At 61.9% G+C, this 57,671-nt stretch carries 48 protein-coding genes and 3 pseudogenes (2 of these 51 running past the window's edge); 23 read left to right on the top strand and 28 right to left on the bottom strand.

The window, feature by feature from the left end; all coding sequences use genetic code 11:
* The 3 genes from J2805_RS19215 to J2805_RS19205 all read left to right on the top strand — a co-directional run.
* Positions 1 to 326: the 3' end of a ketopantoate reductase family protein gene (locus J2805_RS19215; RefSeq protein ID WP_309979114.1), read on the top strand. 604 nt of this gene lie to the left of the window's left edge; 326 of the gene's 930 nt are visible here — the last part of the coding sequence; its start codon lies beyond the left edge, outside the window; it ends in the stop codon at positions 324 to 326.
* A gap of 381 nt (positions 327 to 707) precedes the next feature.
* Positions 708 to 950, top strand: coding sequence for a site-specific integrase (locus J2805_RS19210; protein WP_309979113.1), 243 nt, complete (start codon positions 708 to 710; stop codon positions 948 to 950).
* Between the two features lie 338 nt (positions 951 to 1,288).
* The gene (locus J2805_RS19205) at positions 1,289 to 2,149 is read left to right on the top strand and encodes an alpha/beta fold hydrolase (protein ID WP_309979111.1); all 861 of its coding nucleotides are present in this window, start codon (positions 1,289 to 1,291) and stop codon (positions 2,147 to 2,149) included.
* Between the two features lie 104 nt (positions 2,150 to 2,253).
* On the opposite strand, the gene J2805_RS19200 is transcribed toward J2805_RS19205, so the two are convergent.
* Positions 2,254 to 2,850: a helix-turn-helix domain-containing protein gene (locus tag J2805_RS19200; protein WP_309979110.1), complete on the bottom strand. Its 597-nt coding sequence runs from the start codon at positions 2,848 to 2,850 to the stop codon at positions 2,254 to 2,256.
* A gap of 156 nt (positions 2,851 to 3,006) precedes the next feature.
* Between J2805_RS19200 and J2805_RS19195 the strand changes: the two genes are divergently transcribed.
* Positions 3,007 to 3,813, top strand: a complete 807-nt coding sequence (locus J2805_RS19195; RefSeq protein ID WP_309979108.1) for an IclR family transcriptional regulator — start codon at positions 3,007 to 3,009, stop codon at positions 3,811 to 3,813.
* Between the two features lie 54 nt (positions 3,814 to 3,867).
* Here J2805_RS19195 and J2805_RS19190 read toward each other — a convergent pair whose 3' ends face one another.
* The 6 genes from J2805_RS19190 to J2805_RS19165 form a co-directional block, all read right to left on the bottom strand.
* On the bottom strand, positions 3,868 to 4,329 hold the full coding sequence (locus J2805_RS19190) for a hypothetical protein (protein WP_309979106.1): 462 nt from the start codon (positions 4,327 to 4,329) through the stop codon (positions 3,868 to 3,870).
* Positions 4,330 to 4,416: 87 nt separating this feature from the next.
* Positions 4,417 to 5,268, bottom strand: coding sequence for an SDR family NAD(P)-dependent oxidoreductase (locus tag J2805_RS19185; RefSeq protein WP_309979104.1), 852 nt, complete (start codon positions 5,266 to 5,268; stop codon positions 4,417 to 4,419).
* Between the two features lie 61 nt (positions 5,269 to 5,329).
* Complete coding sequence (locus J2805_RS19180; protein ID WP_309979102.1) at positions 5,330 to 5,899, bottom strand: aromatic-ring-hydroxylating dioxygenase subunit beta; 570 nt, start codon at positions 5,897 to 5,899, stop codon at positions 5,330 to 5,332.
* A gap of 12 nt (positions 5,900 to 5,911) precedes the next feature.
* A complete protein-coding gene (locus J2805_RS19175; RefSeq protein WP_309979100.1) occupies positions 5,912 to 7,123 on the bottom strand; it encodes an NAD(P)/FAD-dependent oxidoreductase in 1,212 nt (403 codons plus the stop codon).
* A gap of 39 nt (positions 7,124 to 7,162) precedes the next feature.
* Entirely contained in the window at positions 7,163 to 7,504 is a 342-nt protein-coding gene (locus tag J2805_RS19170; RefSeq protein ID WP_309979098.1) for a bifunctional 3-phenylpropionate/cinnamic acid dioxygenase ferredoxin subunit, read from the bottom strand.
* A complete protein-coding gene (locus tag J2805_RS19165) occupies positions 7,501 to 8,871 on the bottom strand; it encodes an aromatic ring-hydroxylating oxygenase subunit alpha (RefSeq protein WP_309979096.1) in 1,371 nt (456 codons plus the stop codon). The genes J2805_RS19170 and J2805_RS19165 overlap by 4 nt, the downstream gene beginning before the upstream one ends.
* A gap of 360 nt (positions 8,872 to 9,231) precedes the next feature.
* Between J2805_RS19165 and J2805_RS19160 the strand changes: the two genes are divergently transcribed.
* The 5 genes from J2805_RS19160 (at position 9,232) to dmpG (ending at position 13,522) form a co-directional block, all read left to right on the top strand.
* Entirely contained in the window at positions 9,232 to 9,681 is a 450-nt protein-coding gene (locus J2805_RS19160; protein WP_309979094.1) for a PaaI family thioesterase, read from the top strand.
* A 110-nt stretch (positions 9,682 to 9,791) separates the two neighbouring features.
* Positions 9,792 to 10,730, top strand: coding sequence for a 3-carboxyethylcatechol 2,3-dioxygenase (locus tag J2805_RS19155; protein ID WP_309979092.1), 939 nt, complete (start codon positions 9,792 to 9,794; stop codon positions 10,728 to 10,730).
* Positions 10,730 to 11,545 carry a 2-keto-4-pentenoate hydratase gene (locus J2805_RS19150; RefSeq protein ID WP_309979090.1) on the top strand — a complete coding sequence of 272 codons (816 nt, stop codon included), beginning with the start codon at positions 10,730 to 10,732 and terminating at the stop codon, positions 11,543 to 11,545. Before J2805_RS19155 ends, J2805_RS19150 begins: the two co-directional genes overlap by 1 nt.
* Before the next feature lie 10 nt (positions 11,546 to 11,555).
* On the top strand, positions 11,556 to 12,503 hold the full coding sequence (locus J2805_RS19145) for an acetaldehyde dehydrogenase (acetylating) (protein WP_309979089.1): 948 nt from the start codon (positions 11,556 to 11,558) through the stop codon (positions 12,501 to 12,503).
* Positions 12,500 to 13,522 (top strand): 4-hydroxy-2-oxovalerate aldolase, encoded by a 1,023-nt coding sequence (gene dmpG / locus J2805_RS19140; protein ID WP_309979087.1) that lies wholly within the window; start codon positions 12,500 to 12,502, stop codon positions 13,520 to 13,522. The genes J2805_RS19145 and dmpG overlap by 4 nt, the downstream gene beginning before the upstream one ends.
* 636 nt (positions 13,523 to 14,158) lie before the next feature.
* Here dmpG and J2805_RS19135 read toward each other — a convergent pair.
* The 3 genes from J2805_RS19135 to J2805_RS19125 form a co-directional block, all read right to left on the bottom strand.
* Positions 14,159 to 15,361 carry an acyl-CoA dehydrogenase family protein gene (locus J2805_RS19135; protein ID WP_309979085.1) on the bottom strand — a complete coding sequence of 401 codons (1,203 nt, stop codon included), beginning with the start codon at positions 15,359 to 15,361 and terminating at the stop codon, positions 14,159 to 14,161.
* 569 nt (positions 15,362 to 15,930) lie between these two features.
* Positions 15,931 to 16,500 (bottom strand): MarR family winged helix-turn-helix transcriptional regulator, encoded by a 570-nt coding sequence (locus tag J2805_RS19130; protein WP_309979083.1) that lies wholly within the window; start codon positions 16,498 to 16,500, stop codon positions 15,931 to 15,933.
* A complete protein-coding gene (locus tag J2805_RS19125; protein ID WP_309979082.1) occupies positions 16,493 to 17,722 on the bottom strand; it encodes a PucR family transcriptional regulator in 1,230 nt (409 codons plus the stop codon). The genes J2805_RS19130 and J2805_RS19125 overlap by 8 nt, the downstream gene beginning before the upstream one ends.
* Before the next feature lie 197 nt (positions 17,723 to 17,919).
* Here J2805_RS19125 and J2805_RS19120 point away from each other — a divergent pair, with 197 nt between their 5' ends.
* Positions 17,920 to 20,274 carry an ATP-binding protein gene (locus J2805_RS19120; RefSeq protein WP_309979080.1) on the top strand — a complete coding sequence of 785 codons (2,355 nt, stop codon included), beginning with the start codon at positions 17,920 to 17,922 and terminating at the stop codon, positions 20,272 to 20,274.
* Positions 20,275 to 20,292: 18 nt separating this feature from the next.
* Here the strand turns inward: J2805_RS19120 and J2805_RS19115 are convergent.
* The 5 genes and pseudogenes from J2805_RS19115 to J2805_RS19090 form a co-directional block, all read right to left on the bottom strand.
* Positions 20,293 to 21,141: pseudogene (locus J2805_RS19115) on the bottom strand (SDR family NAD(P)-dependent oxidoreductase); the annotation flags it as partial.
* Positions 21,142 to 21,812: 671 nt separating this feature from the next.
* The gene (locus J2805_RS19105) at positions 21,813 to 22,412 is read right to left on the bottom strand and encodes a TetR/AcrR family transcriptional regulator (RefSeq protein WP_309979078.1); all 600 of its coding nucleotides are present in this window, start codon (positions 22,410 to 22,412) and stop codon (positions 21,813 to 21,815) included.
* A 412-nt stretch (positions 22,413 to 22,824) separates the two neighbouring features.
* Positions 22,825 to 23,751 (bottom strand): cytochrome b/b6 domain-containing protein, encoded by a 927-nt coding sequence (locus tag J2805_RS19100; RefSeq protein WP_309979076.1) that lies wholly within the window; start codon positions 23,749 to 23,751, stop codon positions 22,825 to 22,827.
* Positions 23,748 to 24,716 (bottom strand): electron transfer flavoprotein subunit alpha/FixB family protein, encoded by a 969-nt coding sequence (locus J2805_RS19095; RefSeq protein ID WP_309979074.1) that lies wholly within the window; start codon positions 24,714 to 24,716, stop codon positions 23,748 to 23,750. Before J2805_RS19095 ends, J2805_RS19100 begins: the two co-directional genes overlap by 4 nt.
* Before the next feature lie 12 nt (positions 24,717 to 24,728).
* Positions 24,729 to 25,496 (bottom strand): electron transfer flavoprotein subunit beta/FixA family protein, encoded by a 768-nt coding sequence (locus J2805_RS19090; RefSeq protein WP_309979072.1) that lies wholly within the window; start codon positions 25,494 to 25,496, stop codon positions 24,729 to 24,731.
* A 300-nt stretch (positions 25,497 to 25,796) separates the two neighbouring features.
* Here J2805_RS19090 and J2805_RS19085 point away from each other — a divergent pair, with 300 nt between their 5' ends.
* The 3 genes from J2805_RS19085 to J2805_RS19075 are packed head-to-tail and all read left to right on the top strand — an operon-like array spanning position 25,797 to position 28,190.
* The gene (locus J2805_RS19085) at positions 25,797 to 25,940 is read left to right on the top strand and encodes a hypothetical protein (RefSeq protein WP_309979070.1); all 144 of its coding nucleotides are present in this window, start codon (positions 25,797 to 25,799) and stop codon (positions 25,938 to 25,940) included.
* Positions 25,937 to 27,025, top strand: a complete 1,089-nt coding sequence (locus J2805_RS19080; protein WP_309979068.1) for an acyl-CoA dehydrogenase — start codon at positions 25,937 to 25,939, stop codon at positions 27,023 to 27,025. Before J2805_RS19085 ends, J2805_RS19080 begins: the two co-directional genes overlap by 4 nt.
* A 16-nt stretch (positions 27,026 to 27,041) precedes the next feature.
* Positions 27,042 to 28,190: an acyl-CoA dehydrogenase family protein gene (locus J2805_RS19075; protein ID WP_309979066.1), complete on the top strand. Its 1,149-nt coding sequence runs from the start codon at positions 27,042 to 27,044 to the stop codon at positions 28,188 to 28,190.
* Between the two features lie 1,057 nt (positions 28,191 to 29,247).
* Here J2805_RS19075 and J2805_RS19070 read toward each other — a convergent pair.
* Together J2805_RS19070 and J2805_RS19065 are read right to left on the bottom strand one after the other, a co-directional pair.
* Positions 29,248 to 29,991, bottom strand: coding sequence for an SDR family NAD(P)-dependent oxidoreductase (locus tag J2805_RS19070; protein ID WP_309979063.1), 744 nt, complete (start codon positions 29,989 to 29,991; stop codon positions 29,248 to 29,250).
* Positions 29,992 to 30,023: 32 nt separating this feature from the next.
* Positions 30,024 to 32,609 (bottom strand): flavin-containing monooxygenase, encoded by a 2,586-nt coding sequence (locus tag J2805_RS19065; protein ID WP_309979061.1) that lies wholly within the window; start codon positions 32,607 to 32,609, stop codon positions 30,024 to 30,026.
* A gap of 231 nt (positions 32,610 to 32,840) precedes the next feature.
* On the opposite strand from J2805_RS19065, the gene J2805_RS19060 reads away from it, so the two are divergent.
* Complete coding sequence (locus J2805_RS19060) at positions 32,841 to 34,418, top strand: long-chain-fatty-acid--CoA ligase (RefSeq protein WP_309979059.1); 1,578 nt, start codon at positions 32,841 to 32,843, stop codon at positions 34,416 to 34,418.
* Between the two features lie 729 nt (positions 34,419 to 35,147).
* On the opposite strand, the pseudogene J2805_RS24065 reads toward J2805_RS19060, so the two are convergent.
* The 5 genes and pseudogenes from J2805_RS24065 to J2805_RS19040 all read right to left on the bottom strand — a co-directional run bounded on the left by J2805_RS24065 (position 35,148) and on the right by J2805_RS19040 (position 39,690).
* Positions 35,148 to 36,297, bottom strand: a pseudogene (locus J2805_RS24065) (IS30 family transposase).
* Between the two features lie 138 nt (positions 36,298 to 36,435).
* The gene (locus J2805_RS19055; RefSeq protein ID WP_309979057.1) at positions 36,436 to 37,182 is read right to left on the bottom strand and encodes an enoyl-CoA hydratase-related protein; all 747 of its coding nucleotides are present in this window, start codon (positions 37,180 to 37,182) and stop codon (positions 36,436 to 36,438) included.
* A 37-nt stretch (positions 37,183 to 37,219) separates the two neighbouring features.
* Positions 37,220 to 37,678, bottom strand: a complete 459-nt coding sequence (locus tag J2805_RS19050) for a MaoC family dehydratase (protein WP_309979055.1) — start codon at positions 37,676 to 37,678, stop codon at positions 37,220 to 37,222.
* A 1-nt stretch (position 37,679) separates the two neighbouring features.
* Positions 37,680 to 38,438 (bottom strand): 3-oxoacyl-ACP reductase FabG, encoded by a 759-nt coding sequence (gene fabG / locus J2805_RS19045; RefSeq protein ID WP_309979053.1) that lies wholly within the window; start codon positions 38,436 to 38,438, stop codon positions 37,680 to 37,682.
* A 31-nt stretch (positions 38,439 to 38,469) separates the two neighbouring features.
* Positions 38,470 to 39,690: an acetyl-CoA C-acetyltransferase gene (locus J2805_RS19040; protein WP_309979050.1), complete on the bottom strand. Its 1,221-nt coding sequence runs from the start codon at positions 39,688 to 39,690 to the stop codon at positions 38,470 to 38,472.
* A 149-nt stretch (positions 39,691 to 39,839) separates the two neighbouring features.
* On the opposite strand from J2805_RS19040, the gene J2805_RS19035 reads away from it, so the two are divergent.
* Positions 39,840 to 40,829, top strand: coding sequence for an NAD(P)H-dependent flavin oxidoreductase (locus J2805_RS19035; protein WP_309979049.1), 990 nt, complete (start codon positions 39,840 to 39,842; stop codon positions 40,827 to 40,829).
* On the opposite strand, the gene J2805_RS19030 is transcribed toward J2805_RS19035, so the two are convergent.
* Positions 40,826 to 41,392 carry a PadR family transcriptional regulator gene (locus tag J2805_RS19030; protein WP_309979047.1) on the bottom strand — a complete coding sequence of 189 codons (567 nt, stop codon included), beginning with the start codon at positions 41,390 to 41,392 and terminating at the stop codon, positions 40,826 to 40,828. The two genes, J2805_RS19035 and J2805_RS19030, sit on opposite strands and share 4 nt — an antisense overlap.
* Positions 41,393 to 41,546: 154 nt before the next feature.
* Between J2805_RS19030 and J2805_RS19025 the strand changes: the two genes are divergently transcribed.
* The 8 genes from J2805_RS19025 (at position 41,547) to J2805_RS18990 (ending at position 51,730) form a co-directional block, all read left to right on the top strand.
* Positions 41,547 to 42,497: a LysR substrate-binding domain-containing protein gene (locus J2805_RS19025; RefSeq protein WP_309979045.1), complete on the top strand. Its 951-nt coding sequence runs from the start codon at positions 41,547 to 41,549 to the stop codon at positions 42,495 to 42,497.
* Positions 42,487 to 43,590, top strand: coding sequence for a mandelate racemase/muconate lactonizing enzyme family protein (locus tag J2805_RS19020; protein ID WP_309979043.1), 1,104 nt, complete (start codon positions 42,487 to 42,489; stop codon positions 43,588 to 43,590). The genes J2805_RS19025 and J2805_RS19020 overlap by 11 nt, the downstream gene beginning before the upstream one ends.
* Before the next feature lie 21 nt (positions 43,591 to 43,611).
* Complete coding sequence (gene catC, locus J2805_RS19015) at positions 43,612 to 43,917, top strand: muconolactone Delta-isomerase (RefSeq protein ID WP_309979041.1); 306 nt, start codon at positions 43,612 to 43,614, stop codon at positions 43,915 to 43,917.
* A 515-nt stretch (positions 43,918 to 44,432) separates the two neighbouring features.
* On the top strand, positions 44,433 to 45,302 hold the full coding sequence (gene catA, locus J2805_RS19010) for a catechol 1,2-dioxygenase (RefSeq protein WP_309979038.1): 870 nt from the start codon (positions 44,433 to 44,435) through the stop codon (positions 45,300 to 45,302).
* Between the two features lie 7 nt (positions 45,303 to 45,309).
* Positions 45,310 to 45,909 carry a flavin reductase family protein gene (locus J2805_RS19005; protein WP_309979036.1) on the top strand — a complete coding sequence of 200 codons (600 nt, stop codon included), beginning with the start codon at positions 45,310 to 45,312 and terminating at the stop codon, positions 45,907 to 45,909.
* 64 nt (positions 45,910 to 45,973) lie between these two features.
* Entirely contained in the window at positions 45,974 to 47,587 is a 1,614-nt protein-coding gene (locus tag J2805_RS19000; protein ID WP_309979034.1) for a 4-hydroxyphenylacetate 3-hydroxylase family protein, read from the top strand.
* Positions 47,588 to 48,541: 954 nt separating this feature from the next.
* Entirely contained in the window at positions 48,542 to 48,751 is a 210-nt protein-coding gene (locus tag J2805_RS18995; protein WP_309979032.1) for a hypothetical protein, read from the top strand.
* A gap of 819 nt (positions 48,752 to 49,570) precedes the next feature.
* On the top strand, positions 49,571 to 51,730 hold the full coding sequence (locus J2805_RS18990) for an amylo-alpha-1,6-glucosidase (protein ID WP_309979029.1): 2,160 nt from the start codon (positions 49,571 to 49,573) through the stop codon (positions 51,728 to 51,730).
* Positions 51,731 to 52,879: 1,149 nt separating this feature from the next.
* Here J2805_RS18990 and J2805_RS18985 read toward each other — a convergent pair.
* The 5 genes and pseudogenes from J2805_RS18985 to J2805_RS18965 form a co-directional block, all read right to left on the bottom strand.
* Positions 52,880 to 54,199 (bottom strand): peptidoglycan DD-metalloendopeptidase family protein, encoded by a 1,320-nt coding sequence (locus J2805_RS18985; RefSeq protein ID WP_309979026.1) that lies wholly within the window; start codon positions 54,197 to 54,199, stop codon positions 52,880 to 52,882.
* Positions 54,200 to 54,901: 702 nt separating this feature from the next.
* Positions 54,902 to 55,655, bottom strand: a pseudogene (locus J2805_RS18980) (ZIP family metal transporter).
* The gene (locus J2805_RS18975) at positions 55,656 to 56,732 is read right to left on the bottom strand and encodes a PDDEXK nuclease domain-containing protein (RefSeq protein WP_309979024.1); all 1,077 of its coding nucleotides are present in this window, start codon (positions 56,730 to 56,732) and stop codon (positions 55,656 to 55,658) included. It abuts the pseudogene before it with no gap.
* A gap of 227 nt (positions 56,733 to 56,959) precedes the next feature.
* Positions 56,960 to 57,532 (bottom strand): DUF4913 domain-containing protein, encoded by a 573-nt coding sequence (locus tag J2805_RS18970; RefSeq protein ID WP_309979022.1) that lies wholly within the window; start codon positions 57,530 to 57,532, stop codon positions 56,960 to 56,962.
* A protein-coding gene (locus J2805_RS18965; protein WP_309979020.1) for a type IV secretory system conjugative DNA transfer family protein crosses the window boundary here: on the bottom strand, positions 57,529 to 57,671 show its 3' end. Its footprint extends 1,576 nt past the window's final position; 143 of the gene's 1,719 nt are visible here — the last part of the coding sequence; the start codon falls outside the window, past its right edge; its stop codon occupies positions 57,529 to 57,531. Before J2805_RS18965 ends, J2805_RS18970 begins: the two co-directional genes overlap by 4 nt.

Raw genomic sequence — 57,671 nt, 5'->3', positions numbered from 1 at the left:
CGGTAGGACAGATCGGTGAGAGCCAGGACAGCAGGGAACTGGTGCAGCACGTGCTGGCCGAGACGGCCGCCGTAGCGGCAAGTAAGGGCGTGGTCCTATCTCTGGCTCATGTGGAGGCGGCCATCAACAACGCCTACGAACGCCACGGCAGCCACAAGACATCGATGCTGCAGGATAGGGAAGCCGGCCGTCGCACCGAGATCGACTATATCGGCGGCGCGGTCATGCGCCTAGGCGCCGAAACGGGTGTCCCGACACCCGTCCTGTCGACGCTCACCCTCCTCGCCCGCCAACCGATTCAGGAGAGACCCACAACAACCGCCTGATGGCCGAGCTCCTTCGCTGCACCGCCTCGGTCTAGCGTTGCTTAAGACGGACCACCCAGACTCCGTACCCACTCTGCGCGGTCCCCTCCGGCGTGCACGGAATGCCTACACCCCGGCGCGAAGCGCCGTTTATTGCCGCGGCAGCTTCTACCTTAGGAAGACCGTTTTTCCGAGTCCCGAGGGACTCCGAGAACCCCTCCTGCCAGCCTCCCGCGTCTCGCGTAACAACAGGACAAACCTCATGACTCAGACTTCCAATCGGAAGAACCAGTCGTCGCGCCAGCTGAATATGGCGCCATGGCGCGGCGTCCGCTACCCGACCGTGATGCTCCCCGTTTCGTTTACTTGGGAGAACGCGTAACTTTTGTTCAGTTCCTGGTCATGACTGGAACGAGGCTCGGCGAAGCAACCACCGTAAAGGTCGACGACATCGATCTGCTGTGCCGACCGCCGACTGTGCGAATCAATAAGGCATGGAAGCGCGACGGGCAGTCCCGCTATTACCTGGGGCCAAAGACCGGGGCCGGCAAACGAACAATCGGACTGAATCCGGCCCTGGTGGAGCTGCTGATTCCCATCGTGGCAGGCCCGCCAAGGCAGCGATCTGTTGTTCACGGCGGCTGAAGGCGGCCGGATCCCCCACAAGCCATGCGCGCAAGCGTTCCTCGCCGCTCGGCGAGGATGGAGTCTGTAATCTCACGAATGACACTCTCCGCACCTACGGACACACGAATGACACTCTCCGCACCTGCGGACGTGGGCTCGGAGAACGCTGACACGCTTGAAGCGTAGCGGCTCGTCCTAGCAGGAACAACAGGGAGTCGTCGTCACCGCTGACCTGCATCTGTGTTCCGCGGGGCGGCACATGAGGGTTCGAGATCTAAGTGGGGCGCATAACGTGGAATCAATCGATCCTTCCCGGACCTTCCTTCCCCATAGGCAATTTTCAGGAGCAAACCGACATGACTATCCAGATTCCCGACTACAAGACCGATGCCTTCTTTGGGTTGGAGGACAAGTGGCTCGAGACAGCGGCCGGAGAAATCACCCACTACCACGAGTTGGGTGAGGGAACCCCCATCCTGTTCCTTCACGGGTCAGGTACAGGTGTTACGGCTGCTGCGAACTGGTGGCTGAACCTGCCCGAGCTCTCTGAGCTGGGGCGGTGCATTGCTATCGACTCCATCGGCTACGGCCAGTCCGTCGTTGCTCCGGACACGAAGTACGGCATCAAAGAGTGGGTACGCCACGTTGTACGCGTACTCGACGCTTTGGGCATCGAGAAAACTTGGATCGTGGGTAACTCCCTCGGCGGCTGGCTGGCATTCCAGTTTGCTATTGATTTCCCCGAGCGCCTGCTTGGAATTGTCTCCATGGGTACCGGCGGGGCAAAGCTCACCGGAGCCCTCAAGGCCCACTCCAACCCCGTCCTGACGGAAGAGGGTATCCGCCAGACCTTGGAGATGTTTGTGGTCGACAAGTCCCTGGTGACTGACGAACTCGTGTCCCTTCGCTACCAGTCCGCCCTTAACGACACCGCCAGTGACCGGCTCAAGGATGTAGTAGAGGCCCGAGACCGTGACCGCCATGCGCTTCCGCTGGATTTTGACGTACTCTCCAAGCTGGAGATCCCGGTGCTCCTCATTCACGGAGTTCAGGATGTCGTAATTCCTGTTTCCCGGACCTGGGAATTGCTCAACATCATCCCGCACGCAGACGCGCACATCTTTAGCCAGTGCGGTCACTGGTCCCAGGTGGAACGGGCGGCGGAGTTCAACCTCATTTTGAAGCAGTACCTCAGGGCCCAAGGCATCACAAAGTAACTCGGGCAACAGCGCTTGGCGGGATCAACTCCACCATGGAGGAGGTCCCGCCAATCTTTTGCGGCACCGGCCTCTGACCATTCTGGCTGGCTCTGGCCAGAGGGTTAGGCACCCCATCGGTCACGGCTTTCGTCGAGAGCGGGTGAGAACTGCGGAACCTGCGGGGCGGTAGTCGTCACGTGCGCGGTAGCCCTGCCGCCCAGGCTCCGGTAGGAATGATCAACATCACCCGGAAACCGCAGGAAGTCTCCCGCGCTGATACATACTTCTTCGTTTTGTGGACCGACCTGCAGTTTGCCCTCAATGACGTACAGCTGATGCAGGGTCCCCGAACTGTGAGCTGGAATCGTTCTGGCCTCGTTTTCGACGTCGACCACGATGATTTGCGTCTGCACGTACCCGGAACCGTAGATACGGTCCAGGCTGCGCTCTTCCCCCACTGCTGAGGGCTTCCAGGCAGCCTCACTGGCGCGGGAGACGTAGCCCCGGGTGCCCCACTCGGTGAGAAGACGCCTGATGCTCACCCCTAGGGCATTGGCGATGCTTTCAAGTGTCCCCACCGTCGGGTTCCCCACCCCTTGCTCAATCTTCGACAAGGTTTGTTTTGACAGGGCAGCGCGCTGAGCGAGTTCTCCCAGGGAAAGTTCGCGTTCCGAGCGGAAGCGCCGGATGTTGCGTGAAACGAGATCGTTCATGGTCATAGGAAAAGTGTCACATAAAAATGACGAAAAGTGCCCTTTGACAACATTTCAATTGACGAGCACACTGGTTTGCAACAACATCGTTCCGGCCGCCGGCAGCAATCGCTGTCATTGCGCATTCTCCCCAGACCAGACCTGCACCGTTGGAGGTACCTCATGTCCCGCACCATGTCAGCACGCGACGACCGTGCAGCCGTCGACAAGGCGCTTGCCCTGCTCAATGCTTTTGGACAGGACGCGATAACCGGCGTGGGCGTGAGCGAACTCGCCCGAAGGGCGGACCTGTCCAAGTCCACCGCCTTTCGGCTGCTGGGCATGCTGCAACGCAACGGTGCTGTGGAACGGGCCGGAAATGCCTATCGCTTAGGCAAGATGATCCAGAACCTCGGGACAAGCCACGAAACTGTGGCCCAAGGGCGGATGCGCGATGCGCTAACGCCCTATCTGGCGGATCTGTATGAACTGACGAAGCAAACCGTTCATCTGGCGGTCCTGCACGGCGCTGACGTTATTTATCTCAACAAGCTCTACGGGCATCTGCAGGTCCGCAGCCCTTCACGTATCGGCGGGTTCGCCCCGGCTCATTGCACGGCTGTGGGCAAGGTGCTTCTGGCGTATGACCCCGACGCTACAGAGCAGTTGCTGCATGGAGAGTTGGCTGCCTGGACCCCGTCGACGATTACCTCTCCCGAAGTATTCCGGCGGGAGCTGGCAGAGGTGCGGCGTACGAATCTGGCTTTTGACAGGGAGGAAATCCTTCCTGGTCTGAACTGTATAGCCGCCCCGGTAATGGGGCCCAAAGGCAAGCCGGTCGCAGCTCTGTCGATCTCAGGACCAACAGGTAAATTCTTGCCTGAGTCTCAGTCGAACGTCCTACGTAACGTCTGCTATGCCGCAGGCCGGGCCGTTGCAGCAGTCAACGCGCAGCGACAGCATCAATTGCGGTTGGCTCGGGGCGCCTAGCCCGACCCAGAATGGGGGCGGACAGCACGAAGTACTTCGCCCTTGAACGCGCCCTTACTCGGTAGGAATGTCGTCGAGGTGGCGGGACTCCTCGAGCACCCAATCCGGTTCCGCCACAAGCAGTGAGAGGGAACGCCCGGGTACATCGACGTCCACGACGTATCGATAACCTGCAGCCTCGCCGCGGGCAATGGCCTCAACGTCCCCTTCAGTGGTTGCCAGCACCAGCCGGCGGCATGCTGGATCGTCTTTCATAACCTTTTCCGATACCAGCTGGAGCGCCTCGGCAGAAGCCCCTTGGGCTGGTTCCAGGAGACGATCGCGGACACCGGCAGGATACGCTGTCGCCAGCGGGGTCGACAGCACGAAGCTCATATGGACTGCCCCCGCAGGCAGATTGTTGTTAGTGACGGAGTAGGACTTTTCCCATCCCTGCGGGGCTTCGGTTTCCACAACCCGCCAGCTGGAGGGCAGCGGATCGGGCCACTTCAGCAGATCGACTTCGTTCTTGGACATGTCCCCTACCTCTCGGTTGCCGTTGTCTTGATAAGAAAATTGTCCAGCCTGCCACCTGTTCAAGGGCTTTAGGTACGCGGCGGAAGGTTAGAGGTGGTCTCCCCCGGCGGCGCGGTCGCCAAAGCCGCGCACGCCGATGCCACCATCGGCCTGGACGATGTTGCCGGTGATGTTGCCCGAATTTGTTTTCGACGCCAGCAGCACGTAGGGGCCGGTGAAGTCCTTTGGCTCGATTGACGAGTCGTGAAGGGGAATCAAGGGGTTGTTTCCAGTGATCTCCGAGCGGGCGAAAGAGCCGGAGATGGAACGGTCCCTCAGTCCGATCGATTCCGGACCGCGCAGGTCGGTATTCATCGCTCCAACAGCGACGCCGTTAACCCGGACCTTGGGGGCCAGTTCGTAGGCCAGTTGATTGAGCAGGCCACGGCAGGCAAACTTCGACGCTGTGTAGACCGCGCCGCCCCCGGCGGTGTAAAAGGAAGCATTGGAAAGGGTCATCACGATGTTCCCCCGGGTCTTCACTAGCTCCCGCCAGGCGGCCTCAACCGTGAGTAGATAGCCCTTCACATTAATTGCGAAAAGTTCGTCAAAGGCGGCCCCGAGATCTGCTCCGTCCAGACGTGTCACTGAACGGTTGTAGTCCCAAATTCCGGCGTTTGGGACCAGAATATCCAGCTTTCCGAATCGGGCCACCGTCTGAGCGATAGCGTCGTGCAGAGACTCCGGATCGCGCACATCGCCTGCAACACCCAGAATGCGTTCCTCTTGGCCTGTCGACTCCACGACCGCCTGGAGCTTGTCTTTGTCGCGGCCGAAGATGACTACGGATGCTCCTTCGGCAAGATACCGTTCAGCCACCGCCTTGCCGATACCGGAACCACCACCAGTAATGAAGGCCACGTCGCCGTCGAGCCACCCTGCCGCAGTTGTCCCACTCATTCCTGATCTCTTTCTATAAAGCGACCCGCGCTTCAGCATGCTGCAGCGCAGGGTCAAGGGTTTAAAAGAACGTGCTGAGGTTCTTGGCCTGCAATACGTTCGCGTCGAACAGCAGTTCGCGCCGGGCTACCTTGAACCCTCCGTCCGGCTGGATGCGGATGATGTCAGTTCGCCCACCGGCGTAAATATCCGTCTCGGTCTGCAGCCGGTTACGGTAGACCAGGAAAGCCGACCGGACGCGTAGCTCGGTCTCGCTCTGGTGTCGGACGGTCACATTGGACACCAGGTGCCGCGTCCGCGAGGGTGGGTCTTCAGCCCAAGCCATGCCCGAGTCGTAGCGGCGGATACGCCATGCCAAAGAGTCCTTCGTTTCATCGAAGTAGGCTGCTTCGCCGGGGACACCGATGGAAAGGGCAGCCTGTCGGCGCAGCCGGTTGGTCCTGAGCGGCGCCCAATAAAACAGGTCCTCGTCGAAGATCTCCAGCCAGTCGGCAAAGCGGCCGTCATCGAGCAACTCCGCCTCGTAGAAGTAGAACTGCTGTACTCGGTGGGTTAGCTCCGAATCGGCAAGCCGCCCGTCCAGTTCATCGGCGGCAGTCGCTGCCGACGCGGACACAATATGTTCAGTCATTGGTGTACTTCCCTATCTTGCAAGCTTCTTCAGGTCGATTCCGGGGTCGGCAAGTTGCTCGGGGTCAACGAGGATCCTGCGGTCAATGATGCGCCTGGCAGCCCGCACGGTCAGACCGCCGTCAACCGCCGCGCAGCCCGCCAGGTATCCGTCCGGATCAAGCCGGAACACGACAGACGGCTGGCCGTCTTTCTCCCGGACAATGGTCGTGCCTTCGCCGGTCATGCTGCCGACACCTTCCAGGTGGACCCCGTGGCGATCGGACCAAAACCAGCCCGCTCCGTGGCGGGGCAACTCGTGGCCAAGCAGGGCCGCGGCCGCGGTGGCCCCTGTGTTCATGGCGTGCTCCCAATGTTCGGCCCGACGCAGGAGCGTTCCATCTGCGAGCCGGATCCGCGCCGAGTCGCCTACCGCGTAAACGTTCGGGTGCGATGTCCTTTGGCCCTCGTCTACGAGGACACCGTTGTCCGCATCAAGGTCCGCCGCTTCGGCCAGCGCGGTCTGAGGAACGATTCCGATCCCGACCAGAATGGCATCGGCGCTGATTGTCTCGCCACTGTCCATAACCAGGTTGTGTCCTGCGCCGTCGGCCGTGATGGAGAGAGGGACACCAGTAACCAGACGAATGCCGCGCTCGGGATGCATATCATGGAGTCGCCGGGCGAGCTCATGGCCTACGGCCGGCACCAAGGGCGGATCCACGGGATCAATCAGGACCACTTCTGTGCCGAATGGAAGTGCCGAGGAGGCGACTTCAGCGCCGATCAGTCCAGCTCCCACGATGGCCAGTCGGGCGCCCGGCCGGAGAACCTCGCGCAGCCGATCGGCATCCTCGCGTGTGCGCAGCTCCAAGATCGATTCCAGGTCTCCGCCCGGGATCGGCAGCCGGCGTGCTGTCCCCCCGGTCGCCAGCACCACCTTGTCGCTAACGATTTCCGTGCCATCATTGAGGACCACAGCGGCATCGTCGGGGCGGAGCGCAGCGGCCGTGCCGGTGACGATCTGGATCTGCTGGTCGTGGAACCACTGGGCGACCGACAGCTGGATTTCTTCTGCCGTGCGGTGTCCGAGCAAGTAGTCCTTGCTCAGCGGGGGCCGGTCATAAGGGACGCCGGCGGGGTCAATGATGGTCAGCGTTCCGGTAAAGCCGCGGGCGCGCAGTTCCTTGGCGACGGTAAAACCGGACAAGCCGCCCCCGACAATCGTGACGGAGTTCAGGGACATCTCTTCATCTCTCTGGAGCGATAACGGGTGGGGGTGACGCTAAGCGTTTGCGCCGATGTTTGGATAGAGGAGGACCTCGCCGTCCTTGACCTCAACCTTGTGCGTGCGCGCCGCGATGGTCGCAGGCATGCACAGTGCAGCCCCGGTCTTTAGGCAGAATTTGGCCGAGTGAACCGGGCATTCCACCTGTGTACCTTCAATCCAGCCGTCTGCAAGAGAAGCGGTTTCGTGAGTGCAGGTGTCGTCCAGGGCGTAGAAGTTGCCGTCGTCGGCGTGGAAAACGGCGATGTCGGCTCCGGTGCCGTTTTCGGATCCGGAGATCACCTTCGCCTCGCCCTCGTCGATATCGTCGACGGCGCCGATGTTGATTGAGTCGCTCATTGCGCGTTCTCCTGGTGTTGTGTGGTTGCTTTCTCGTGCCAGGCAGGCTCGTTCATCAAATGGGCCCAGTGACGGTAAAAGGCGCGGCCGGCGGCGTCTGAGTACAGCTCGCTTGTTTGCCCCGGGTAGGTGCCGTCTTCCCGCTCGCTGCCGATACCCATTTGGAAGTTCAGGGGCACGTTGTTGGTAATGAACCCCCCGGAGATTGCCTGAATCTCCGACCAGTTCTCGCCGTCGTCGGCTTCGAAGATGCCGGAGGGACCAAAGGTTCGAAGGTTGTACAGGCGCTGGGCATTCTTGACTTCTTCAGGCATGGATTTGTCCACGAGGATCCATGCCCAAACCTCGATTTTGTTCGGTCCCTTGGGGTGCCAGACACGGATGGAGCCATTGACCGGAAGGTACGAGAACGAAGGAAAAACGGTTGCATGCCCCGTTGTCATTGGTCCTTCCACGGCGGCGTCTCCGAGGCGCTCACGCAGTGCCTCGTAATCGTAGTAGTCGTGTACGGGCTTGGCGTCGAAGCGGGACTTCGGGTGCGTGGGAAAGCCGGCGCCGTGACCGTTCGGGGAGAGGAACTGGCGTCCCGGAGTCTCCGCAATTTCGGATTTCGGGCCACGGCCGGTGGGCGAAAGGACCATGAGCGCCGAGGCATGGGACATGTTCACGTGATACCAGTCCGTGGCGAATTGTTCGGCGGCGAGCTTCCAGTTGCCCTCCAGGACCCATTTCATGACACCACCGACTACTTCAGTGCCTTCCGGGTCACGGTCGAGCATGGCATCGAGGTAGTAGCGCATGTCGCCTAGGGTTTCTTCGAGGGGTTCCGCCTCGGGATCCCAGTTACCGAAGATCAATCCCTTGTAGACCGCGACATTGGGAACGGAAATCAGGCTCCAGTCCTTCCGGTCAAAACCTTCCGGATAGGCGACCTCGTTTGGCACGGACTGCAAAGCCCCGGCGAGGTCGTAGGACCAGCCGTGGTAGGTGCAGGTGAACATCTTGGTTGCCCCGGCATCGGCCCGACAGAGGCGCACGCCGCGGTGCCGGCAGGAATTGAGGTAGGCGCGGATGTTCTTTTGCTTGTCCATGGTGACCAGAACGGGGTCTTCGCCCATGAAGGTCGTGAAGAAGTCGCCGGGCTTCTCGAACTGGCTGGTGTGTGCCAGGAACAGCCAGCTGCGGGCGAAGACGCGGCGCAGCTCCTGCTGATAGATGCCTGGGTTGGAGTAGATGGACCGGTCAATCAGGCCACCGTCGGGATCGACAAGCGAGGACACATCGATGTTCGTCGTCATGGCCTCCGGGCGGGGCATCCTGCCGATGGCGAGGTTGGCCTGCGAGGGGCAGGAATCCGTGGTGCTCATCTGGATAAGTCCTTAGGAGATGGGATCGAAAAGCGGATGGGAGTGTCACCTCCCGTTGCCAATACATCCATGACACATAGATTGCGGGCACACATGCCAGCGCATGTTCCAAACCGTAAGACGGTGCAATTTGTCAAGCACCATTTTGTGTGACCGGTTAGTAAGGACCAAAGGTTCGCCTATCCGGAGGAATTCCGTGCAGCCCCAGCTCGGCAACGAAAGCTCGAAAAGGAGCAGAAAGCGGCTGGTCATCAGTCAAATTCAGGATGTGTACCGTCAGGTGGAACCCTGCCTGCCGCTCACCGTGCCGCTGCCAATACGGTGGCAAGAATCCCTAAACCACATCAAAGGAGCAACCCCATGGGTCACCCGACTACCCTCGACGAGTTCACTGCCGTTTGGAATAAGTTTGAACAACAGCGCGGCTTCGATGACATTGCCACGACCCTCGGGCTGGCACCTCACGCCGTCACCTCAGACACGATGAGCATGTCCTTCAAGCTCACCCCGGCCCTGTCGCAGGCAAACGGCATGTACGCCGCGGCCGCACTTTTCGGGGCCGCCGACATCACCGGAACCTTCATGGCCATGCAGGCCTTCGCGGACAAGGGCCAGTTCCCGCTGGCTGTGCAGTCCAACCTGAACTTCATGTCCAACTCCAAGGCGGCCCAGGCCATCGCCACAGCCCGGATCCTCCGCGGGGGTGGATCCTTGGCTGTTCTGGAAGTTTCGGTAGCCGACGACACCGGCAAAGAGCTCGTGCACGCGACGTTCACGTACATCCTGAAGGAGCGCAAGCTCGGAAAATAGGTCACGATCCCACCCGTGTACCGCCCAATGGCACGAGGACGTGCCCCTTTCCATCGGGGGCGATTCAAATGGAACAGATGAATGGCCCGGCAGACCAAAGGAGAGAAGCCATGACTCAAGCCCTGCTATGCATGTCCCACAGCCCCCTGCTGGAACATGTCAACCCACCCGTGGAAGTCAAAGCAGCCGTTGAGGCCGCCCTCGACCAAGCGCGACAGTTCGTGCTGGACTTCAACCCTGACTTGGTCGTGAACTTCGGCCCGGACCACTACAACGGCTTCTTCTACGACCTCATGCCGCCATTCTGCATCGGGTATGAAGCATTGGGTACCGGAGACTACGGCTCTTGGGAAGGCTCGATCAGCGTCCCAACGAGCATCTCCGAGGAACTGGCTCAGTACGTCATCGACCAGGACATCGACACGGCCATCTCCCGCCGCATGGAAGTGGACCACGGCGCCGTCCAGCCCATGGAAATCATCTATGGCCGGCTGGACCAAACCCCGCTCATCCCGATCTTCATCAATTCCGTCGCCCGCCCGTTCACCAAAGTGTCCAGGGTCCGAAAATTCGGGCAGGCAGTTGGCGAGTACTTCAAGAACTCAGACAAAAAGATCCTCTTCCTCGGCTCAGGTGGACTCTCCCACGACCCGCCGGTACCCCAGATCGCGACCGCCACCCCCGAACAGCGGGCCCTGCTTACCAACGGCCGAAATCCGACCCCAGAGGCACGGGCCGCCCGCGAAACCCGTACCATCGCCGCCGCCGAAGCCTTCGTCCGCGGCGAGGCCGACATCATGGAGCTCAACCCCGAATGGGACCGGGCCTTCCTCGACATCTGCAAGTCCGGACAAGTGGCAAAATTCGACTCCTACAACCCGGACGACATGGATGCTGCGGCCGGGCACTCATCGCACGAGGTCCGGACCTGGATCGCGGCCTATTCCGCTCTGAGCGCTTGCGGCCCGTATGAGGTCACGTATGAGTTCTACAAGCCCATCAAGGAGTACATCGCCGGCTTCGGCGTCACGACGGCGCTGGTGAAGTAATGACTATCCAAAACCAAAACGAAGACACCATCATCGAGCCCTCCACGCTGGAAACCTTCGCAGACGAACTGCTCACCGCCCAGGAAACGCTGCAGCCAGTCCCCCCGCTGCGCGACCGACTCCCAGACATGACACTGGATGATGCTTATGTCATCCAGGACATCCAACTGCGCCGCCACCTCGAGGCTGGCCGAGTACTTTCCGGACGCAAGGTAGGCCTGACCTCCTTGGCTATGCAGGCCCAGCTTGGAGTCGATTCACCTGACTTCGGTTTCTTCTTTGCCGACATGGTCCACCACGAGAACGCCCGGATTGAGGCATCCGGTTTCATCGCCCCGAAGGTCGAACCGGAATTCGGCTTTATGCTCAAGCAGACCCTCCAGGGCCCCGGCGTTACTCTCCACGAAGCGGCAGCCGCCATCGGCGAAATCTATCCGGCCATTGAGATCATCGATTCGCGCATCACGGACTGGAACATCAAGCTGGTCGACACCGTCGCTGATAACGCGTCCTGCGGCGCGATCGCTGTCGGAACAACACCGCTCAACATTGCCACCGCAGATCTCGGCTCCGTGAACTGCACCTTGCGCATTAACAACGAAATCCGGGAGTCAGGTACCGGAGCATCAGTTATGGGAAACCCCATCGCTCCCCTGGCCTGGCTGGCGAACATCCTCGGTGAACGCGGCGTCGTACTCGAAGCCGGGCAGCTGATACTGCCAGGGTCGTTCACCAAGGCACTCCCCGTCCTCGCCGGCGAATCCGCTACTGCCGATTTCGGGGACCTCGGTTCCCTGACCATCAACTTCACCTAAGGATTATCCAATGCCCAAAATGACCGCAGCCATAGTTGGTTCAGGCAATATCGGAACCGACCTCATGTTCAAACTCATGCGCCGCAGCCAGAACATCGAGCCAAAGTACATGATCGGCGTCGACCCCAACTCAGACGGGCTGGCACGAGCCGGCAGGCTGGGCCTGACGACCTCCCACGAAGGCGTTGACTGGCTACTGTCCCAGGACGAACTTCCCGATTTCGTCTTCGAAGCGACGTCCGCGAAGGCCCACGCCGCGAACGCCCCGCGCTACGCGGAAGCAGGAATTACGGCTATCGACCTGACTCCCGCGGCCGTCGGCCCCTACGTCTGTCCCGTCGTGAACCTTGATTCGGTGCCCGATGCCGACAACGTCAACATGATCACCTGCGGTGGCCAGGCAACCACACCCATCGTGGCAGCCGTTTCGTCCGTGGTCCCCGTCAAGTACGCCGAAATCGTCGCGTCCATCGCCTCGAAATCCGCTGGACCCGGAACACGGGCGAACGTGGATGAGTTCACGGAAACGACCGCCAAAGCCCTTGAAGTGGTCGGCGGCGCCGCGCGGGGCAAGGCCATCATTATCATCAACCCAGTGGAACCGCCCATGATCATGCGCAACACCGTCTACTGCGCGATCCCCGCTGAAGCCGCCGAACCCGGTCCCGTCCAGGACGCCATCCGGGAATCAATCGCCCGGACCGCTGAAAAGGTCCAAGAATACGTCCCCGGATATTCGCTGCGGGTCGACCCTCAATTCGACCCGGCCCGCTCCGACTGGAATGGTGCAGGCAGAGTCGGCGTGTGGCTTCAGGTTAAGGGCGCAGCCGATTACCTGCCCGAATACGCCGGCAACCTCGACATCATCACGGCCGCGGCAACCCGCACCGCCGATCTGCTCTCCAACCGCAAGCTGGCACTTCCCCACACAGCCACTACCGCAGGAGCAAGCGCATGAGTACCTCACCCGGCTACAACATCCGACTGACCGATACCACCCTGCGGGACGGCTCACACGCCATGAGCCACAAGTTCACCGTCGACCACGTCCGCTCTACCGTACGGGCACTGGACGATGCCGGCATCCAGGTTATCGAGGTCACCCACGGAGACGGACTGGGCGGCTCTTCCTTCAACTACGGATTCTCCCTCACCCCGGAGCTGGACCTCGTGCGTGCAGCGGTCGATGAAGCCAAGCACGCAAAGATCGCTGTGCTGATGCTCCCGGGACTAGGAACCATCCACGACCTGAACGAAGCCCATGATGCCGGAGCTTCAGTAGCCCGCATCGCCACGCACTGTACGGAAGCTGATGTATCCATCCAACATTTCCAGCACGCCCGCAGCCTGGGCATGGAAACCGTCGGCTTCCTGATGCTCTCCCACCGCGTGGGCCCGGAAGAACTGGCCCGCCAGGCACGGATCATGGCTGACGCTGGCTGTCAGTGTGTTTACGTTGTCGACTCCGCCGGCGCACTCATCCTCGAGGACGTCTCCGAACGCGTTTCAGCGCTGGTTGCCGAACTCGGCAACGACGCCCAGGTTGGGTTCCACGGCCATCAAAACCTGAGCTTCGGAGTGGCAAATTCCGTCTACGCCGTGCGCGCCGGTGCGAAGCAGGTTGACGGGACTCTCGTGGCGTTGGGCGCTGGAGCGGGGAACTCCCCCACCGAAGTCCTCGCCGCTGCATTCGACCGCTTGGGTATTCACACGGCAGTGGACGTTCAGGGCCTTATGGCCGCCGCAGAGGACGTCGTTAAGCCCTACATTGCACGCAAGCCTGTGATGGACCGTGCCTCCATCATGCAGGGATACGCGGGGGTTTACTCATCGTTCCTGATCCATGCAGAGCGTGCCGCTTCCCGGTACGGGGTGCCTGCCTGGAAGATTCTGGAAGAAGTTGGCAAAGCAGGCTATGTGGGTGGTCAGGAAGACATGATTGTAGACGTGGCTGTCCAATTGGCACACGCTGGCTAGCAATCTGCTTCCTTCGCTCAAAAGGGAGCCGGTCCTGAGTTTCCATACTCAGGACCGGCTCCCCTTTTTTGTTGTCCGATACCCGCCAACTCAGTACGTCTCGCCTTTCTGGCGGCATCACCAAGCCCGCTTGCCAGCAGTTGTGTTCAGCATGCCCGGCGGAAGATCGGTGAAGTTCTCCCCCAACTGGTTCGATCCGGAACTGCGGATGCAGTCCCGGATCGACCGTCGACCCTGACTGCCTAGATGAACTGACCTAGCGCTTACTCCTGGGGCGCAGCAGCCTGCGCCTCGACGTTGCCCACCCGTTGCCCGGTCTCGTTCCGAATAAGGCGGATCACCTTGATGTAAACGGGTCCGGCGCCGGGCCTCGACCTTCGAGGTTGCTTGTTGCGAGCTTTAGAGCGCCGGCGCCGGCGCCGGCGGCATGAACAGCTGATTCTTGGAAGGAGTTAGCCAACGGAGTCGGGGGGGGACTTCAGGACAGGCACCGAAGGCCTGAGATCTAGGTCAAGCAGCACTAGAGGGAGGCATTCAAGAATCGACAAGGAGCCGTTACCCTGTGCATCACTGGCCGCGGTGGGGAGCACACGCAGTACTCCACCGGAAGCGGTCTGGGTGCGCGACGAGCGGCGTTCAGACGAACGCGGATTCACCCGTGATGTGCCGACCGACGATAAGGGTGTTGACTTCGCGGGTACCCTCATACGAATAGAGTGCCTCCGCATCTGCGAAGAATCTGATCACGTCGAAATCCAGATCAATGCCGTTGCCGCCAAAAATCTCGCGGCACCAGGCCACGACCTCACGGGTCCGCGTAGTCACGAATGCCTTGGCAAGTGCCGTCTGATGGTCCTGAGGACCGTGCCGGTCGGCCAGCACCGCGACTCTGGCACAGACAGCGACGCTCGCCGTAATGTTGCTGACCGATCTTACAAGCAGATCCTGCACCAGTTGGAAGCGGGCGATGGGTTTTCCGAACTGAGTCCTGGAATTGGCGTATGCCAAGGCGGCCTCATAGGCACCGATTGCGGTTCCCAACGAAGTCCATGCGACGTCAAGCCTGGAAGCAGTAAGGACGCGAGCAGTGTCCGCGAATGTTCGTGCCTCAGGCAGCCGATCCGCATCCGATACGACCACGTTTTCCAGCGTTATGTCTGCATTCTGCACGTTCCGCTGACTGTACTTGCGCTCGATCTTTCGGGCCGTATAGCCAGGGGTATCAGTCCGGACGATAAATCCCTTGACCTGGCCATCCTCTTCGGCCCTGGCCCAGATGATAACGACGTCGCCCCAAGTGGCGTTGCCGATCCATCGCTTCGCTCCATTCAGTATCCAAGTCTCGCCGACCCGCCGACATGTTGTGGACAATCCTCGTGCGACATCGGAGCCCGCGAACGGCTCTGTGAGGGCGAAAGCCCCGATCGACTCCCCGCTGCCGAGACAGGGAAGCCAGTAGTTACGCTGCTCATCGGAGCCTAGAAGTGCAATGGATTTCATTGCCAATCCGGACGACACCCCACGCATGGTGGCAAACCCCGGGTCGACCCTGGCGAGCTCAAGAGTTGCCAGTCCGCGGAAGAGGGCAGAGGTCTCGAGCTCCTCTATGCCTGGGTACCCGAAGCCGAAGACTCCCGTCTGTGCAAGCTCGGGCACCAGGTGCACGGGAAACTCGGCGCGGTCCCAGAAGTCGTTCGCGATGGGCCGTACATGCTCCTCCATGAATAGCCGGAGACGCAGCAGGGCTTGGCGCTCTGCCTCGTTCAGGTCGTCGGCATACGTGAGCAGGTCCCAAGCGGCCTCCGTAGGCCTAGCCAGGTCATCCTTGACCGCGGTCATCGCAATCTCCCATTTCAGGCGAGGCAAACTCGCTGGATATCTAGCGACTATGCTATGTCGGGTCGAGATCAAGATCAACGATGCGACTGACATGCGGTAGCTCCGCGGGCGAGGCGAGTGATGGGATGGGCGGTTAGTGCGCGGCTTTCGAGGGCAAAACCCATGGTCGATGTCGCGCGGACTACGCCCAGAACACCTGAGAATCCGCTGCCTGGTGACGCCCGCGCCAACGTTTTCGGGCCGTGAATGTGAGCATGGATGAGTCAGTCGATCCAAGAGGGCTTCGACCGGTACTGGCTACTCCGGTACCGCCTGGGACTTGGCTGCCTCAAGCTCGCTGCGGCATCTCCCGTTCACGGCGCTCGGCAGAATCTCCACAGACTTGGCCACCCGTGAGGACTTTTCATCGCCGCGAACAGATTCCGTAGGCTACTGCAGGTGCGATATACGGCTGAACCGGCCTAGCTCAGCCTCAAGCCATCAACTGGATCTGGAGCAGTCCTGGACCGAGAAAATGTGAGCCAGCGAACTATCTTCGCGGTGGCGGGCGAAGGGGTCGCCGCGGGCAGTCACCGCATGCGCCTATCTGGGTGATGGAGTAGAAGTTTGCGGAGGAGGGAAGTGAAGGTCTGGCGCTCCTCCGAGTTCAGGCCTTCGGCCCATTGCTGCTCACGAAGATTGTTTGCGCGGCAAAGGTCAGCAACGACCGCCTCTCCCTTCCCGCTGAGCCTAACGACCGACCTGCGCCCGTCAGTAGGGTCGGCCTCACGGACGACCAGGCCATACTTGTCCATCGTCTGAAGGAGGCTGGACATGGATCCCGTGGAGACGCTGCTGAGGCGGGCAAGCTCGTTCGGATGCTCACCATCGACCGCCTTGATTGTGAATAGAAGGCGGTAGCCCGCGAAGCTGAGTCCGTTCGGACGATTGACGGAAACTTCGAGATCGCGGGTGAGTCGGTTCGCTGCCCGCATGAGGTTGAACGCCATTGCCATCGCGTCAAAGTCGACCTCAGGATAAGCGTCCAAGGCCGCTCTGTGCGCCAGCCGTTCAAGTTCCTGCGGCCGGACTCGCGCCTCGTCCGAACCTCGCTGCACCCGTGGGTCCTCAGCGTCGTGCGCCTTGGCTTCGTTACGCATCTCGTCCAATCCAGCGGTTCATCTCGAGCGCAGCACCAACCTCCACTGATCGTCCCCTTAGCGGTTCTGGCAACAGAGCCTCTGCCCGCTGGATCCGATTGACCACCGTGTTCCGGTGGGAGAAGAGAGCCGCTGCGGCCCGAGAAGCGCTGCATCCTTCGCGGATGTAAACACGCAAGGTCTCCCTAACCTCCGTGTCGGCGGCCGCCAGGGGGCCGAGCACGCGAGCAACGAACCCTCGCGCCGCGTTCTCATCGCGGGTCGCGAGCACGACAAGTGCGACGTCGTCGAACGCTGCGGCGCGCATGTTCATCGCCTGCAACATGAGACGCTGCACTTCGACCGCCTCGAAGTGGCTCCGGCGAAAACCCTCGACTCCCGTTCCGGCTGACCCAACTGCGACTCGCACGTGCGGAACCTCTTGTTCGGGGATAAGGTCAGCGGGATGCAGCGATGGGGTGATACCGCCTAGCCATAACCACAGGGACGATGAGCTGGCGGGTATGGTGAGGACGTCTCGGCTCTCGACTCGTTGGCGAATCTCGTCGGCCACCTGGCTCAGCGAGGTTTGATCCGGCGCACCGGCGTCCGTCCAGAGAACGGCCCCGATCTGTCCGCCTTGCAACTGGTATCCGAGACGATCCGAAGCACGCGACGCCTCGATGGGAGCGCCGTCGAGAACGAGCGTGACCATCTCAAACTTTCGGGCGTGAGTGCCGCGGGTCAGTGCGGACCGCTCTCGCTCGATCTGGTCGGTAAGCTCACGGATAGTTTCGGAGATCCACTTCGACAGCGAGGCGGAGGCGACGTCGAGGGCGCGGGCCAATGCGCTTCCATCTCCTGCTTCTTCAAAGCTCAGTCTCATCCAATGCCGCCAGAGGACCTCTCTCCCCGCATCGTAGGAGGCCCAGAGGTTGCGCTCCCCACCTCTGCGAAGACCCTGACGAGCGATGCCGACGACAGGAGGAGTGATAGCTGGAGGAACAATCGTGTATGGGGATGCAATCAGAGAGTCCACCCAGTGCTGGACATTGTGCCGGGTTGAAGCGAGGATCTCGGCGGACAGGGCGGGGTCGCTGCGGAAGGGCTCGTCGACCGCGGCGATCGCAGCCTTCTCGACCTCTTCCATCACTCCACTTGTCGGGTCAATTAATCGACGCGCAACGGCCCGAATGAGCGAGGCTACCGGATCCTCGGCCGGAACCTGGTCGTACAGGCTCATTCATCGCTCCTCCCCTGCCATGTGCGGAAGCCACATAAGTGACGGATTTTCTTGTGCATCATACCCTTGGCGAAAGGGCAACAACCCGTCACGATACATAGACCCGGCTACTCCAGATGTCCAATTGCGTGAGAGGAGAACCGGTGGGGCCTCAATCGCCGGGAGCGGACTGGCCGTGGACCCACCAAACGCAAGCCATGAGCAACAGCGCATCACAAGGACGTGATGCCCCGCATTTCGGATCGACGAGTCAGATCGTGGGTCGGCGCCTTGATGTGGAGCAGGTGCGTCACGCACTCACGAATTCGAGATTGGTCTCTCTCGTCGGACCCGGTGGCATCGGCAAGACACGCCTGGCGTGCGAGGTGGCCTACCGGTCACGGGCACAGTTTCCGGATGGCGTGTGGTTTTTCCGTCTGGAGGATCTCGGAGCAGGAGCGGAGGCCAGCGACGTCGAAGCCGCACTTGTCGAAGCGCTCGGGATCCCGGATCAGTCCAATGCTGACCCCGCGCTCAAGCTGTCAGGCTTCCTCAGTGGGCGTCGGTCCCTGCTGGTGGTAGACAACTGCGAGCATGTGCTTTCGGCGGTGCAGCAAGTCCTCACGAGCCTCATGAGCGCCGTCCCGGACCTGCGGGTGCTTGCCACGTCTCGGGAAGCCCTCAGCGTTGAAGGCGAGGTTCTCAGGCCCGTGCGGCCGCTCGATGTGCCGTCGCCGGGAACACCGGCCGAGCAGTTGGTGACGGATCCATCCGTGATGCTACTGACCCAGCGTGCACAGTCCGCGAAACCCGGATTCTCGGTAGACGAAACGAACAGTGAGCTGGTGATTGAGCTCTGTCGGCTGCTGGAAGGCATCCCGCTGTCCATTGAGCTGGCGGCCTACAAGCTCCGAGCCCTTGGCGTGGAAGACGTCCTCGAGCGGTTCGGCCGTAGGCTGAGTGCGTTGACCAGAACGGCCGGGGCAGTTCCAGGCTCCCGCCATCAGTCGCTGGGGGCGATGGTGGAGTGGAGCTATGACCTATGCTCGCCGTCGAGCCAGCTGCTCTGGCGGCGACTGTCAGTGTTCGTCGGTTCGTTCGATCTCCAGCTGGCCGAGATGGTCTGTGCTTTCGACGGATCCGACGAGGACGATGTGCTCGACACGATCGACCGTCTGGTCGGACAGTCCATCCTCATGGTCGAGGAAGGCAATAGGCCTGCCCGTTTGCGGTACAGGCTCCTTGCTCCCTTACGGGAAGTCGCGGTTCGACTTGCCAACGACGCAGGCGAGACGGCGACGCTGAAACGGCGACACCGCGATGCGATGATGTTGCGCGCTACCCGCGCCATGGAGGATTGGTGCGGGCCCCACCAAGGAGCGACGATCGCTGCCATGCGCCTGGACCACTCCAACTACATTGCGGCAATACAGTGGAGTGTGCGGACCGAGGGTGAGGCTAGGAAGGGACTTCAGCTGGCTGCAGCTCTGCGCTACCACTGGCTGACGAGTTCGCTGGCGGAGGGACGGAAGCGGATAGAGGTGCTTCTTGCCGACGTCGACGGTGTGACGCCCGAACGCGCCGACTGCATTGTCATCGTTATCTGGACGTGCCTGCTTCAGGGAGATCATGCCGCTGCTGAATCGTGGCTCGAGGAATTGGAGTCATTGGCCCGGCTCCTGGGAACTGAGCCGGTCGCGGCATACGCCAAGCAGCTACAAGCATTGTCGACCCTTTTCGAGGGCAAGCCGGATGAGGCAGGTGATGCCTTTCGGGTCGCCGCGGAATTGCATTGCCTCTCCGGTGATCGCTTCATGGAGCTCACGGCGAAATACATGCTCGCGGTGGCCCTCGTGTCCGACGGCCAGCCCGAGGCGGCACTAGATGTCTGCGCGGCAACACTGGCGGGTTCACAGCAGACCGACGAGCAGTCGGCTCGAGGGTATGCGTTGTGGATAGCCGGGGTCGCGCATTGGCGGCTAGGTCAGTACGAGGAAGCAGAACGCGTTGCGCGGGAGGCTCTAGAACTCCAGCGTTCCCTGGACGACGGTATTTGCGTCGCACTGACAACGCAGCTCATGGCATGGATCGCCTTTGACTGCGATGAGCTGCGCCGTGCCGGCCTGCTGCACAGGGCGGCCGAACAAGTTTGGAAGTCTCTGGCGACGTCGCTCAAAGCATTCGGACCTCAGCTCGCAGCCTTTGCCGCCGACCGCTTCGGTCGCCTGGATTCGTCACCGAACCCACCGATGCAACCCCGCTCCCCCTACGATGCGCGCCGTCGGGCGATCGAACTGGCCTTGGGGGGACCGGCCACGGAGGGGATGGTACCTAATGGCTCCAACGGCGCCCAGGCCCTCACCAGGAGGGAACTCGAAGTGGCCCGCTTGGTGGAACGGGGACTTTCCAACCGGCGGATCGCGGAGGAACTGTTCATCGCAAAGCGAACGGCGGATGGGCACCTTGAGCGCATCTTGGCGAAGCTGGGCTTCACCTCACGCGCGCAGGTTGCCGCGTGGCTGGCCAAACAGCATGCAGGAGCGCTGCAGACCGAACTTGCGGCCCGCGGGTGAGGCCGCGGGCCGCAAAGGTTAGCCTCTGCGGATGTTCATCCCGCCGTCCAGGGCGATTGCTGTGCCGTTCACAAAGGAACCTGCATCCGAGGCAAGGTATACGGCGAGTGCACCAACTTCCTCCGGCTTGCCCAGCCGCCCCTGTCCGGCGACGACCAGATCGGAAAGCGGCGTCCCTGTCGCAGCCTCCCATTCCTGGAATGCCCGTCCCATCATTGGCGTGTCGATGAATCCAGGGCAGATCGCGTTGGCTCGCACACCGAGGTCTCGCAGTTCGAGCGCCATCGCCTCTGTCAGCCGGACAACCGCGGCCTTCGTGGCCGAGTAGGCTCCCAGAAGCGGGAAGGCAACGAGGCCCGCGAGCGATGCGATGTTGATGATCGCTCCGCCACCATCGATGAGCGCGGGCACTGCGTGTTTGTACACGAGCCATGGACCGCGGAGGTTGACCGAGGTCAGACGGTCGAAGTCGTCTTGTTCGAGTTCATGGAGCGGGCCGAAGGCTTCCACTCCTGCGTTGTTCACCAGGACATCGAGTCCGCCGAGCTGCTCAACGGTCTCGCCGAGGGCCGCGGCCACGCTGTCAGCTGATGTGACGTCGAGCTTGAAGCCTACGGTTCCATGTCCGATTTCGGCTGCAGCTTGCTCCGCTCCCTCAATGTCAGCGATGGCCACTCGGGCCCCGGCGGAAACGAAGGCCGCGGCGATTGCGCGGCCTATCCCCCGATGGCCGCCGGCGAATTCGCGGCGCGAGGCGTTGTCTGCGAGGGGATCGGTGATCGGGGTGATGAGGATCTGGGCGGATAGCTGCGGACCTCCATCGTTTCGAGCGCGCAGCGCGGCCACAGCAGCGAGATTGCCGCCCGCGCTCTCACCGCCGCATCGAAACCGTCACCGCCGCCTCCTCGGACGGTAAGGTGAGCAGCACGAGCCCGTCGCATCAGAGTTGATTCGGGATCTTCTGGCCTCGTCTGCAAGACGCGTGCCGAGCTGCTCGCCTGTGCCCTACGGCGTGGACACATCGGGATCGACGCCGATTGTAGCCACTCTCGGCCGAGCTGCTCCGTGGCATTAGGCACAGAGCCCTGGCCGGGGCTCGCTTTGAATGGGGAACGACGGCCAAACTGCTTGCCGGCACTTCCGCGCATCTGGACGCTCTTCCCAAGCGCCCGCGCAGAGGCGAATCTGTCTGGGGCGGTGTGAGGCTGAGTTCCCCTGTCCCAGGTCTCGCTGTTTCTCAGTGCCGAAAGCGTGGCATGCCATAGGCGAAGTTGTCCATTTGCCTTCGATCGCTGCTCTCTTGCGTCAGCCCCACCGTTCTGTGCCCACTACAGCAGTGGCCCAGAACGGCGAAGCCGGCCTCGGGCGAGGAATCCCATCCGGCGCTTTCGAGCAAGGGGAAGGGACTGTCCTTCATTCTTGCCTGATCACAGGCGCCAACCCTTGGCCTTATCTTGTCGTTGCTGCTGCCGGGTTGGAGGCGGGACAGAGCCTTGCTGTTCCCGTCTATTCGTCGCGCTGCTGAAGGACGCCGAGTGTCAGGACTCTCTTATCGTTGTGGGACCTGACGGGAGGAGAGCTCCTGCACTGGCCCCTTCCAGCAGCATACGAACCAAGGTTTCGGCATACTCGTCGGCCATTGCCCGCAGCCGTTTCCTACTGACTAGGCGGGTGCCGTTTACGCGGTTCATGACGGCTCCATCGAGAGACTCCAGCAAGATGTTGGTGTCCATGCTGCGCGGTAGTTCCCCTCGTTCTTTTGCGCGTTCAATGATTCGCCTCACACTGAGAATCTTCTTTCGTACGACGCGTTCATGAAAAGGCTCACGCAGTTCCGGATGGTAAAGCTGATCGGCCATCATTCGCAGGAATGCAGTTCCTAGCGCGGAGAGTCGAAACTCGAATGCCTCTCGAACATACTGCAGCAGATCCGAATGCAGGGAGCCTGTGTCAATTTCGTCGTCCACGCGGTTCAAGGTCGCAATCGAAGATATGAGCAGCTCTTCCTTGCTGGGATAGCGCAGGTATAGCGCTGGCTTGCCGACTCCGGCAAGCCGCGCAACAGCTTCGAAAGTGAAACGTCCCCAACCCTCTTTGGCATAGAGTTCGACCGCAGCCTCGCAGATCTTACGGTCCATCGTGGGATCCCTGGGGCGGCCGGCCGACGGCATTCCGTCGGCCAATCGCTTTGAGGTCTGCCGATTGCCTTGTCCCACCAGGTGCTCCCCTTCGTCCTCTTCGGTCCTCCGCGAGAGTAAGCCGGGTTGTGTGGCAGCTGACCGCAAGCCGATCTCTCGGATCTGGTCATCCTACATTCGAGAGGTCCTTCCTTGATCATAGGGGTAGAAGATCGCAGCCGTCTTTCCGCCTAGCCCTCGATACCCCGGAACTGCCGCAGGAAGCGGCCCATCCCGGATCGATGAGCACGTTGTACCCATCCGTGGAGATCAAAGGAGCACTTTGTGACGTCGACCCTTAAACCGCTTCCGGAAATCTTGATCAACCAGATTGCCTCGGCACCGGCTGCGGCCGCGCTGTCGTCGCTCGGTGTCACCGGGAGGTCACCTTGCCCGAAATCGAAGCCACCGGGGTCAGGAACAGAGGTCGAGCCGCGACGCAAGCTACGACTGTGATCACCGTCGAGACTGCGAACAGCGAGAATCCGATCCAGCTCTCGTCGTTTCGGGCCGCGTACATGTGGTTGAGGTTGTTCAGGGCACCAGTAGTCAGGACGAGAAGAACGTGCACGACGATGAACGCGACGAGGAACATCATCGTCGGGTAATGCATGCGGCGGGCCAGCTCCGCCGGGTAGACACGCGTCAATGTTCCCTCCGCAGGCCACAATGGTGACATACGCAGTCCCGTCAAAATCGCCAGCGGGGATGCGATGAAGACGACTGCGAAATACGAAAGCAGTTGAAGTCCGTTGTAAGCGATCCACCCGTCTTCTGACGGCCACTGGAGCGATGCGTACTGGATGGCTGCCGAGAGCGCATTGGGGAACGCATCCCAATCAGTTGGAACAATGCGGGTCCAATGGCCCGTTGAGAAGATCAGTACGTAGAAGAGGGCACCGTTGATGACCCACATTGCGTCCAGGCTCAGATGTAGCCAGAGGATGAGGCTGATCTTCTTCGGAGGGCGTTTCAACCGGAGCAAGCCCTTGTTGTTACGAGTCCAGAAAGCCTCTGGCCGAGTCTGCGTCCGCACCTGCCATCCGGTGCGGACAATAAGGATCATGAAGAAGGCATTGAATGCGTGTTGCCAGTTCAGCCAAGCCGGAAGACCGTCCGGGCCAGAACTAGGCCTTGCAACCTGACCCGGGTATCGGGCGAGGAACGCGGCGACGTCCGGTTGTTCGCGGAGCCAGCGGGCGGCCAGCGCGAACAGTGCCAGGGCGAGCAGGGCAGTGGGCACGACCCACAGAAGGCTGCGCCAGCGGATTCCCGTGCCCTCGTTTCGAGTCGGGCTCATTTCTTACGGGCCTCAATCTCATCGATCAATTGTGGGACAACTGTGAAAACGTCTCCGACGATACCGAAGTCGGCAATCTCGAAGATCGGTGCGTCGGCATCCTTGTTGATGGCAACGATCGTCTTCGCAGTCTGCATTCCGGCCCGATGTTGTATGGCTCCAGAGATGCCGAGGGCGACGTAGAGCTGGGGCGAGACAGTGGTTCCCGTCTGGCCAACCTGATACGTCTGGGGGACGTATCCGGCATCAACGGCAGCGCGCGAGGCACCGACCGCGGCGCTCAAGGTATCAGCGAGGCTCTCCACTAGGGCGAAGCTCTCCTTTGAGCCAAGGCCTCGGCCCCCCGAGACAACTTTCGCGGCACCCTTGAGGTCGATGCGCCCCTCAACGAGTGGCGCCTCAGCCAGGTCTTCTGCAACGGCGGCAGGTCCGTCAATTGAGATCTCGCAATGGATCACCCGACCAGAGGCGGCCGGAGCCCCTTGTTCAATGGCCTGTCCCTGTTGGATCGTGAGGATTGGCAGTCCGGCGTCGATAACCGAATCCACCGTGTATGCACCCCCGAAAACGGAGCTGGTGGCTACAACACGATCGTCCTGCAGGCGGACGTCGACGACCTCGTAGTTGCCTGCTCCGCCAACCCGCACGGCAAGACGCCCGGCCACATCTCTGCCGTCGATGGAGCTGGAGACGAGAACGGCAATGGGTGAGACCGCGGTTATGGCCTTATGCAGGGCTGCCACTTGAGGCAGCACCGGAGTGGTCCCGGCTTCGGGGCACTCAGCGAGGAACACCTCCTCAGCTCCGAGGGCGCCGAGACGGGGGGCCACGTCGTCCCCGCGACCCGGAGGGGTTACAACCACCGCGATCGGCCTGCCCAGCCTGGAGGCGGCCGCCAGCAGGTGGGCGGCGGATTTTGCCGCCTGGTACGACGGCGTCAGGTCGATAAGTACGAGCACATTCATGTCAGCGTCTCCTCAGATGAGTCGTTCGGCCGCGAGGAAGGCGGCGAGTTCGGCGGCGGCTACGCCATCGTCCACCACGATTCGTCCAGCGGTTCGTGCCGGCCGTTCCACAGCTCCCAGCACGACCGATCTCGCAGCAGAAGGGATCGAGATTCCGAGCTGGTCTAGCGACATCCTCACGATCGGCTTGCGTTTGGCGGAGAGGATGCTCTTGAAGCTCGGGAAGCGGGCTTCGGGCATCCTCTCGGTGATGGTCACGAGAGCAGGCAATGGAGCGCTCAGGCGCTGGGTTCCGGTGTCGATCACACGGGTGCCGGAAGCCCGGTCGTATGCAAGCTCCAGGTCGTCCAGCGCGCTCAAGAGGGGCAGACCCAAACGTTCGGCCACCATGGCCGGCACAACTCCGGACCGGCCGTCGGTCGATACGTTGCCTGCGATGATGACGTCCGGTGAGACGGTTTCGATTGCCCCGGCAAGGGCAATCGAAGTGGCGACCGCGTCGGCACCTTCCAGTGCCTGATCGATGACGTGGACTGCCGAATCCGCGCCCATGGCCAGAGATTTGCGGAGCGCCTCTGCGGCCGCATCAGGTCCGACGGAGATGGATACTATCTCAGTCTTCTTGTTCCGATCGCGGAAGGCGAGTGCGGCCTCCAGCGCGCGTTCGTTGATCTCATCGATCACCAGCTCGCCGTCCCGGCGAACCCGCGCAGTGCGCGAGTCGAGGCTGCGTTCGCCCCAGGTGTCCGGAACCTGCTTGATTAGGACTGCGATCTTCATCGGTTCTCCTCAGGGGAGGAGGCGCGGGCGGTTTTGTCGTGCACAGGAACTCTCCTTCGAGTCGCGGGTGAGGTGCGAGCATCTCCGTTCTCAATATCATACGCATTCCGTACGATTTTGAAAGAGGGTTACGTACGAAATCGGAATGAAATTTGAGCTCGGCCTATTGCGTACGGCAAGCGACCGAAATACAGTGAGGTGCAAGACTCCGATTCACCGGGGTCTTGACGACAAACAAACGCCGCAGTGGTGCGCCGAAGCCGCCGCCGCTGCAATTCCCTCTTCAGAGGAAGACAGACGGTGGAACAGGACTTTCAAGACATCCTCATCGGCCGCGCCGGCACGGCCGGACGCGTTGCACGCAGCACACACGACCGTGTGTTCGCCCACGCGTCGGGCATCCCGGCCGGCGACTCACTGATCGATCTAGGAGGTCACCCGTGACCATCGCCAGCCCCAGCGCCCAGTGGCAGATCCACTCGGGCCTGGACGCCCTCGGCGTCTTCGAAAATCGGAAGTCTGACTTCACCCTGGACGACGAACAGCAATCGTTACGTCATGGTGTGGCTTCCATCCTCGCCAAGAGCTGCACAACGCGACAGCTAAGGGATCTCGGAAGCGTCTCGTTCAGCTCGTCATTGCTCGGCCAGCTTGCGGAATTCGGCCTCTTCGCTGCCGGACTCCCCGAAGAACTTGGGGGTGCTGAGGTTGGCCTGGGATCGCTTGTGGCGGCGGCAGAGGTCCTCGGCGAGGCCTTTGCACCGGTGCCGTTCGCCGACATGATTGCAGGCCTTCGGGCGGCAGCGCGTGTAGCGGAACCGGCGACGGGCCTCAACCAGCTATTCGACGGAGTAGAGCCCGTTACTGTAGCGCTGGAGGACCTATCGCGGCCCCAGACCCTACCGGCGGGATGTGTGGCCCGCTGGGTAGTTGGATGGCGCGGGGATGACCTTGTCGTCATCCAGCGCCACGCAACCCCTGCGTGGCGGCCCAACGCGGCAGGCATGCCCCTCGGAAGCTGGACGCCCGGGGACGGCAGCATCGAGTTCGTGCTCAATGATGCCGGTTATGCGCGACGCCAGCTAGTAACCGAATGGCGACTTCTCACCGGCGCAGCTCTGGTTGGCGTTGCCCGCACGGCGCTGAGGTATGCGGTGGACTTCGCCACGGTTCGGGAAACAAGGGGAGTGCCGATCGGCGCCCTTCAGGCAATATCGCACAAACTCGCCGACGTCAAGATCGCTCTCGACGCCGCGGGCAACCTGATTCGCCAAGCCGCCTGGTTCCAGGAAAACGAACCCGAGAGCAGGCCTGAGCTGCCGGCCTTGGCATTCGCGGGAGCCGTGAGAGCTGCTTCCTTTGGGGTCCATACTGCGGTACATATACACGGAGGCCAAGGGGTTTCGCTCGAATCAGACGTCACACTTGCCTTCACGCGAGCCCGGGCGTGGGGACTTTTTTCCGGGCACCCGGATCGACTGGTGGCCGACTCTGGTGCCTCGATCCTCCATCGGTCCTATGAGCACTGAGTAGAAGGACAGCCAAGTGGATTTCTCAACTTTTGATACTTCCCCCCGTTACCAGGAGTTCCGGGGCCGGGTCCGCGCTTTCCTTGATCGAGAGCTGACTCCCGAGGTTCGCGCAGAGGCAGAAGCGCGTTCTGACGAGCATCACCCCGGCTTCTTCAGAGCACTCGGGCGGGAAGGCTGGATCATCCCAGATCTGGGGTCAAGCGAAGGCGGAGCCGATCTGGACTTCTGGGAGTACGAAATCCTCGACGCCGAGCTGGAGGCCGCACAGGCTCCGATTATCAATGTCTTCACGACGCGGATGATCTTCCCGTCAATCCAGCGCTTCGCCCGCGATGAGGTGCGGGACAAAGTCATTGCTGAAGTCGTCTCCGGTCAGACGGCGTTGACTCTCGGATACACAGAACCGAGCGGGGGATCCGACATTGCGGACGCCCGAACGCGAGCACGCCGAGAAGATGACGGTTCCTGGACCATCAACGGCTCGAAGGTTTTCATGACAGGCGCCCACCATGCCAAATACACCTTCCTCCTGACCACCTCCGACCCTTGTGCCAAGAAGGGGCAAGGACTGACTATGTTCGTGGTCCCGCTCGACCTGCCGGGAGTCCAGATCGATCCGATCTGGACTCTCGGTGAGCGGACCAACACCGTCTTCTTCGGCGATGTCAAGGTGCCTGATATCTACCGGCTCGGCGACATCGGCGAAGGCTGGGAGGTGCTCCAAGGTCCGCTCGATGCCGAGCACGGCATCGGCGGAGCAGCCGAGGGGCACCACGGCGACACTGGCGTCCTCTACCAGCGCCGCTTGGCTCATGGGCTCCGCTACGGTCTGCAATGGGCAATGAGCCATGGCATCGACCCGCAAGATTCTGCGACGGCACGCGTTATCGGCGAGACGGCGCTCCGGCTGATGCTCAGTGGCGCCACGAAGGGGCTCACCGCGCGTGTGCTCGCCGCCCAGAATTACATTGACGGCATCGACGACCTGGTTTCCTTGACCGGTGAGGACTCCCTTGTGGACGACATCCAGGAGCCCGCTGGACAGCTCGGAGTGCTGCAGCGCCAAGCTCAGGTTTCCACGATCTACGGCGGGACTGTCGAGGTGTTCCGCAACCTTATTGCCCGCGAACTCGGGCTGCCCAAGCCCGCGTACAAGCAATAGTTCATGGCGCGGGCCCCCGGCTCGGGGCCGCCCATGCGAGGTCGACGCCCAAGCGACGAAGCGGTGGTGCAGATGAAATTTGAGATCAAAGCCCGACGGCTTTGAGGCAGCTGCGGCATTAGGCATCGGCCTTACAGCAATAAGCGGTTGCTATCAGACGCGAACACGCGCGGGCAGCAATGTGCCGATTACCTTGAGAAAATGTAACCTCCTTGACAGGGCCGTGCGCCTCGAAAGCGCACCTTTGTCAACGGCTTCAAGGCAGGGATAGATTTTTTCACCAGCAAGGGCACAAACAACATCGGGCCGCAAAAGGACGACGCTGGAGCCGCTCGAAGGCGTACGGACATTCGCAAGTTTGAGTATCGGCGGTCGAGTGGGCCCATGACATCCGTGACGGCGGAACAGCGACTGTAATCTACCGCCACACCATCACCACCGCAGGATCCATGCTGGCCCAGATTCGGATCGCGCTCTCGGCCCTCTGAGAGAGCCTCACACTGGTCTGCAGGAGTACCTCGAGGTGCCCGATCGGGCCCCATTCCTGGCAGACAAGCTCCCCGAACAGCGTTGTGCGCTCTCGTCAATTCCGTGGGAAGGTGTCCGTTGAACTCCTCCAGCTTCGGAAGCAGTGAAGAAGGAGCCGGTGGTGGGGGCGAGACCGCACTTTGGGAGGGCGAAAGTCGGCAGGAGGTTCCTTCCAGCCCCCGCCCAACCTCGCCATCATCCTCCGTCTCCTCCGATGCCGGGCGGTCACGCCCGGGAGAAGAAGCAATCACTAGAGCCGCCTGAGATTCTGGCCAACCTTCTAACGTCAAATTGTGGACTTCGATGCGAAGGGCATGACGGCTGAGCAATTTCACTACTTCCTGGGTGATGATGGCGGGTTCACATCCGTCCACATGGACGGACTCGGTCTGGCTGCGAGTGAATTTCTTCCAAAGGGTCGATGGCCGCCCACACCAGCCTCGGCCAAGTTGCCGCGTGGCTGGCCAAACAGCATGCAGAGCCCCAGACCGAACTTGCGGCCCGCGGCTGAGGCCGCGGGCCGCAAAGGTTAGCCTCTGCGGATGTTCATTCCGCCGTCCAGGGCGATCGCGGTGCCGTTCACAAAGGAACCTGCATCCGAGGCAAGGTAAACGGCGAGTGCACCAACTTCCTCCGGCTTGCCCAGCCGCCCCTGTCCGGCGACGACCAGATCGGAAAGCGGCGTCCCTGTCGCAGCCTCCCATTCCTGGAATGCCCGTCCCATCATTGGCGTGTCGATGAATCCAGGGCAGATCGCGTTGGCTCGCACACCGAGGTCTCGCAGTTCGAGCGCCATCGCCTCTGTCAGCCGGACAACCGCGGCCTTCGTGGCCGAGTAGGCTCCCAGAAGCGGGAAGGCAACGAGGCCCGCGAGCGATGCGATGTTGATGATCGCTCCGCCACCATCGATGAGCGCGGGCACTGCGTGTTTGTACACGAGCCATGGACCGCGGAGGTTGACCGAGGTCAGCCGGTCGAAGTCGTCTTGTTCGAGTTCATGGAGCGGGCCGAAGGCTTCCACTCCTGCGTTGTTCACCAGGACATCGAGTCCGCCGAGCTGCTCAACGGTCTCGCCGAGGGCCGCGGCCACGCTGTCAGCTGATGTGACGTCGAGCTTGACGCCTACGGTTCCATGTCCGATTTCGGCTGCAGCCTGCTCCGCTCCCTCAATGTCAGCGATGGCCACTCGGGCCCCGGCGGAAACGAAGGCCTCGGCGATTGCGCGGCCTATCCCCCGATGGCCGCCGGTGATAAGCACCCGTTTGCCGTTCATGGTCACAGTCTGTCTCCCTCCTTCTGTCTGCGTCATCGGACCGTCACTGTGCTTTCTGCCTCGGTGAAGATCGGCACGAGGAAGTCCGCTATCGCGCTCTGGATCTCCGCTACCTTCGGGATGGGAGCGGAGAAGGAGTATGCGGTGTGGAAGAGGCCGTCAAACCGGCGGAGTACGGTCCGGATGCCCGCCGCCTGGAGGGCGCGTGCATAGTCCTCGCCTTCGTCCCGGAGAGGGTCGATCTCCATCGTAATGACAAGGGTCGGGGGGAGCCCATCGAAGTTGGACGCCTTGGCTGGAGCGACGAGGGGTGACTGCAGATCCCGCGGGTCGGCCGCATACAGGGAGCTCATGCGCTTGCCCAGCTCGACCGAGATGATCGGACCATGCGCGAATTCGCGGCGCGAGGCGTTGTCGGCGAGGGGATCGGTGATCGGGGTGATGAGGATCTGGGCGGATAGCTGCGGACCTCCCTCGTTTCGAGCGCGCAGCGCGGCCACGGCAGCGAGATTGCCGCCCGCGCTCTCACCGCCGACCGCAAGGCGGGTAGGGTCTCCGCCGTACTCCTGAATGTGGTCTGCGACCCATTGCAGGGCTTCGAAGGTGTCGTCGGTGGCAGCCGGGAAAGGGTGTTCGGGTGCGAGGCGGTAGTCAGGGGAGACCACCAGCGCACCTGTGCGGGCAGCGAGTGTTGCGCTGGGTTCGTGGAAGGCGTCGAGGCTGCCGCCGATCCAGCCCCCGCCGTGGATGAACACGATCACCGGCAGGGGTCCGTCCCCGACTGGCGGCCGGTACAGGCGGGCGGTGCGTGGTCCTCCAGCCCCTGAATACTCGACTTCGGTGATCGCGACTCCCGTTGGCACTGGGAGCTGCATTAGCGCGAAACTGTCCATTGCCGCGCGGGCCTCTTGGAGCGAGGCCTCTTCCAGCGGCTTCTGTCCCATGTTCATCATGCCGGCCAGCAGGAACGCCGCCGCCCCATCCAGCCGCACGAGGCTTGGAATCGGCCGCTGCTCGCCGTCGAAGGAGAAGCCTGAGAAGCCGCGGGCCTCGGCCTCAGCCGTGATGGCCCGGAACAGGGGAGCTCCGGTGAACAGGGAAAGCGGTGACCGGGGCTTCTCGGAGATGTTGTCTCCCATGTACCAGGTGGGTGCGGTTGGGAACAGCGTCGCATTCGCGACTTCGCGGACGAGCTGGTCATACCGCTCTTCGGCGGCTTCCGTGACCTCCACCGCACGGACGGCGTTGCCGTCGGCTTGCGCGATCAGCGCGCTCACGAAGTCGACGCTATCCTCGATGGCAATCGGGTTGTTGAAGAGCGCCGCCGGACCCTGGGGACCGTTGATGTGGAAGAGGTTGGGGAAGCCATATGTGGCGGTGCCGAGATAGGCGCGCTGTCCGTTCGACCACCGCTTGTCCAGCGTCAGTCCGTCGCGCCCGACGACGCCCATCTGCATGAGTGCCGCGGCGCCGACATCGTAGCCGGTCGCGAGCACGATGACGTCGAACTCGAACTCCTCGGCCGTGGTGGCGAGCCCCGTCGAGGTGATTCGCTCGATCGGGGTCGCACGAGCATCGACGAGGCGCACATGCGGCAGGTTGAACGTCTCGTAGTACCCACTTTCGAAGGTTGCGCGTTTGACGCCGTATGGGTGGTTGTTCGGTGAGAGCAGTTCAGCGGTCTCCGGGTCGTTCACCCGCTCGCGGATGCGCTCCCGGATGTAGTCCTGGGCGGTCTTGTTCGCCTCGAGGTTGTAGATAAGATCGAAATATGTGGAGGTGAGCATGCGGAATCCGCCGCCATCGTAGTACTCGTCGTAGACCCTGCGGCGCTCCTCAGGGGTGTCCCAGAGGGCCGAACGCTGTGCCCGCGGGTATGCGGCCCCTGCAAGACTCGCACGTGATTCGTCACGCAGCCTCGGATAGTCGGCGACGACCTGCTCGAACTCTTCGTCGGTCATCGGGCGATTCCCTAAGGGGCACGCGAAGTTGGCGGTGCGCTGGAAGACGGTCAGAGAGGCGACGCCCTTGGCGATGGCTTGGATGACTTGGATCCCGGTCGACCCGGTGCCGATGACTGCAACGCGCTTGCCCGTGAGATCGACGCCAGCGGCGGGCCAATCCCGTGTGTGCAGCACGGTGCCGCGGAAGTCCTCCTGCCCGGGGAAGTCGCTACGCTTCACCACTGAGAAGCTGCCGGCCGCGTTAATGAAGTAGCGCGCCTCCGTGACGGCGCCGTCATCGGTGCGCACTATCCAGCGCGCCGTCTCCTCGTTCCAGACGGCCGAAGTGACGCGGGTGTTGAACCGGAAGCTGCGTCGCAGGTCGAAGCGATCGCAGACGTGCTCCAGGTAGGAGAGGATCTCGGGCTGGGCGGCAAACCGCTCACTCCAACGCCACTCACGCTGGAGATCCTCATCGAAGGAGTAGGAGTAGAAAATGCTTTCAAAATCGCAGCGGGCACCGGGGTATCGGTTCCAGTGCCAAACTCCCCCGGGGCCGGCCCCGGCGTCAAAGGCCTGCACGGAGAGGCCTTGGAGGTTGCGGAAGCGGTGAACAGCGTACAGGCCGGAGAACCCGGCTCCTACGACGACGACGTCGATTGATTGGTGACTCATGACACACCAATCTGGTGGAGGGCGGCTTCCTGCGCAGGCGTCAAAGTACCCCCCGCCATACCTGCAGGCATACCTGTTTCTGCCCTCACTCCCTCGCGACCTCCCCCAAATATGCATTTTCCATCTGCAGGACTGTCATACGTGTGCATAAAGCACTTGTGCAAACTGCCTAGGTTGCCCGAGTCTTCTTCGAAGGCTGATCACAGCGCAATGGAGCACGAAGGGTTTTCCATGTTCACCCATATCAGCGTCGATACGTCGAACGGTCTCGATCCGGCACGTACTCGGCACAACCTGGCACAGCTGCTGGAACGCAGTGCCGAAATCTACCCAGAGCGAACCGCCTTGGTCATGGGAGAGACGCGTCTCTCCTACGCAGAGGTGAATGCGGCCGCGAATCAGGTTGCGAACCTGCTCGCCTCGCACGGCTTAGGACTCGGAGACCGCGTTCTGCTTTCGATGCCCAACATCCCCTACTTCAGCATCGCCTACTTCGGGATCTTGAAGACGGGAGCCACCGTCATTCCACTCAATGTTCTGCTCAAGTCGCGCGAGATCGCCTACCATCTCCGTGACTCGGGCGCCCGCGGATACATCGCGTTCACAGGAACGCCGGAGCTTCCCATCGGGGAATCGGTCCAAGAGGCCGTCAGTGAGAACACCGCGACGAGCCTCTTTCTGGTCGATCCTGGGGCAGCGCTTCCATGGGCTTCCCAGTCCACGTCTTTCGAAACGGCCCAGGTGGGGCCAGACGAAACGGCGGTCATTCTCTACACCTCCGGCACGACAGGACAGCCCAAGGGCGCAGAGCTGCGTCACCGGAACATGCTGGACAACGCCCTGTGCGCAACTGCGATGTTCAAGTGCTCAGAGGACGAACCCGATGTCTCTCTGGCAGTCCTCCCCCTGTTCCACTCCTTTGGCCAGACGATCGTCCAGAATGTGGGCTTTGCCCACGGGGGCACCATCATTCTTATGCCGAGATTTGAAGCGAGGGCTGTGCTCGATCTGATGCTGAAGGAGCGCGTCACGCTCTTCGCTGGCGTTCCGACGATGTTTTGGAGCCTGCTGAGAGTCCCCGGCGAGACCGAAGATTTTCACGTCCTCGCTGAGCACCTGCGTGTGGCTATCTCGGGCGGCGCAGCGCTTCCCGGTGAGATCCACCGTGAGTTCAACGAGCGGCTCGGAGTGCCGATCCTCGAGGGCTACGGCCTGTCTGAGACGTGCCCGATGGCGTCCATCTCCGCCGCCTATGGGACGGAAGCGCGTGTGGGGTCGGTGGGTGTTCCTATCCCTGGGGTGGAGATGAAGCTGATCAACGACGACTGGAGCGAGGTCGCTTTGCCCGGCGCTATCGGCGAAATCGCCATCAAGGGCCACAACGTGATGAAGGGATACTTCAATCGTCCAGAGGCGACCAGTGAAGCGATGCGCGATGGCTGGTTTCGTTCAGGCGATCTGGCCCGGAAGGATGCAGACGGCTACTACTACATCGTGGACCGCTCAAAGGACCTGATCATACGAGGCGGATTCAATGTTTACCCCCGTGAGATCGAAGAAGTCCTTATGACGCACCCTGCGGTGTCGCTCGCGGCGATCATCGGGGTGCCTCATGAACGTCACGGCGAAGAGGTGAAAGCCGTCGTGGTCCTCCGATCTGGGGCCAAGGTCAGCGAAGCCGAACTCATCGAATGGATACGGGAACGAGTTGCGGCATACAAGTACCCCCGCATCGTCGAGTTTGTCGAGAGCATGCCTATGACCACTACCGGCAAGATCCTGAAGCAGGAGCTCAAGAGCTCCTGCTGAACGCGGAACGGGTGCGACATCGGGCCCAGGGCGTGTCTCTCGACTCGGTTGAGAGACACGCCCTGGGCTTCTGAGTGAGCTCTGCCTGTCGGACGGGGCAGTGCGAGCGGAGCGAGCTCTGCTCCCAGGTCCAGGGAAGCGCCACCTCTGTACCGTCATAGCCAGCATGGTGTAGCGGGGTCATCCACCGGTATCAGCCCGGATCCCACGGCGTGACAGGCAGACCGAGGTGGGGTCGTGGGACCCCTGTCCAGCTTCAACGGAATCCGGGACCCGATCCCTCGGTGCCGCCGGCGGGAATCGATCTGCCGATCAGCGTGGACTCCATGATCAACCGAGCCGGTCCTGCCGCACTCGCCCGAACAGCGGAACGGCGGAACCTGAGACAGCAGTCCTTGCTGTGCGCACGGAGAAATCGCGCGCGGGCGCGTCGAGGGCCGTTTCGGCGGCCAGCGGCCCACTGCAGCCGGAAGACCTGAGCTGCCCGTGCCCGCTGGGCCGAGACAGGCTCATGTCCTCGCTGTCGGTAGCAGGTCGTCAACGCGCGCTGGCTGGTCCTCGTCGCGCGCTGCCTCGGCAATCAATCGCCGACAGCGTTGACGTGCGAGGTTCATGAGGTGGAGCAGAAGCTCGGGCAGCATCCGCATGCTGTAGTCATCTGCGGTGTCGGTGACGGTCGAAAACTGAGCCATAGTGACGGCGGCGGAGTTCAGCGGTCGTTGCAACGGTTTATGGTTCTAGCGCCGGTGAAGTCAGTTTAGCCAGGTGCTCCATGGGACTCTGCCAACCCAGGATTTCGCGTGGTCTGCGATTGAGTTCAGCGGCGACCCTGGTGAGGTGTTCGGGGCTGTGGACGCCGAGGTCTGTTCCTTTCGGGAAGTACTGCCGAAGCAGTGGCCATTAGTGTTCTCGTTTGAGCCGCGCTGCCAGGGCCTCGCGGGATCACAGAAATACACCGGAATCAGCGTCTGCCGCGTAAAACCCTGATGGCAAGCCATTTCAGTGCCCTGATCCCAGGTCAAAGAACGGCGCAGGTGCGGCGGGAGCGGGCTCATCGAATCAGCTAGCCGATCGCGCAGATTCTCAGCACCACGGTTCCCTGCCAAGTGCACGAGGATGAATGAAGCGAGTGGTCCGTTCGACCAGTGTGGCGATGGCCGAGCGACCGCCCTTCCCAATGATTAAATCGCCCTCCCAATGCCCGGTACTAATCTGCCGAGCACTTCCGCGGGCCTGTCCCGGATCATCACCATGTCCGGGAAACGCCTGGTCCGGTGCTCCTTTCGGCGGCGCGGCCGGCGGCCAGTCCGTCCGCTGCGCAGCGATACAGCAGGGTCCACGGCCAAATCCAGGCTTCCGCGCCCATATAGGGCTTGATAAACAGTCTCGGGGACGACGTGCATCTCGGGTTGTCCCGGGAAATTAGCGCGTAGACGGTTGCTGATCTGGCGGGGGCTCCAGCGTTGCTTCAGATGTTCACGCACGAACTCCTGCAGCTCGGGGTTGGCTGCTATCTTGCCGGGCCGCTGGCGGCTCCGTCTACGTTCGGCGCTGCGCTGTGCTGTCCGCGGACGATAGTTGCCAGAGGGTTCGTGAATGTCCGGCGAATCTCTCTGCTCACGGTGGACGGACTGCGCCCGAGTTCCAATGCGATAGCGCGGATGCTCCGCCCGGCATGCAGGAGGTCCGCGATCGTGATCCGTTCGGACTCGGAGAGAAATCGGGCAGAAATCGCGGCTGGTCTTAGACGGGAGATGGGAGCGATCTTTTTGACGTCGCCGGACTTCAGAACAACTGTATGACCGTGCCGCCATCGAGTGCCGGAACTACGGCTGATTCCGACGATTCGGCATTCGGAATTGCCCATTCCCTGTTTCATCAGCTGATCATAGTGAGCCCGTGCAGCGTTCTTTGGAGGGGCACCCGTGACTTTCGTGGTCGTTTCATATCTGCCAATTGCAACTCCTAAAAGCTCAGGTGTTGCAACGACCACTAGACGCCAAGCCCACGAAACGGCTCACTTTTCGACCGGCGCTGACATGCGGCTCATCGCCTTGATGATCGCCGACGACTCGTCTGATCCGAGTCTCTCCTGGAACACACGTACTTCGCGGTCGATCGTGGAGAGGATCTGCTCACGCTCTTTGTGCAGCAAGTCCTTGGTGGCCCGCACCGACTCATAGGGGACCTCTCGGAGTCGCTCGGCATAGGAGAGCGCGCGAGACAGCGCTTCACCGTCCGCGACCACCTCGTTTATCAGTCCCGCTCTCAGGGCCACATCAGGCGGGAATGGGTCCCCGAAGAGAAGAAGCTCGGCGGCGAGCTTGGGGCCCGCGACCCGTGGAAGGAGGAGCGATGAACCGCCTTCAGGTGTGAGACCGAGGCGGGTGAAGGGCATTCTGAACTTGGCTGAGCGAGCAGCGACTGCAAGGTCACAATGCAGCAGCATGGTACTGCCGATGCCGATGGCCGGCCCTTCGACCGCAGCGATGATTGGCGTTCTTGCGAGCACGAGGGCACGGAGGAAGTTGACCGCGGCGGACGAATCAGTGTCGGCGAGAAAGTCGGCTAGGTCATTGCCGCTCGTGAACGAGCCTCCTGCTCCTACGATGACAATGGCGCGGGTATTTGGCCCAGCCTCGGCCGCCGCAATTGCATCGGTCATGGCTGAGTACATCGTCCTGTCAATCGCGTTCTTCTTGTCCGGCCGATTGATGGTGATCTGCTGCACGCCCTCCAGGGGGGTGGTCACGTCGATGCTCACTCGGCGCCCCTTCTCTGAAACTTGCGCTTCCCCCGCGTCATGCGAAGAGGAGGCTGACGAACTCCGCGGAGCAAACCGGCTTCTCGATGCCTTCTGCGGCAATAGTGACGTGGAAGACTGCCTGCGCCCCCTTCGCATTGCGTTCGACGGAACCGAGCTTGACCGAACCACGCAAGCGAGAGCCGACGGGAACCGGTGCTGGAAAGCGCACTCGATTGCATCCATAGTTGACAAGCATCGAAATGCCGTCAATGTGCACTGTTTCCTGAAGGATGACAGGCACGAGAGAGAGGGTGAGGAACCCGTGCGCAATCGTTCCGCCAAACGGTCCGTCTTCGGCACGCTTCGGATCGACGTGGATCCACTGGTGGTCGCCCGTCGCTTCGGCGAATCGGTCAATCATCTCTTGGGTGATGACATGCCAGTCGCCTTCACCCAGGCTCTGCCCGACGAGGCCATCGAGCTCATCAATACCGCGCAGACTCTTCGTCTCCATGTCAGCTCCGCGGCCCTCCGGCGACGTACAGCACCTGGCCGGACACATAGGACGCGTCCTCACGGACGAAGTATGCGACGGCACTTGCGACGTCCTCTGGCTGGCCGGCCCGCTGTACGGGGACTTCGCGAATAGCACGTTCTGTGAATTCGTCGAAGGTCAGCCCGACGCGTTCCGCCGTGGCGCGCGTCATGTCGGTGACGATGAATCCCGGTGCGACCGCGTTGACGGTCACACCGAACCGGCCGAGTTCCAAGGCAAGAGTCTTGGTGAAGCCCTGGATCCCGGCCTTCGCGGCTGAATAGTTCGCCTGGCCGCGGTTGCCGAGGGCGGAGACACTGGAGAGATTGACAATTCGTCCCCATCTTGCGGTTGTCATGTGACGCTGCACCGCTCGGCTGACCAGGAACGCGCCACGCAGATGCACGGCCAGGACGGTGTCCCAGCTCTCGGCGTTGAGCTTGTGGAGCAGATCGTCCCGGGTGATTCCCGCGTTATTAACGAGGACGATTGGCGGTCCGAGTTCCTTCTCGACTTGTGCAATGGCAGCTTCCACTGAAACTTCGTCCGTAACATCGACTCCGACGGCAACGGCACTTTGTCCAGTTTCACGGATGGCTGCGACGACGGGTTCGGCTGCCTCGGCGTCGAGGTCGAGGACGGCTACCGCGAAGCCCTCGTGAGCGAGGCGTCTAGCCACCGCTTCGCCGATTCCCCGCGCTCCGCCTGTCACAACGGCGACTGGTTTATTCTGGTTCACTTCCGAAAGTTCCTTATCTTTGATTGCTTGATCAACTGAGGCGCTCGATGACCATCGCCATGCCCTGTCCGCCCCCAACGCACATCGTCTCTAGCCCGAACTGGGCGTCGCGCGTCCGGAGGTTGTTCAGGAGCGTCGCTGTGATTCGGGCGCCCGTCATTCCAAACGGATGCCCGAGGGCGATAGCGCCCCCGGAGACGTTGAGCCGTTCTTCGTCGATTCCGAGGGTGCGAGCCGAGGCCACCACCTGGACGGCGAACGCTTCATTGATCTCGAACAGGTCAATGTCGCCAACGCCTAGACCGGCGTTCTTGAGTGCCCCTCGTGTCGCCTCGACAGGACCCAGGCCCATCACCTCGGGCGAGAGTCCGCTCACGCTCGTCGAGACAATGCGGGCCAGAGGCTCGACCCCGAGTTCCTTCGCCCGGACGTCCGACATCACAACGAGGGCCGCCGCGCCGTCGTTGAGGGGGCAGGCGTTCCCTGCCGTGACCGTTCCGTCTGGACGGAAGACCGGCTGAAGCTGCTCGAGTGCATCGTGCGTCGTCCCTGGACGCGGCCCATCGTCACTGTCGATGGTGCGATCATCGGGGAGGTGGACAGGCGTGATTTCCCGCGCAAAGAACCCTTCTGCAATCGCACGTTCGGCACGATTCTGGCTGAGGACTGCGAAGGCGTCCTGCTGCTCCCGGGAGATTCCCATCAGTTCGGCCACATTCTCAGCCGTCTGCCCCATATCGATGTAGGCGTCAGGCAGAGCGCCGGAGTCCCGCGGGTCCTCCCAACGATCGCCTCCGCCTTTGGCCCGTCGACTTGTGCGGGCAACGGCATCGTCAAACTGCGGATTGTAGGTGCCGGGAAGGAAGTCTGCGGTCCCTTTCCCGAATCTGCTCACCGTCTCAACTCCCGCGGACACGAACGCGTGTCCCTCGCCAGCACGGATCGCATGAAAGGCCATGCGTGTTGTCTGCAGACTTGAAGCGCAGTAGCGGTTCACCGTGACACCGGGAACGGGGTCCAGGCCGGCTAGTACGGCGACAATGCGCGCCATGTTGTAACCGGCCTCACCCGCGGGCTGACCGCACCCAAGGAGCAGGTCGTCGATCTCCGTTGGGTCGAGCTGCGGCACCTGAGCCAGGGCTGCCTGCACCATCTGGACTGCAAGGTCATCGGCCCGCATGTCGACTAGAGAGCCCTTGTTCGCTCGTCCGATCGGGGACCGCGCGATGGCGGCGATCACGGCTTCGGGCATCGAAGCTCTCCTTCATTAGTTCACGGGCCATAGACAAGCGCCCGACTTCTGTGCAACATATTTCTATGCAACATATTGCATGAACGCTAGGTCGCGCAAGACCCGCTGGGCCAATGCCTCACATGGCTCATCGCATATCAAGGAGCAAAATGCCGCTGCCCGCTGAGATTCTCGCCTCTCTGACACTGCCTGTCGTTGCCTCACCGATGTTCATCGCGTCGGGCCCAGAGTTGGTCGCCGCCCAATGCCAAGCCGGTGTGATCGGTTCATTCCCCGCGCTCAACGCACGCCCGCAGAGCCTGCTCCGCGACTGGCTCCAACAGATCCAGGAGTCCAACGACGCTTTCGCTGAAGCCAACCCGGGCACACCTGTTGCACCCTTCGCGGTGAACCAGATCGTGCATCGCTCGAACTCCAGGCTCGAGGACGACATGGCGGTGATCGTGGAGCACCGGGTCCCGATCGTGATTACTTCACTTGGCGCAGTCCCGGAGATTAATGAGGCAGTGCACTCGTATGGCGGTCTCGTGCTGCACGACGTCGTCAACAATGCCTTCGCGCATAAGGCAATCGATAAGGGGGCCGACGGCATCATCGCCGTCGCCACAGGCGCAGGGGGCCATGCGGGTACCCTCTCCCCCTTCAGCCTCGTACAGGAGATCAGGGAGTGGTTCAACGGACCTTTGCTGCTCTCCGGGTCAATCGCTAACGGACGGTCGATTCTCGCAGCCCAGGTACTCGGGGCGGACCTCGCGTATGTCGGCTCGGCGTTCCTTTCCACGCACGAGGCCAATGTCGTTCCGGGCTACAAGGAGATGATCGTCAACAGCACTGCAGCTGACATCGTCTACAGCAACCTGTTCACTGGCGTCCATGGCAACTACCTGCGCGGCAGCATCGTGGCGGCCGGGCTCGACCCCGACAACCTCCCCACATCAGACCCATCCGCCATGGACTTCGGCCAGAGTGGGACGGATGCTAAGGCCTGGCGGGATATCTGGGGCTCGGGGCAGGGAATTGGCACGATCCGCTCTATCCAGAGCACGGCCGACCTCATCGCCCAACTCAGGACCGAATACCAGGAAGCCTGCGCCACTACGCCTGTCCTGTCACCCCTCGCTTGGAGTGGACAGTCCTAATGACTGCTCGACGTGCTCGCGCTATCCTCGATCGCGTCGAGCACGCTTAAGGCCTCGCGGCACCACTCAGCCCACGCCTGCTCGAGGAGGAGCCCACCGCGTAGCACTAGGTGCCCCAGTCGGAGCCGGAGGTCCGGGAGGACTTCGAAGTCACGGCGCTCAATCTCCTGGTAGGCGGCGAGCGTTGCCTCATGCACGGCGAGATGATGTTCAATCACCGGACGCAGGCCCGCAAGCTCGCCTGTTGCAGCCGCGGCCCGAACGCGAATCATGATCGCCTCGCGCGGTGCAGTCGGCTCATCGATCTCAGCGAGCCAGTCCCCGAGCGCCTCAATTCCGCGGGAAGTAATGCTCAACTCCCGCGGGGTTCCCCGGCCGACCGGCTGCGTCCTGTTGTTGGCGACCACCAGTCCCTCGGCGGTAAGCTGACCGATCTCGCGATAGATCTGCTGATGGGTCGCGCTCCAGAAGTAGCCGATGGAGCGGTCGAATCGACGGGTCAATTCGATCCCAGAGGAGGCTCGCTCGGAGAGGGAGGTCAGGATCGCAAAGCGCAAGGACATGTCCACATGCTAAGCCAATGCCACGGGGGAAGAGCGCGCTCACTCGGAATTGATACGCCCTGTATCTCAATGAAGGAGAATTGGATATTTCTCCCGACTGAACCGCCAACGTAGTCTTGAATCAGACGGGCCCGGTTGGATGGCAGGAGGGGCGATGGAGACGAGGTACCTGCGCTATTTCATCGCGGTGGCGGAGGAGAAGCATTTCGGCCGCGCGGCCCAGCGCCTTCACATGGCCCAGCCGCCCTTGTCCCAGCAGATTAAGCAGCTCGAGGAGCAGCTGGGCACCCTGCTCTTCGAGCGAACCACCCGCAAAGTCGAGCTCACGCCGGCCGGCGAGCTCCTGCTCGACAGAGGTCGGCACATCCTCCAGGACCTCGACGAGCTCGAGTCCGATGTGGCCCAAGTCGGGGCCGGCGCCGCAGGTGTGATCAGAATCGGCCTGTCAGGCTCAGCAACCTACCGTCTCCTGCCGGCTCTCGTCCAAAAGGTCCGGCGCGAGCTCCCGGGCCTCAAGCTCACCGTGCGCGGCGAGATGCTGACGCCACAGATGGTCGCCGACCTCGAGGAGGGCAGGCTCGACGTCGCCGTCCTCCGCCCGCCCGTGAACTCGCCAGAGATTATGCTTGCCTTCCTCGAACAGGATCGACTGGTCGCGGCGCTCCCGGCCGCCTCGCCGTGGGCGGAGCATGCCCAGATCGATCTTGCAGAGCTCGCTGACGAGGCCTTCGTCGGCTACCCGACGGACTCGGTGGTCACCCGTATCTTCCGAGAGGCCTGCCGGAACGAGGGATTCACCCCGAACGTCGTGCAGGAAGCGGCGGAAACTTCCACGCTCCTCTCGCTCGTCGCAGCCGGCATGGGCGTCGCGCTCGTGCCCATGACATCGCGCATGTTCACGTTCCAGGGCATCGTCTTCCGCCCGATCCGGAACGCGCCTCTCGTCGATCTCGCCGTCGGCTGGCGCGTAGGCAGCGAGACGCAGCTCGTTCGCCGTTTCCTCGACCTCTTCGACACCGTCCCCGAACCGCAGCCCGGCCACGGCGGGCGACCTGCCGCCGTCGTCCGCTCCTCGCACCTGAAGGAAGCCTCCAATGAAGATTGAGCGCATCGAAGCGATCCCGTACTCCATCCCGTACGCGCACCCCCTGCGCTTTGCCAGCGGGGAGGTGCATGCGGCTGATCACGTCCTGGTCCGGATCCACACCGATGACGGACTGGTCGGCATCGCTGACACCCCGCCCCGGCCTTACACCTACGGGGAGACGCAGGCATCGATCGTCTCGGTCCTAAGCGAGATTTTCGGGCCCCAGCTTGTCGGCCTCGATCCGCTCGACCGGGAGAAGGCGCAGCGAATCATGGCTCGGACCGTGAACAACCCGACGGCGAAGGGCGCGATCGACATCGCCCTGTGGGACCTGGTCGGCAAGTCCCTCGGCGTCCCGGTGCACAAGCTCCTGGGCGGCTACTCCGAACAGATGCGGGTCTCGCACATGCTCGGATTCCGCCCCGCGTCCGAACTTCTCGAAGAGGCCTTGCGCTTCCGCGAGGAGCATGGCGTGACGACGTTCAAGCTCAAGACAGGCCGCCGCCCGCTCTCCCTCGACGTCGAGGCGGTCCGGGTCCTGCGGGAGGGTCTGGGCGAGGAGGCCGAGATTTACCTCGACGCCAACCGCGGCTGGAGCGCGAACGAAGCCCTGGAGGTGCTGCGCCGCACCGAGGAAATGGGCCTGTCGATGCTCGAGGAGCCCTGCGACGCCGGAGAGGCGCTGAGTCGGCGCCGGCTCGTTCGGCTCTCGCCCATCCCGATCGTGGGCGACGAGTCCGTCCCCACGCCAGGGGACGTCGCCCGCGAGCTCATCTCCGGAGGCTGCACGGCCGTGTGCATCAAAACTGCCCGCAGCGGCTTCACCCAAGCACAGGACATCCTGGGCCTGTGCACCGGCCTGGGCGTCGACGTGACCATGGGCAACCAGATCGACACCCAGATCGGCAGCCTCGCCACCGTCACCTTCGGCGCCTCGCACGAGGCCAGCCAGCGCCGGGCCGGCGAGCTCTCGAACTTCCTGGACATGGCTGACGACCTCATCGCCGAGCCGATCGAGATCCGCGACGGCGCTATCCGCGTCCGCGAGGCCCCCGGCGTGGGCGCCGAGATCGACGAGGGCAAACTCGCCCACTACCGCCAAGACACCTAAGAAGACTTCGAAGGAGACCCCGTGCTGTTCATGGTCAGGATGGACGTCCATCTGCCGCCCGAGATGTCCCCCACCCTCGCCGAGGAGATTAAAGAGCGCGAGAAGGCTTACTCCCAGTCGCTCCAGCGTGACGGGAGATGGTCCCATATCTGGCGTGTGGTCGGGGAGTATTCGAACTACTCGGTGTTCAACGTCGATAGCAACGACGAACTGCACGATCTCCTGTCGGCCCTCCCGCTCTTCCCCTACATGGACATCCACGTCACCCCGCTCGCCCACCACCCCTCGGCAATCGCGCAGGCCACATCCCAAACAGTCGCGGGATAACCTGCGGACCCCATGATACGTCTTGGGTCCTTGACCTTTCGTCGGGCTTAGGCGGTTCGGGTCAACGCCAAGCGGCTCCTCCTGCGCCGCTATGACGTGGGCGGGCGGGAAGTGACCTGCCGTCGTCGCCCGGACCTATCTCTCCTTAATCTCAATGAAGGGAAAATGGATACTTCTCTCTATAAATCCGGCGGCCTACTGTGGAAATAGAAAACCCGTAGAACCGAGGGCCGGGACGATGAAGCGTTTGGGAGCATCCAGAACCCACCGTGGGTGGGAAAGTGGCAGTTACTCGCCCGCCCATTGGGCGGCTTCCCATGAGGGCATCGCAGCTCACAACAACCTGCCCGATGAGGAATCGGACCGCTGGTCCCGAGCGCCAGCTCCGGGCCGGACTGGGCTGATTGATAAATATCGTGAAAGTCTCAATCGCAGAGAAATGAGTATTTCACTCCGAAGAATGCATCGGCCTAACGTAGACATATCCCAACGTGATACACGACACAGGAGTCACCATGAGCGTTGAAACCCCAGCCACACATTCAGAGACCACTGGCACTGCCGCCGAGGCCGGAGCAGGAGCTACCGCCCGCTTTCGGGCCAACAAGACGATCGGCGCGACCTCGAGCCAGGAACGCGTCGCCCGCCTCGCGGGCAAGGTCATCAAGGCCGTCAACGACACCGTCCTCGAAGAGGAGGTGACCTACGACGAGTACAACGCCCTTAAGGCGTGGCTCATCAAGGTCGGCGAGGACGGCGAGTGGCCGCTCTTCCTCGACGTGTGGGTCGAGCACTCGGTCGAGGAGGTCGCGAACGCAAACCGGCACGGCTCGAAGGGCACAATCGAAGGTCCCTACTACGTGCCGGACTCGCCGGCGCAGAAGACGCCCGCTGTCCTGCCCATGCGGGAGAACGAGCCCGGGACGCCGCTGCTCTTCCAGGGCCAGATCACGAACATCGACGGCGAACCGCTCAAGGACGCCAAAATCGAGATCTGGCACGCGGACGACCTGGGCTTCTACTCCCAGTTCGCCCCCGGCCTGCCCGAGTGGAACCTGCGCGGCACAGTCCTGGCCGACGACGAGGGCCGCTTCCAGGTCAATACGGTCCAGCCGGCGCCGTACCAGATCCCCACCGACGGGGCATGCGGGCAGCTCATCGCCGCGGCCGGCTGGCACGCCTGGCGGCCCGCCCACATCCACCTCAAGGTCTCCGCCCCGGGCCACCAGCTCGTCACCTCTCAGCTGTACTTCCCGGGAGACCCGCACAACGCCGATGACATCGCCTCTGCCGTCAAGCCCGAGCTCATGCTCGACGTACACGAGCGCGAGGACGGCCCCGGCCGTGTCACGACCTACGACTTCCGGCTCGACCCCGAGGACTGAGCAGAAGATGACCCAGGTCAGCACAGCCGAGCAGCTCAACCTCCCGGCACCGATTGACAGCCGTGAACTCCGGCACACCTTCGGCACCTTCGCCACGGGCGTCACGGTCGTCACGACCCGCACTCCTGATGGCGTCCCGCACGGGGCGACCGTAAACGCCTTCACAGCCGTCTCCCTCGAGCCCCCGCTCGCGCAGGTGACCCTTACCCGCAGCTCCAAGGCCGCCCAGTACCTCGACGGCGCGCCGTTTGCGATCAACATCCTCTCCGCCGCGCAGCAGGATGTCGCCCTCCACTTCGCGGGAAAGCCCATGCAGGGCGCCCCCGAATGGGTGCTCGACGGCGGAGTCCCCGTCCTGTGCGGAAATGCCGGCACCCTGGAGTGCTGCCCGTGGAACGTGTACGACGGTGGAGATCACATCATCGTGATCGGCGAGGTTGTCTCGCTCGAGTACGACCTCACCGCCGAGCCGCTCGTATTCTACGGCGGCAAGTTCCGGGCCATGGGCGAGCTCATCGACGGGGCGCCCTGGAACCTCTCCGGTGACGGCCCCGACTCAGGGTGGTTTGCCGGTTCCCGCTCGTTCAAGGCGCTGTATAGCCGATGACGACTTCTTTCGTTTCTTCTCCAGTTCCAGCCCATTTCCCAACAATGCCCAGAAAGGACCAGCCATGAGCAATCTCATAGACGAGACGGCTGCGCCGAACCACGTTCCTGCAAACACCACGAGCGAGCGGACCACCCAGGCCAACGCGCTCAAACCCATGACCGGCGACGAGTACATCGAGTCTCTCAAGGATGACCGCGAGGTGTGGATTTACGGCGAGCGTGTCAAGGACGTCACGACGCACCCCGCCTTCCGGAACTCGATCCGCATGGCCGCACGCCTCTACGAGGCCCTGCACACTCCCGGCCTGCAGGAGAAGCTCCTAGCCCCGACGGACACAGGCTCCGGCGGGCAGACCATGAGCTACTTCCGCGCCGCCCGCAGCGTCGAGGACCTAAAGAAGGACCGCGAGTCGATCGAGACCTGGGCCCGCCTCTCATACGGCTGGCTCGGACGCTCGCCCGACTACAAGGCCGCGTTCCTCGGAACCCTCGGCGGAATGCCCGACTTCTACGAGCCGTTCAAGGACAACGCCCTGCGCTGGTACAAGGAATCGCAGGAGAAGGTCCTGTACTGGAACCACGCGATCATCAACCCGCCCGTGGACCGTCACCTCCCGCCTGACCAGGTCGGGGACGTGTTCATGAAGGTCGAGAAGGAAACCGGCTCAGGCCTCATCGTCTCGGGGGCCAAGGTCGTGGCAACCGGCTCCGCGATCACGAACTACAACTTCATCGCCCACTACGGTCTGCCGATCAAGCGGAAGGAATTCGCGCTCATCTGCACCGTGCCCATGGATGCGCCCGGCGTGAAGCTGATCTCCCGCGCATCCTACTCGCACCAGGCTGCGGTGATGGGAACGCCCTTCGACTACCCCCTGTCCTCCCGCTTCGACGAGAACGACTCCGTCTTCGTCTTCGACAAGGTCCTCATCCCCTGGGAGAACGTCTTCGCCTACGGTGACGTCGAGAAGGTCAACAACTTCTTCCCGCAGACGGGCTTCATCAACCGGTTCACGTTCCAGGGCGTCATCCGCCTCGCCACGAAGCTCGACTTCATCGCAGGCCTGCTCATGAAAGCCCTCGAGATGGCCGGGACCAAGGACTTCCGCGGTGTCCAGACCCGCGTCGGCGAGGTGCTCGGCTGGCGCAACATGTTCCGGGCCCTCATCGACGGCATGGTCCACAACCCCGACCCCGGCCCCAACGGGACCGTGCTGCCCAAGCTCGACTACGGCATGGCCTACCGCATGTTCATGGCCATCGGGTACCCCCGGATCAAGGAGATCATCGAGCAGGATGTCGCCTCAGGCCTCATTTACCTCAACTCGAGCGCACTCGACTTCAAGACCCCCGAGATCCGCCCGTACCTCGACAAGTACGTGCGCGGCTCGGGCGGCGTGGAGGCAGTGGACCGAGTGAAGCTCATGAAGCTCCTGTGGGACTCGATCGGCACCGAGTTCGGCGGCCGGCACGAGCTCTACGAGCGCAACTACTCGGGCAACCACGAGAATGTCAAGGCCGAGATGTTCTTCGGCGCCGAAGCGAACGGCACCGCGGACGCGATGAAAGGCTTCGCCGAGCAGTGCATGTCAGAGTACGACCTCGACGGCTGGACCGTTCCCGACCTCATCGGCAACGAGGACGTCAGCCTGTTCATCAAGAACCACCGGAAGTGACCTTCATGCTCGATCGGCTGCGACATCTGCCTGCTGTCGCACTCGGGCTCTTCTCTGCTCCCCGCAGCCTGGTGAATCGTCCAAATTCCGCAGGATATACGAGGCGCGGACAAATGTGCTCATTCGCCTGGGAAGGCTGGTGGGACGAGGAGCTAGGCAGGGACTGATTGAGCCCCGGCCCCCAGTTGCGAAGCAGGCCCGGCCCCGACTCGTGCGGGGCCGGGCCCTCGACTCAGGGCTATCGACCGAGATCATCTGTGGCAGGCAAGGAGACGCCGTTAGGAGTCCTGGGGGTCATTCCGCCCCCCATAAGCGGCCGGGGATTGGGTACGAGGTAATTGTGATCGGGGCTGAAGGCTACCCTCGTGGTACACCACAGTGCTTTCCGGCGTGGCGGGCAGCTCCGAGCATGCGGGAGACCTTCTAGATGACACCGCTCGACTTCTTCGAAGAAGAAGGGAGCGAAGTCCCCTTCCTTAGAGACAATGTCACCTTGGCAGTGGACCGCGATGACGCCTGTGCGTTGTCGATTGAGTTCCATGACTCGTTCTCCTATTTCCCCGGCACCACTACGACGTTTGTGAAACCGCCGCGGCGTTTTTCCCGGCGTCAAGAGCCTCGTTCACTTCGATGCTTTCCGGAAGGATGACCAGCCCGTCAGCAGGTGCCCCGATGAACGCACAGAATCCGCCGTGCGGGCAGTCCTCGAACACCTGCTGTGAACCTGCTCCGAAGCCAAAGTAGCCTGGCAGGTGATAGGCGGGATCATTGATCCTCTCGCCCCGGCGATGTCTTCCATTGCTATCGAAGCATCGCGGGAATCACCACGGTGCAGGACGTTGAGAACACTATCTCGGCCAAGCGACCCATCTAGAAACCAGGAATCCTGGCGGCGCATCTGCACGTCGCCAGGATTACCCGGGCGGCTTCATCAAGTCAGGAAAGGAGAATGGGATGTCTCTGCAGTTCCAAGAAGACTGGGTTCCGTTGTTGGGGCAGGAGATCTGTATAGTCCGCAGCGGAAAAGAGGTCCGAAACGGCCTAGTCGATGCAGTGATGCCCGACGGATCCATCCTATGGATCGCTGCCGAAGCAACCACTCCACGCTCGATGTTTGAGCGGGCCAGCGGCTATGAGGCTTGGATTCGTTACCAATGGGCATAGTCCGAAAGAAAAGCGGCGACAAACCGCCTTGCAACGGAGGTCTCCGGGCTTGGGCAGTATTCTGCTGCCCGGAACGTGAGGGGGCGTCTTACCAGGGATATGCGTCCGTAAAACGGGAGCCAAAAAATGCAATGTCCACCTCGATCCAACAGGTTCGAGAAAGCTGGCACACCTTTCGGGCAACAATAGGTTTCGAAGAGCTCAGCGATACCCTCGGCCTCTCCCCACACAGCGGCGGGGAAAAACCATGTCTATGAGCATATATGGAACGTTCACTTCATCTCCGTCAAGCAGGTTGCATGCTGTCATCCTCCGCTCCCTTTGGTGCCGCGGATCAGGTACGTTCCGAGCAATGCACCTTGTGACGGCCGTTCTCCCGTTCTCATTTGGTGAGCGAAAGCTGTCTTGACCTGTGCCTTGACCTTTGGATCAGGGTTGGCGTGCTAGCAGAGGGCAGTGTGACATGCACGCGAGGGCCTGTGTGTCCTCTCCTTCCGGCTTCCGTCAGCGACCGACGCCGCGGGCGTTAAGGTACTGCTTGATGACGATGTTGAATTCCTCGGCCGGCTCTACCTGCGACCAGTGGGCGCACTGGCTGAAGATGCGGGCGTCGGGGTTCGGAATGATTTTGAGCAGCTCCCAAAGTTTTGGACTTCGGTTGCCCGTTTCGTCATGTCAAACCTTTTCGAAAAGACATCCTCTGGTGACGTAAGGCAGGCAGGTGTAGCGTCGATTTAGACGAAGTCGATCAAATTTTGAGGGGGCGACAACCGGAGTACGTCCCTGTTGCCGCTGCCCAGCCTGTTGATGGGAGCCAACGTGGCGGGATGGAACGCTGATACAGCGGCAGGACCGCTAGGGCCGGGGGCCGTCACCTTGGTAGAGGGTTCTTCCTTCTGTATCTCTTTGCCGAATGGAGACATTAACCCCGGCCTTCCTCACGGTCTGTTCGTCCAGGACACTCGCATCCTTTCCCGCTGGAGCCTGATGATTAACGGTCAACCGGTGGAGCCCTTAACGGCCGAGACCAAGGAGCCGTACAGGGCACTCTTCGCAGGGAGAGTTCCCCGCACAGATGGCTATGCAGACAGCCCGCTCATTGTTGAACGGCTGCGAGAAGTAGGAGCCGGCATACTGGAGCAAATAACGGTCTCGAATTTCTCACTGAATCCCGTGGAATGCGTGATCCAGCTCAGAGCAGAGGCGGATTTCGCCGACCTATTCGAAGTAAAAGAGGCCCGGATCCAGCGATATTGGGTCCCAACCCGCCACCCTAAGAAAGATTCACTCCTAATAAGTGCCGTTTGGGAAAATGTTCGCAAAGGAGTCGCCATCACGGCTCATGGCGCCGATATCCAGGAAGAGACCCTCACCTACCGCGCAATTCTGGGACCACAAGCTCACTGGACGACCACGCTGACGGCGGTGCCTGATGAACAAAACATGGCAACATACTTCAATCATCCAACAGCCGGTGGCCTGTCCCCGAGCGATCTACGCAAACAGGAATGGGTTGACAAAATTCCAGTTCCGCAAGTCGAAAACACCTCAATCGAACGCACCGTGAAACGCAGCTACGATGATCTAGGGGCCCTAAGAATTGAGGATCCGGAACATCCGGAGCGCGTAGTCGTGGCGGCCGGTGCACCTTGGTTCATGACTCTGTTCGGGAGGGACTCCCTCTGGGCATCAGAAATGGCGCTGCCCGTGGACGCTTCGCTGGCTCTCGGCACCTTGCAAACACTGGCGGAGCGTCAGGGGAAAGTGGTGGACCCCCTGAGCGAGGAGGAGCCGGGCAAGATCCTGCACGAAGTAAGGCTCGGTGTCTCCGGCGGACTGTCCCTAGGCGGCAAACCTACTTATTACGGAAGCGTCGATGCAACCCCGCTGTTCGTAAGTGTCCTCGGTTCAGTCAGCCGTTGGGGCTTTCCTGCCGAGACCATCGCCGCGCTGTTGCCCCACGCGGACCGTGCACTGGCTTGGATCCAGGACTACGGGGATAAAGACGGCGACGGGTTCGTGGAGTACCAGCGACTAAATGAGCGAGGACTGATCAACCAAGGATGGAAAGACTCCTGGGACGGCATCAACTTCGCCGACGGCACACTGGCCGTGCCACCGATCGCATTGTGCGAAGTGCAGGCCTACGTCTACGACGCCTACATAGCGCGGGCATGGATGGCAGCCGACGCCGGCCAAACTTCCCTCGCTACCGAGCTCACCGAACGAGCAAAACGATTGAAGAAGCAGTTCAACGAGCAGTTCTGGCTGCCCGAGCGTGGATACTACGCTGTCGCGTTGGACGGCAAGAAGCGGCCAGTGGACGCATGCACATCCAATATGGGTCAATGTTTGTGGTCCGGCATCGTAGATGAAGACAAGGCCCCGCTAGTGGCGGAACGACTCATGTCCCCGGAAATGTTCAGCGGATGGGGCATCCGGACGTTGGCCAGCCATATGGGCGCCTACAACCCGGTGAGCTACCACAACGGGTCAGTGTGGCCACACGACAACGCCATTATTTCCGCTGGACTAATTCGCTACGGCTTTACAGCGGAGGCACAACAGATCACCATGGCGATAATGGACGCAGCAGAACACTCTAACGGTCGACTGCCCGAACTATTTTGCGGCTTCCCGCGGGAACGGTATTCCCGCCCGGTGCCCTATCCCACCGCATGTTCGCCTCAGGCCTGGGCCGCCGCCACGCCGATTATGTTGTGGAGGAGCCTGATGCGATACGACGTGCACGTTTCCCGAGGCCGTGTATGGATGGATCCTGCGCTCCCCGAGACCGTGGGAGACGTGCACATCAGCAATGTACCTCTCGGCGACGCTCGCCTCACTATCGACATTTCACGGACCGCAACGTCCATCAGCGGGCTGCCCGAGGGAGTGACCTTCCATCGCGGTCACCGCCCATGGAACGCGGACTTATTGGAGCATTCCCGGGCACTTCCGGATGAGCAGCCAAAGTAGCCATTCGACGTCCGACCACCGGGCCCACCAAGGAAACTTCCGGTAGTCCCGCACCGTCCCGGTTGAAGAGCGAAGAGGGGCAGTCAATAGTGCCCGCCCCTCTCTTATCTGCCAGGTTCGTCATGAGGACCGCGACGAACAGCCCTTGGGCTACAGCCGCGCGGACTGCAGCTGACGTCATCCGAGTAACCGTCAGGGTGGAGCACACCCCAACCTGGCGTCAGGACGAAGGGGCGAAAGCATCAGGATAGAGCTCACATAGCTATCTTCTGACAGACCGCCTCTGCAGTCTTGGACCCTAATCTGACACAGAGGAGCCATTGCTTGGCCATCCGGTGTTCCAACGAGAGACTCTTGGGCCAGGACCAAATTAGTCGAGGTCGCATCGGTGAAGACTCCGCAACCTAATTGTCCAGAGAACTTTGGACAATCTGCCAGCCGTCAGATCCGTGGGGTTTGGTCACCACGTGCACCGCAAGTGATCGGCCTTGCGAGCCGAACACTGGGAGTTCCGCACTTCCCCGGCCAGTCCTATTCGTCGTGGGATTTTGCCTAATCTAGGCCGACCGTCAGTGTGTGCGGCACAGGCTCGATGCCGAAGCGCGCTCAACCCACCGGCACCACGTCGCTGACTGCTGCTACGGCGGAAGAGACGGGCAACGACGCCTGGTAGCCTCGCTACTTTTGCGATGCTGACCGTCTTTCGTACGCTCCTGCCCGTTCGTGGGATAGAGGGTGACAGGGTTTGCGCCGGGCCAGGCACATCCGGAACCTTGGGTTCTACCCCCAATCCACTTGTTAGGGAGCTAACGATGAAGTCCGTGGCTCGAAAGGTTGTAGCCGGAAGGGTCAGTGACTGCCGCCTGTGGGTTTCTGGTGGTCCACGGCCCAGCAAGAAGTCGGACCCGGTAAGGCCGCGTTTTGAGAACTGTCCAACGTTTTTGGCTTAATTGGCGAAGCTCCGGTCAAATAGCGGTTGACCGGAGCTTCAGTCCATTATGGGTTGGTAAACCTGAAAGTTAGCTGGGATGGCGGTCCAGGACACCGACCGATGAGGAACGCAGCGGCCCCCACAAGAGCCGGCCAACTTCGGGACGGCTCCGCGTCCCCCTGGTGATTTAGGAACGCGGAGCCAGTACACCGGCGGTGTTACATTACGTGCGGGAACGTCGACCAGCTATCCCCGATTTTGGTGGGGGCGCTGAGGCCGGTGCCGTTGTGGGCGTAGTACCAGAGGTCGCCGTTGGCATCGATTCCCAGGATGTCGGCCTGGCCGTCACCGCTCCAGTCTGAAGCGATCGCCTGTTTGTGGTTCGCCCAGCCGCTGCCGATTTTGGTGGGGGCGCTGAGTCCGGTGCCGTTGTGGGCGTAGTACCAGAGGTCGCCGTTGGCGTCGACGCCGAGGATGTCGGCCTGGCCGTCACCGCTCCAGTCCGCAGCCATCACCTGTTTGTGGTTCGCCCAGCCGCTGCCGATTTTGGTGGGGGCGCTGAGTCCGGTGCCGCTGTGGGCGTAGTACCAGAGGTCGCCGTTGGCATCGACGCCGATGACGTCGGCCTGGCCGTCGCCGCTCCAGTCCGCTGCCATCACGTGTTTGAAGTTCGCCCAGCCGTAACCGATTTTTGTGGGGCTGGACAATGAGTAGTTGTTGTTCGGGTAGTACAACAGATCTCCGGCGGCGTTAACGCCGATGACGTCGGCGGCGCCGTCGCCGCTCCAGTCCGCAGACATCACGTGTTTGAAGTTCGCCCAGCCGGAGCCGATCTTGGAGCGGGCACTGAGCCCGGCGCCGTTATGGGGGTAGTACCAGAAGTCACCGTTGCCATCGACGCCCAGGACGTCGGACTGGCCGTCGCCGCTGAAGTCAGACACCCGTTCGCCGTCGGCTCCCGGCAGCTTGTTGGAGAGGCCGTTCTCGCTTACAGGCCGGCTACCGGCGGGATAGTAAGTGCCGGCTTCCACCGTGTTGGGGATCTCACTGCTCTTCTTGGTAACGCAGTCAACGATGTTCCAGTGCAGGTGCGGACCGGAAGCATTGCCCGTGGCGCCGGAGGAGGCGATGTGCTGGCCCTGGACCACCCATTCGTCCTTGTTGACGATTGTGCTGCTGAGATGGGCGTACTGGGAGCAGCGGTTGTTGCCGTGGTCGATCAGGACCATAATGCCGCCACCGTAGGCATCCAATCCCTCGAAGTAGACGCGGCCGGCCGCCGAGGCAACGATCGTCGTTCCATAGGGCGTTTCGATGTCGACGGCGTGGCGGTTGTAGTCGTCGTTATGCGAGGTGCTGCCGCCCGGAGACTGGCTGATGTTGTAGGCGTGTCCTGCCGGGTACGGCAGCTTGTACGGTGCGCCGATGGCGGCGTGTGCGGCCTCCTGAGATACCAGGCTTCCCAGCCCGGCGACGAGGACTGCTGCAAGGGTGACGGCGATGCCACGGCGCAAATTGGCCTTCCGCGGCTGGTGCATTCCCGTGCTTCCGGCGCGAGCCGAAAATTGACGCCGCAAAGTACTGGCGTTCATTCTTCCCCCAATTTTCTTGTCAAAAACCAAATGAATCGCTCACTGAGCTCAAATAGGCTATGGGCTGAGCGTGGGGAGAAAAGCGAAAAACCCGTCCAATTTATATAACGTTTGGATAAAATCGTGGCAGTACCTTCAGCCGATGTTCTCCAGAGTGTTGGAGCGATCTGGGCTGCTGGGCTGCTGGGCAGCTACGCCCTCGCTGCGCACTCTGGGGCGCGCGGCACTGTGGGGGCCTTCCAGATGGGTAGCCCAGGTGACCGGTATCGGGAGCGCTCCTAAGAGGCTTTTCGGGTAGAGTCCGGTCATGACTTTGGGGAAGTTTTCAGGAACTGGAAAGCACTGCGGGCGGCACGCAAGGCCGCGATCCAGGGAGTTTGCGAGGCGTGCGGCGGCCCCCTTGGCGACGACCCTTGGGTGACTTATTACCGGACCTGCTCCGCAGAGTGTGAGGAATCGGCCGGGTTCCGCTGGACCCTGTAGCGGCCGGCAGCGGTCAGGGCGGGTTGGCCTTCGGCTGTCCTTTCGTGCTCCGCTTGCCTCCACACCTGGATGGGCCGCCCGCTGGGCATGCCGGCTGTGCTCGGTGCAGCGAAACCACCCGACGCCTTCGTCCATGCGTCCGCGCCACGTGCGGTGTCGTCCGGGCTAGCCGCTAACGTGATGGATGGTAAAGGCCGTGAGAAAACCCACAGATGCTGTCAGGCCGGTGAGGTTGTGATGCTCTTCGAACGCTTCCGGGATCATTGTGTCGGCGAGCATTGCCAGAATCCCACCGGCAGCGATCGCCGTAATGAACGCCACCGCCGCGGCAGGGGCATTCTCCAGGGCTGCGTAACCGATCAGGGAGGCGATACCGCAAAGCAGGGCTATCGCACCCCACACACCAAACACATAGCCTGCGCTTCGCCCGGCCTTCTTCATCCCCGCGGTGCCGGAGAGACCCTCCGGGACGTTGGAGATGAACACGGCGGCGAGCATTGCCGGGCTGACTCCGCCGCCGGCGAGCAGCCCCAGCCCCAGGACCACGGATTCCGGAATGCCGTCCAGAAGTGCCCCCAGCGCTATCGCTGTTCCGCTGCCGGGCGCCTCCTTTTCGGAAGGTTGCTGATCGCCCGAGCGTTTGCGGTGTTTCGCTCCCGACCTGGCCAGGAGCATGTTGGCTCCAACATAGACCAGCGAGCCGGCGAGGAAGCCTGCGGCCGTCGGCCACAATCCCCCGCCCTCTACGGCTTCATCGACCAGTTCGAACGCGAGGGCGTAGATTAGCACACCGGCGCCGAAGGACATCACCGAGGAGACGAGCTTCGACGGTATTCTCCATCGCCAGGATATGCCGGCGCCAAGGACGCCAAGCACCCGCGACAGTTCCCCAAACCAGTGCCTGCATCCACACAGGCATTCAGTCCATCCTTCGCCGGTTCGACTTCGCACTTTCGAGTGCCTCGGTGTCCGGTTCGGCCCATTCGAGGGCGGCAACGATGTGTCCTTCGTTGGGGAGCGCCTCCTGTTCGGCCGGTGGGAGTTTGTCGTAGGTGTAGGCGGCGACGGCCATCGGCGAGGTGGAGCGTCCCAGGCTGTATCGGACGCTGCGGTCGTTCTTGGTTCCGCAGATGAGGATGCCGATGGTTTCGTTGTGGTGGTCGCGGCGAAGGACGTCGTCGACGAGGGCGACGTAGAAGTTGAGTTTGCCGGCATACTCGGGTTGGAACTTTCCGGTCTTAAGTTCGATGACGACGTAGCGGGATTGTTCGATGTGGAAGAACAAAAGATCCACATAGAAGTCGTCTCCGTCGACGTCGAAGTGGACCTGCCGGCCGACGAAGGAGAAGCCTGGACCGAGTTCCCGGAGGGTTTCGGTGATTCTGCTGGTGAGGGCGTTCTCGAGGTCACGTTCGGCGACTTCCCCGGAGAGGCCGAGGAATTCGAAGTTGTAGGGGTCCTTTGCCATCTGCTGGGCAAGCTCGGAGTCTGGTGCAGCAAGCTGTTGCACAAAATTGGATGGAGCGGCGCCGGTCCGCTCCATCGACTTGTTCATCATCATGTTCATGAGGACGTTCCGGGACCAGCCGTATTGCACAGCTGAGGATGCGTACCAGGTCCGCTCGTCTGGGGTCGCCGCCTTGTCCAGCAGCACGGTGATATGGCCCCAGGGCAATTGTGCAACAGGCTGTTGCACTATTGGTTCCGGCCAGGCGGCGGCGAAGCCGCGCATGTAGAAGAGGTTGCGGCGGGATAGTCCCTTCATCTCCGGGAATTCGGTCCGCAGGTCATCCGCCAGCCGTCCAATGACTCCGCTCCCCCAGTTCTCCACGTCCTGGCGTTCCAGGATGGTCTTCCCGATGGACCAGTAGAGCTCGATCAGCTGTGTGTTAACGGTTCGCATTGCCCGGGTGCGTGCGGCCCGGACCCGGTTCTTGAGCTCACCGAGGAGGTCGGTGTATCCAGTGGGGAGGGCGAGGTCGCGCGGTTCGGTCATGGGTTCCATCCTAAGGAGCGGCCCGGGCAGGCGAGCACCTCCCGTCCTGCGTGCCGGCATGCCGTTAGCGTTCGAAGCCGCGGCGTTCCAGGGACTAGCCCTTGCTGTCTCTGCTTGGTCGTCTTCGATGTCCTGGCCAGTGATGGTTTCTGTGCGACGGCTGCCGTCGCCGGGGTTCCTTGGTGTTTGTCTGCAAGGAGGCGTGATTGACGGACGCTCTCCGGACCTCACAACGAGGTTACGTGGTATCCGGGTGGGGCGGGGCCAGCCTTGGCTCCCAACTCGGCCAGGAAATCCGTGAATTGGGGATCTGTGGAGTCCCTGAACGATGGCCGGGGATCGGCGTGTTCGGTGTGGCAGTTGCTCAGTCCCCAGGTTTCGGACCGTATGCGTTTCATCATGGGCCAGAACGTGCCGTCGTGCCACGACGCGGCATCAATGGTGGGGTCTTTGTGGCCGTAGTAGGCGGCCTTCCAGGCGACCCACGCGGCGGTGAGTTCTTCAACGACTGCGCTGTGCCGGTACCAGCAGCCGTAGATCCGGAAGCTGTCAGTAACGCCATAGCGTTCGTTGATCCAGGTGACCCATTCGTTGAGGGCATCCATGAGCTGCACGGACTGTTCGCCGTCGAGTTCCTGCCAGTTCCACGGCGCTGGCGTGGCCGCGGGCGGCGACGCCAGGAGGTTCTTCACCGCGGCCGCCATGGAGTCAATCGATTCGCTGAGGTCCACCAGCCGTTCGTCGTGCTCGATCAACACCTCTTCGATGCCGGCCAGCCCGGATTTCTGGTCCTCGCTCATGCGATTGCTTCCTCCGTGCTGCGGCGGGCGGCAGCTTTGTCTTTGAGCTGCTGGGCCGCTGCTTTGTCTTCGGTGATCTGCGCGGAATCAGGGCGTTCCCACCATGGTGTGAGCGTTACCCTGGCCGGTGCGACGTTGC

This window comes from Arthrobacter oryzae, from assembly GCF_031454875.1.
Classification (GTDB): Bacteria; Actinomycetota; Actinomycetes; order Actinomycetales; family Micrococcaceae; genus Arthrobacter; species Arthrobacter oryzae_D.
The sequence above is the reverse complement of the archived record's forward strand: the minus strand, read 5'-3'. Positions and strand labels throughout refer to the sequence as shown.

Coding starts and splice junctions, on each gene's coding strand:
- J2805_RS19195 (WP_309979108.1), top strand. CDS start 3,007: ATGTCCCGCACCATGTCAGCACGCGACGACCGTGCAGCCGTCGACAAG.
- J2805_RS19100 (WP_309979076.1), bottom strand. CDS start 23,751: ATGAGCCCGACTCGAAACGAGGGCACGGGAATCCGCTGGCGCAGCCTT.
- J2805_RS18985 (WP_309979026.1), bottom strand. CDS start 54,199: ATGCACCAGCCGCGGAAGGCCAATTTGCGCCGTGGCATCGCCGTCACC.
- J2805_RS19030 (WP_309979047.1), bottom strand. CDS start 41,392: ATGTCCTTGCGCTTTGCGATCCTGACCTCCCTCTCCGAGCGAGCCTCC.
- J2805_RS19205 (WP_309979111.1), top strand. CDS start 1,289: ATGACTATCCAGATTCCCGACTACAAGACCGATGCCTTCTTTGGGTTG.
- J2805_RS19040 (WP_309979050.1), bottom strand. CDS start 39,690: ATGCCCGAAGCCGTGATCGCCGCCATCGCGCGGTCCCCGATCGGACGA.
- J2805_RS19210 (WP_309979113.1), top strand. CDS start 708: ATGACTGGAACGAGGCTCGGCGAAGCAACCACCGTAAAGGTCGACGAC.
- J2805_RS19155 (WP_309979092.1), top strand. CDS start 9,792: ATGACTCAAGCCCTGCTATGCATGTCCCACAGCCCCCTGCTGGAACAT.
- J2805_RS19090 (WP_309979072.1), bottom strand. CDS start 25,496: ATGAAGATCGCAGTCCTAATCAAGCAGGTTCCGGACACCTGGGGCGAA.
- J2805_RS19185 (WP_309979104.1), bottom strand. CDS start 5,268: ATGAGTGGGACAACTGCGGCAGGGTGGCTCGACGGCGACGTGGCCTTC.
- J2805_RS19035 (WP_309979049.1), top strand. CDS start 39,840: ATGCCGCTGCCCGCTGAGATTCTCGCCTCTCTGACACTGCCTGTCGTT.
- J2805_RS19095 (WP_309979074.1), bottom strand. CDS start 24,716: ATGAATGTGCTCGTACTTATCGACCTGACGCCGTCGTACCAGGCGGCA.
- J2805_RS19060 (WP_309979059.1), top strand. CDS start 32,841: ATGTTCACCCATATCAGCGTCGATACGTCGAACGGTCTCGATCCGGCA.
- J2805_RS19200 (WP_309979110.1), bottom strand. CDS start 2,850: ATGACCATGAACGATCTCGTTTCACGCAACATCCGGCGCTTCCGCTCG.
- J2805_RS19125 (WP_309979082.1), bottom strand. CDS start 17,722: ATGAGCCTGTACGACCAGGTTCCGGCCGAGGATCCGGTAGCCTCGCTC.
- J2805_RS19165 (WP_309979096.1), bottom strand. CDS start 8,871: ATGAGCACCACGGATTCCTGCCCCTCGCAGGCCAACCTCGCCATCGGC.
- J2805_RS19170 (WP_309979098.1), bottom strand. CDS start 7,504: ATGAGCGACTCAATCAACATCGGCGCCGTCGACGATATCGACGAGGGC.
- dmpG (WP_309979087.1), top strand. CDS start 12,500: ATGAGTACCTCACCCGGCTACAACATCCGACTGACCGATACCACCCTG.
- J2805_RS19105 (WP_309979078.1), bottom strand. CDS start 22,412: ATGGACCGTAAGATCTGCGAGGCTGCGGTCGAACTCTATGCCAAAGAG.
- J2805_RS19130 (WP_309979083.1), bottom strand. CDS start 16,500: ATGCGTAACGAAGCCAAGGCGCACGACGCTGAGGACCCACGGGTGCAG.
- J2805_RS19150 (WP_309979090.1), top strand. CDS start 10,730: ATGACTATCCAAAACCAAAACGAAGACACCATCATCGAGCCCTCCACG.
- J2805_RS19190 (WP_309979106.1), bottom strand. CDS start 4,329: ATGTCCAAGAACGAAGTCGATCTGCTGAAGTGGCCCGATCCGCTGCCC.
- J2805_RS19135 (WP_309979085.1), bottom strand. CDS start 15,361: ATGACCGCGGTCAAGGATGACCTGGCTAGGCCTACGGAGGCCGCTTGG.
- catA (WP_309979038.1), top strand. CDS start 44,433: ATGAGCGTTGAAACCCCAGCCACACATTCAGAGACCACTGGCACTGCC.
- J2805_RS19065 (WP_309979061.1), bottom strand. CDS start 32,609: ATGAGTCACCAATCAATCGACGTCGTCGTCGTAGGAGCCGGGTTCTCC.
- J2805_RS19000 (WP_309979034.1), top strand. CDS start 45,974: ATGAGCAATCTCATAGACGAGACGGCTGCGCCGAACCACGTTCCTGCA.
- J2805_RS18995 (WP_309979032.1), top strand. CDS start 48,542: ATGTCTCTGCAGTTCCAAGAAGACTGGGTTCCGTTGTTGGGGCAGGAG.
- J2805_RS19050 (WP_309979055.1), bottom strand. CDS start 37,678: ATGGAGACGAAGAGTCTGCGCGGTATTGATGAGCTCGATGGCCTCGTC.
- J2805_RS19180 (WP_309979102.1), bottom strand. CDS start 5,899: ATGACTGAACATATTGTGTCCGCGTCGGCAGCGACTGCCGCCGATGAA.
- J2805_RS19145 (WP_309979089.1), top strand. CDS start 11,556: ATGCCCAAAATGACCGCAGCCATAGTTGGTTCAGGCAATATCGGAACC.
- J2805_RS19005 (WP_309979036.1), top strand. CDS start 45,310: ATGACCCAGGTCAGCACAGCCGAGCAGCTCAACCTCCCGGCACCGATT.
- J2805_RS19025 (WP_309979045.1), top strand. CDS start 41,547: ATGGAGACGAGGTACCTGCGCTATTTCATCGCGGTGGCGGAGGAGAAG.
- J2805_RS18970 (WP_309979022.1), bottom strand. CDS start 57,532: ATGAGCGAGGACCAGAAATCCGGGCTGGCCGGCATCGAAGAGGTGTTG.
- J2805_RS18975 (WP_309979024.1), bottom strand. CDS start 56,732: ATGACCGAACCGCGCGACCTCGCCCTCCCCACTGGATACACCGACCTC.
- J2805_RS19120 (WP_309979080.1), top strand. CDS start 17,920: ATGAGCAACAGCGCATCACAAGGACGTGATGCCCCGCATTTCGGATCG.
- J2805_RS19070 (WP_309979063.1), bottom strand. CDS start 29,991: ATGAACGGCAAACGGGTGCTTATCACCGGCGGCCATCGGGGGATAGGC.
- J2805_RS19160 (WP_309979094.1), top strand. CDS start 9,232: ATGGGTCACCCGACTACCCTCGACGAGTTCACTGCCGTTTGGAATAAG.
- J2805_RS19175 (WP_309979100.1), bottom strand. CDS start 7,123: ATGTCCCTGAACTCCGTCACGATTGTCGGGGGCGGCTTGTCCGGTTTT.
- J2805_RS19020 (WP_309979043.1), top strand. CDS start 42,487: ATGAAGATTGAGCGCATCGAAGCGATCCCGTACTCCATCCCGTACGCG.